The 54,829-nt window shown below is 59.1% G+C and carries 31 protein-coding genes, 1 tRNA gene and 3 pseudogenes (2 of these 35 only partly in view); 11 read left to right on the top strand and 24 right to left on the bottom strand.

What is annotated here, in order from left to right; all coding sequences use genetic code 11:
- The 4 genes from KBW81_RS16985 to KBW81_RS16970 all read left to right on the top strand — a co-directional run.
- Window positions 1-618: the 3' portion of an endonuclease/exonuclease/phosphatase family protein gene (locus tag KBW81_RS16985; RefSeq protein WP_254249327.1), read on the top strand. Its footprint begins 264 nt before the window's first position; the window shows 618 of its 882 coding nt (coding positions 265-882); the start codon falls outside the window, past its left edge; it ends in the stop codon at window positions 616-618.
- 89 nt (window positions 619-707) lie between these two features.
- The gene (locus tag KBW81_RS16980; RefSeq protein WP_090190961.1) at window positions 708-1,166 is read left to right on the top strand and encodes a (2Fe-2S)-binding protein; all 459 of its coding nucleotides are present in this window, start codon (window positions 708-710) and stop codon (window positions 1,164-1,166) included.
- A 3-nt stretch (window positions 1,167-1,169) separates the two neighbouring features.
- The gene (locus KBW81_RS16975; RefSeq protein ID WP_254249326.1) at window positions 1,170-3,341 is read left to right on the top strand and encodes a xanthine dehydrogenase family protein molybdopterin-binding subunit; all 2,172 of its coding nucleotides are present in this window, start codon (window positions 1,170-1,172) and stop codon (window positions 3,339-3,341) included.
- Window positions 3,342-3,345: 4 nt separating this feature from the next.
- Window positions 3,346-3,951: an Isoquinoline 1-oxidoreductase subunit gene (locus KBW81_RS16970; RefSeq protein ID WP_254249325.1), complete on the top strand. Its 606-nt coding sequence runs from the start codon at window positions 3,346-3,348 to the stop codon at window positions 3,949-3,951.
- A gap of 94 nt (window positions 3,952-4,045) precedes the next feature.
- On the opposite strand, the gene KBW81_RS16965 is transcribed toward KBW81_RS16970, so the two are convergent.
- Window positions 4,046-4,252 (bottom strand): hypothetical protein, encoded by a 207-nt coding sequence (locus tag KBW81_RS16965; protein WP_254249324.1) that lies wholly within the window; start codon window positions 4,250-4,252, stop codon window positions 4,046-4,048.
- Between the two features lie 143 nt (window positions 4,253-4,395).
- Complete coding sequence (locus tag KBW81_RS16960; protein ID WP_254249323.1) at window positions 4,396-5,295, bottom strand: MBL fold metallo-hydrolase; 900 nt, start codon at window positions 5,293-5,295, stop codon at window positions 4,396-4,398.
- 39 nt (window positions 5,296-5,334) lie between these two features.
- Here KBW81_RS16960 and KBW81_RS16955 point away from each other — a divergent pair, with 39 nt between their 5' ends.
- From KBW81_RS16955 to KBW81_RS16945, 3 genes are all read left to right on the top strand, one after another.
- A complete protein-coding gene (locus KBW81_RS16955) occupies window positions 5,335-6,654 on the top strand; it encodes an ATP-binding protein (RefSeq protein ID WP_254249322.1) in 1,320 nt (439 codons plus the stop codon).
- 353 nt (window positions 6,655-7,007) lie between these two features.
- On the top strand, window positions 7,008-7,940 hold the full coding sequence (locus KBW81_RS16950; protein WP_254249321.1) for an MYG1 family protein: 933 nt from the start codon (window positions 7,008-7,010) through the stop codon (window positions 7,938-7,940).
- A gap of 72 nt (window positions 7,941-8,012) precedes the next feature.
- A tRNA-Cys gene (locus KBW81_RS16945) sits at window positions 8,013-8,086 on the top strand.
- Between the two features lie 661 nt (window positions 8,087-8,747).
- Here KBW81_RS16945 and KBW81_RS16940 read toward each other — a convergent pair.
- The 3 genes and pseudogenes from KBW81_RS16940 to KBW81_RS16935 form a co-directional block, all read right to left on the bottom strand.
- Window positions 8,748-9,107: pseudogene (locus KBW81_RS16940) on the bottom strand (IS5/IS1182 family transposase); the annotation flags it as partial.
- Between the two features lie 58 nt (window positions 9,108-9,165).
- Window positions 9,166-9,402, bottom strand: coding sequence for a Gfo/Idh/MocA family oxidoreductase (locus tag KBW81_RS18810; protein ID WP_367305341.1), 237 nt, complete (start codon window positions 9,400-9,402; stop codon window positions 9,166-9,168).
- A gap of 48 nt (window positions 9,403-9,450) precedes the next feature.
- Window positions 9,451-9,723, bottom strand: a pseudogene (locus tag KBW81_RS16935) (integrase core domain-containing protein); the annotation flags it as partial.
- 137 nt (window positions 9,724-9,860) lie between these two features.
- On the opposite strand from KBW81_RS16935, the gene KBW81_RS16930 reads away from it, so the two are divergent.
- A complete protein-coding gene (locus tag KBW81_RS16930) occupies window positions 9,861-11,093 on the top strand; it encodes an IS110 family RNA-guided transposase (RefSeq protein WP_254249320.1) in 1,233 nt (410 codons plus the stop codon).
- Window positions 11,094-11,353: 260 nt separating this feature from the next.
- Here KBW81_RS16930 and KBW81_RS16925 read toward each other — a convergent pair.
- The 14 genes and pseudogenes from KBW81_RS16925 to KBW81_RS16860 all read right to left on the bottom strand — a co-directional run.
- Window positions 11,354-12,168 (bottom strand): annotated as a pseudogene (locus KBW81_RS16925) (IS3 family transposase); the annotation flags it as partial.
- Window positions 12,169-12,557: 389 nt separating this feature from the next.
- Window positions 12,558-14,324: an adenine deaminase gene (locus KBW81_RS16920; RefSeq protein WP_254249319.1), complete on the bottom strand. Its 1,767-nt coding sequence runs from the start codon at window positions 14,322-14,324 to the stop codon at window positions 12,558-12,560.
- Window positions 14,314-15,222, bottom strand: coding sequence for a nucleoside hydrolase (locus tag KBW81_RS16915; RefSeq protein WP_254249318.1), 909 nt, complete (start codon window positions 15,220-15,222; stop codon window positions 14,314-14,316). The genes KBW81_RS16920 and KBW81_RS16915 overlap by 11 nt, the downstream gene beginning before the upstream one ends.
- Window positions 15,219-16,232, bottom strand: a complete 1,014-nt coding sequence (locus tag KBW81_RS16910; RefSeq protein ID WP_254249317.1) for an ABC transporter ATP-binding protein — start codon at window positions 16,230-16,232, stop codon at window positions 15,219-15,221. Before KBW81_RS16910 ends, KBW81_RS16915 begins: the two co-directional genes overlap by 4 nt.
- Window positions 16,225-17,001 carry an ABC transporter permease gene (locus KBW81_RS16905; RefSeq protein WP_254249316.1) on the bottom strand — a complete coding sequence of 259 codons (777 nt, stop codon included), beginning with the start codon at window positions 16,999-17,001 and terminating at the stop codon, window positions 16,225-16,227. Before KBW81_RS16905 ends, KBW81_RS16910 begins: the two co-directional genes overlap by 8 nt.
- A 4-nt stretch (window positions 17,002-17,005) precedes the next feature.
- Window positions 17,006-17,827 carry an ABC transporter permease gene (locus KBW81_RS16900; protein WP_254249315.1) on the bottom strand — a complete coding sequence of 274 codons (822 nt, stop codon included), beginning with the start codon at window positions 17,825-17,827 and terminating at the stop codon, window positions 17,006-17,008.
- Window positions 17,828-17,890: 63 nt separating this feature from the next.
- Window positions 17,891-18,910 (bottom strand): ABC transporter substrate-binding protein, encoded by a 1,020-nt coding sequence (locus tag KBW81_RS16895; RefSeq protein ID WP_254249314.1) that lies wholly within the window; start codon window positions 18,908-18,910, stop codon window positions 17,891-17,893.
- Window positions 18,907-19,884, bottom strand: a complete 978-nt coding sequence (locus KBW81_RS16890) for a LacI family DNA-binding transcriptional regulator (protein ID WP_254249313.1) — start codon at window positions 19,882-19,884, stop codon at window positions 18,907-18,909. Before KBW81_RS16890 ends, KBW81_RS16895 begins: the two co-directional genes overlap by 4 nt.
- Window positions 19,885-20,441: 557 nt before the next feature.
- On the bottom strand, window positions 20,442-21,503 hold the full coding sequence (locus tag KBW81_RS16885) for a dipeptidase (RefSeq protein WP_254249312.1): 1,062 nt from the start codon (window positions 21,501-21,503) through the stop codon (window positions 20,442-20,444).
- Window positions 21,500-22,258 carry an ABC transporter ATP-binding protein gene (locus KBW81_RS16880; RefSeq protein WP_254249311.1) on the bottom strand — a complete coding sequence of 253 codons (759 nt, stop codon included), beginning with the start codon at window positions 22,256-22,258 and terminating at the stop codon, window positions 21,500-21,502. Before KBW81_RS16880 ends, KBW81_RS16885 begins: the two co-directional genes overlap by 4 nt.
- On the bottom strand, window positions 22,255-23,088 hold the full coding sequence (locus tag KBW81_RS16875) for an ABC transporter ATP-binding protein (protein WP_254249310.1): 834 nt from the start codon (window positions 23,086-23,088) through the stop codon (window positions 22,255-22,257). Before KBW81_RS16875 ends, KBW81_RS16880 begins: the two co-directional genes overlap by 4 nt.
- The gene (locus KBW81_RS16870; protein ID WP_090190919.1) at window positions 23,085-23,996 is read right to left on the bottom strand and encodes an ABC transporter permease; all 912 of its coding nucleotides are present in this window, start codon (window positions 23,994-23,996) and stop codon (window positions 23,085-23,087) included. The genes KBW81_RS16875 and KBW81_RS16870 overlap by 4 nt, the downstream gene beginning before the upstream one ends.
- On the bottom strand, window positions 23,993-25,057 hold the full coding sequence (locus tag KBW81_RS16865) for an ABC transporter permease (RefSeq protein WP_254249309.1): 1,065 nt from the start codon (window positions 25,055-25,057) through the stop codon (window positions 23,993-23,995). Before KBW81_RS16865 ends, KBW81_RS16870 begins: the two co-directional genes overlap by 4 nt.
- Window positions 25,054-26,655 carry an ABC transporter substrate-binding protein gene (locus tag KBW81_RS16860; RefSeq protein WP_254249308.1) on the bottom strand — a complete coding sequence of 534 codons (1,602 nt, stop codon included), beginning with the start codon at window positions 26,653-26,655 and terminating at the stop codon, window positions 25,054-25,056. The genes KBW81_RS16865 and KBW81_RS16860 overlap by 4 nt, the downstream gene beginning before the upstream one ends.
- Before the next feature lie 764 nt (window positions 26,656-27,419).
- Here KBW81_RS16860 and KBW81_RS16855 point away from each other — a divergent pair.
- From KBW81_RS16855 to KBW81_RS16845, 3 genes are all read left to right on the top strand, one after another.
- The gene (locus KBW81_RS16855; protein WP_254249307.1) at window positions 27,420-28,391 is read left to right on the top strand and encodes an ABC transporter substrate-binding protein; all 972 of its coding nucleotides are present in this window, start codon (window positions 27,420-27,422) and stop codon (window positions 28,389-28,391) included.
- Window positions 28,392-28,535: 144 nt separating this feature from the next.
- Window positions 28,536-29,573, top strand: a complete 1,038-nt coding sequence (locus KBW81_RS16850; RefSeq protein WP_090190913.1) for an ABC transporter permease — start codon at window positions 28,536-28,538, stop codon at window positions 29,571-29,573.
- Window positions 29,574-29,585: 12 nt separating this feature from the next.
- Window positions 29,586-30,692, top strand: coding sequence for a quaternary amine ABC transporter ATP-binding protein (locus KBW81_RS16845; RefSeq protein ID WP_254249306.1), 1,107 nt, complete (start codon window positions 29,586-29,588; stop codon window positions 30,690-30,692).
- A 148-nt stretch (window positions 30,693-30,840) separates the two neighbouring features.
- On the opposite strand, the gene KBW81_RS16840 is transcribed toward KBW81_RS16845, so the two are convergent.
- The 5 genes from KBW81_RS16840 to KBW81_RS16820 all read right to left on the bottom strand — a co-directional run.
- The gene (locus tag KBW81_RS16840) at window positions 30,841-31,113 is read right to left on the bottom strand and encodes an antitoxin Xre/MbcA/ParS toxin-binding domain-containing protein (protein ID WP_254249305.1); all 273 of its coding nucleotides are present in this window, start codon (window positions 31,111-31,113) and stop codon (window positions 30,841-30,843) included.
- A 360-nt stretch (window positions 31,114-31,473) separates the two neighbouring features.
- Entirely contained in the window at window positions 31,474-34,977 is a 3,504-nt protein-coding gene (locus KBW81_RS16835) for a hypothetical protein (protein ID WP_254249304.1), read from the bottom strand.
- Window positions 34,978-34,990: 13 nt separating this feature from the next.
- Window positions 34,991-53,221, bottom strand: a complete 18,231-nt coding sequence (locus tag KBW81_RS16830; RefSeq protein WP_254249303.1) for a DUF11 domain-containing protein — start codon at window positions 53,219-53,221, stop codon at window positions 34,991-34,993.
- Between the two features lie 601 nt (window positions 53,222-53,822).
- On the bottom strand, window positions 53,823-54,410 hold the full coding sequence (locus KBW81_RS16825; RefSeq protein WP_254249302.1) for a cytochrome b: 588 nt from the start codon (window positions 54,408-54,410) through the stop codon (window positions 53,823-53,825).
- A 24-nt stretch (window positions 54,411-54,434) separates the two neighbouring features.
- On the bottom strand, window positions 54,435-54,829 hold the 3' portion of the coding sequence (locus tag KBW81_RS16820) for a nuclear transport factor 2 family protein (RefSeq protein ID WP_245754270.1). Its footprint extends 97 nt past the window's final position; the window shows 395 of its 492 coding nt (coding positions 98-492); its start codon lies beyond the right edge, outside the window; its stop codon occupies window positions 54,435-54,437.

The following is a 54,829-nucleotide window of genomic DNA, read 5'->3' as shown; positions in this document are numbered from 1 at the left end:
GGCAGCACCAACCTTGCCCGCGATTGGCTGCTGGACCAGAATCCGGACTATGCCGCCGGGGCCAGCGGTGATTGGCGCAGCTTTCCATCGACCCAGCCCATCTTTTACCGTCGGGACCGGTTTACACTTCTGGACCAAGGCTGGTTCTTCTTCTCTGACACGCCGGACGTTATCTATAGCCGCACTTATGATGGCTCTTTCCCGGCCTTCGCCAGCACCGTTCGCCTGCAAGACAAGGACGGCACGATCCTGAATGTCGTAAACGTCCACTTTGAATACAAAAGCGGATCGAACCGCCTCAAGTCTGCCGCTCTTGTGGCCAGCCGCATGGCCCCGCTGATTACGGCAGGCGAGCGCGTCGCCCTGGTCGGCGACATCAATGCCCTGCGTGGATCGCAAACCGCGCAGATCCTGAAGGACGCAGGCCTCAGCTTTCTTCCCACCTCAGGCTCTACCTATCACCTGAACCGCGGGATCAATCTGTTTGGGGCGATCGACCACATCGCACTTGCAGGACCTATGACCCCTGCCGCCCCGGCGCAGGTGCAGCGGCGCAAATTTGACGGGCGCTGGCCGTCCGATCATTACGCCGTCGTCGCCGACATTCAGACCCGCTGACCTGTTGCCCGCATGAATCTTCAGTGACTTTTAGTAAATCCGCTCCATGTCATAGTCCTATAACGCGACCGCATCCAAGCGAGGGACCCATGACAACATTTACCGTAAATGGCGAAGAGCGCACTGTAGACGTGCCCGGCGACACCCCTTTGTTGTGGGTTCTGCGCGATGAATTGAAACTGACCGGCACAAAGTTCGGCTGCGGCGTCGCGCAATGCGGTGCCTGCACCGTGATGCTGGACGGCATGACCCGCCGGTCCTGCGTGACCCCGGTTTCCACACTTGAAGGCGCGGACATCCAAACCATCGAAGGCCTGAACACGCCAGAGGCAGAGGCCGTGCAGGCTGCGTGGGTGAATATCGACGTGCCGCAATGCGGGTGGTGTCAGTCCGGCCAGGTCGTCAGCGCCGCCGCGCTCTTGTACGAAATCCCGAACCCGACCGATGAAGAGATTGATCAGGCGATGGCCGGCAACATCTGCCGCTGCGCATCCTACGTGCGTATCCGCCAAGCGATCAAAGACGCCGCAAAAACGTTGGAGGGTTAAGTCATGACCATCACACAAAACCGCCGCACCTTCCTCGCGTCCTCGCTGGGCCTTGTTGTCGCCGTCTCGCTGCCCCTGCGCGGGCGGGCGCAATCGGGGGCCGCCTTGGCGTTCCAGCCCGATGGCACCGCTGCCGCCTTTGAACCCAACGCCTTTATCCGCGTGGGCGAAGACGACCTTGTCACCGTCATCATCAAGCACATCGAATTCGGCCAAGGTCCAATGACCGGCCTATCCACACTCGTGGCCGAGGAAATGGACGCTGACTGGTCCCAGATGCGCGCCGAATCCGCCCCGGCCGATGACGAGAAATACAAAAACCTGCTATTTGGCCTGCAAGGCACGGGTGGCTCGACCGCCATGGCGAACTCTTACACCCAAATGCGCAAAGCGGGTGCCGCTGCCCGCGCGATGCTGGTGCAGGCTGCTGCCGACGAATGGGGCGTCGACGCCTCTACTATTACCATCGCGAATGGCGTTCTGACGTCTGGCGACAAAACATCGACCTTCGGCCCGCTTGCCGCCAAGGCCGCGATGCTGACCCCGCCCGAAGATCCCCCCGTCAAGGACCCCAAGGATTTCGTGCTGATCGGCAAGGATCGCCCCAAGCTCGACAGCCAAGCCAAATCCAACGGCACCGCCGTATTCACTATGGATATGGACCTGCCGGGCATGGAATACGTCGTGATCCGCCACGCGCCGATGTTGGGCGGCACTGTCGCCAGCTATGACGACGCCGACGCGCTTGCCGTGCCCGGCGTCACCGCCGTGCACCAAATCCCGCAGGGCATCGCGGTCTACGCGACATCCACCTACGCCGCCCTGACGGGTCGCAATGCACTAACCGTGGAATGGGATGACAGCGCCGCCGAAACACGCAGCTCCGACCAGATGATGAAAGACCTCTCTGCCCTCGAAACCGGCGACACTGGTCTGATGATCGAAGAGTCGGGCGACATCACCTCTGCCCTGACGGACGCAGCCCAAACGATCGAGGCTGAATTCCACTTCCCCTACCTCGCCCATGCCCCGATGGAGCCGCTGGACGCTGTGATCGAAGTGAAAGACGGCAGCGCTGAAACATGGGGCGGCTTTCAGTTCCCCGGATTTGACAAACAGGCGGTCGCTGGCACTCTCGGGCTCGACATCACCAAGGTTAAGCTGAACGTCATGCTCGCTGGCGGCTCTTTTGGTCGCCGCGCCCAGCCAAGCGCCCAAATCGGCAGCGAAATCGGTGCCATCGCCGCCGCCGCTGGCCGCGATGGATCGTGGAAACTGATCTGGACCCGCGAAGACGACCTGACGGGCGGCTATTATCGCCCGATGACCGTGCACAAAATGCGCGGTGCGCTGGACGCGGACGGCAATATCACTGGCTGGCACAACACGGTGGTCAACCAGTCCATCATGGCTGGCGGCCCGATGGAAATGATGATGCAAGACGGCAAAGACCCGACCTCTTACGAAGGTTCGGTCAAGATGCCTTACGATCTGGCCAACCTGCGGGTCGACTGGGTCCGTGCCGAAAGCAAGGTGCCCGTGCTGTGGTGGCGGTCCGTCGGACACAGCCACACGGCCTATGCGACCGAAGTCTTCCTTGATCAACTGCTTGAAGCGGGCGGCAAGGACCCAGTGCAAGGTCGCCTTGATCTGCTGAAATCCGACATGACCCGCGACCGCGCTGTTCTGGAAAGAGTCGCCACAATGGCAGGCTGGGACGGGCAAAAGGTCAAAAACGGCAAAGGCTACGGTGTCTCCTTGCACGAATCCTTTAACACCTACGTCGCGCAAATCGCCGAAGTCGAAGACCGCGACGGCTTTCCCCATGTCACTAAGGTATGGTGCGCTGTCGATTGCGGCGTCGCCGTGAACCCCAACGTGATCCGCGCGCAGGTCGAAGGTGCCATCGGCTACGGCCTCGGCTCTGTCCTGTTCAACGCGATCACCCTTGGTGAGGGCGGTGTCGTGCAAGAACAGAACTTCGATACCTACCGCATGCTGCGCATCAACGAGATGCCAGCCGTCGAGGTCGAGATCATCACAAGCGACGCCGATCCCAGTGGCATCGGCGAGCCGGGCACACCGCCCGTCGGCCCCGCCGTCGCCAACGCATGGCGCGCCCTGACTGGTACAGCCGTCACCACCCTTCCCTTCACCACCCCGGCTGGAGCGTAACGCCATGAACATCCTGACCAAACTCACCATGGCCGCCGCTCTCTTCGCCGCCCCGGCCTACGCCGAAACCGTCAACGGCCTGCGCACAGCCGATGAATTCGACTCCATCACCGACGAAGCAGCCCGCTCTGCCGCGCTGTTCGAGGAAATGTTTGTCGTCATCGAAAGCCCGCGCTGCCTGAACTGCCACCCCGTCGGCGATGTGCCACTGCAAGGCGACGACATGCAGCTGCACCAGCCCCCCGTCGTGCGCGGCGTGGGCGATTTCGGTGCCCCCGGCATGCGCTGTTCCACCTGCCACGGCGCGGAAAACGTGGCCTTCACCACTGGCAAAGGCTCCATCCCCGGCCACAGCCCATGGCAACTTGCGCCGATTGAAATGGGCTGGGTCGGCCTGTCTGCCGCCGAAATCTGCGACCAGATCAAAGACCCTGAACGCAACGGCAACCGCACGCTGGCCGAACTGCATGAACATAACGCCACCGACGGTCTGGTCGGCTGGGGATGGGAGCCTGGCGAAGGTCGCACTCCCGCCCCCGGCACGCAGGACATCTTTGGTCAACTGACGCAGGCTTGGATCGACACTGGAGCCGCCTGCCCCGCCGGCTGATCCCGACAGAGCACCGCACAAACAAAAGCCTGCCGCAGGGTTCCTGCGGCAGGCTTTTCAATTTCAGATCAACCGACGCCCGCTCCGCGTTGCCCTAGCGCAAAAAAGAATCGTCCCGCGCGCCGCCAACGATGGTGCCGTTCTCTACGATTCGGTATCCCGGAACCGGAGTCTGGTCATTAGCGACATAGTCCAAGGCAAGGCCACCCACAGCGACAATCGTCAATGTTATCATCGTGATACTCGACCGAAGTTGATACCACGGGACGTCCCGGGCGGGCCGCTTGTCAGTTGCTTGCATGTTCATGTCCTGCTCGGGCGGGCCTACGTTGATCGCAGGCTCCATTCCCTCATCACATACCACCACCGCAGCCAATTTGCACCCGAACCGGACAGCAAAGGCGCATCCTCGCGCAACCGTGTGACCGCGGCGCCGCGCTGTGACTAGGGCGCGCGCGCGAACACCGCCCCTGCCGTCAACGCAGGCTGGGCCGTCACCAATCCCGCGCCCACCAGTTCGATCAACTGCGCAAAGACATTGCGCGCCGCAATCGGCCATAGCGCCGGGGCTACGTCGGTATAAATCGCCGCCGTCAGCCCGGCCACGTCACGCGGCGTCGTTAGCGCTGCCAAAACCTGCGCCCGCCGCTCTATCCGGTGCGCGATCAGCCAGTCAATCCGCGCCGCAGGCTCCGTCACCGGTGCGCCGTGCCCCGGATACAGCACAGCCGCGCCATCAGCACGCAGCTTGGCACAAGACGTCAGAAAATCGCTAATATCGCCATCAGGGGGCGACACCAGCGACGTCGCCCACCCCATGACCAGATCACCGGAAAACACCGCATCACCCCAGCGCAGACAAATATGATTGCCCATATGCCCCGGCGTATGCAGCACCCGCAGCGCGCCTGCAGGCGTGTCGATCACATCGCCATCACTCACAAACCCGTCCGGCGCAAAGTGCAGATCAATCCCCTCGCCCCCGCCGTCATAACCGCTGTCCACCAGCCCCTGCATCACAGCTGATCGACCGCTATGCGAATCGCCAAACGCCCAAACCTGCGCGCCGGTCTGCGCCGCAAGCTTTGCGGCCAGTGGCGAATGGTCCAAATGGGAATGCGTCACGACGATATGGCTGACGACGTCGCCCGCCGACGCCTGCAACAGCGCTGCCAGATGCGCGGCATCATCTGGGCCTGGGTCGATCACGGTGACCTGCCCTTTCCCCAAAACATAGGTATTCGTGCCGCGCCACGTCATCGCTGACGGGTTGGGGGCCAACACGCGCCGCAGCCCCGGCGCAATCTGCTCTGCCACACCCGGCCTTGGGTCAAACTCATCCATCGCTTTGCCTTCCGCTTCGCACTCGCTAGGATCATGCACATGTTCTTCCAATGGCTCAAACGCTACATGCCGCGCGGTCTTTATACGCGCGCACTGATCATCTTGATCCTGCCCGTCCTCAGCTTGCAGCTGCTGGTGTCGATCGTCTTCATCCAGCGCCATTTCGAAGGCGTCACCCGCCAGATGACCGCCGCCGTCGCGATCGACCTGCGCTATCTGCGCGATCTGGCCGATGCCGCCCCAAATCGCGAGGCCGCCATCACATCGGTCAATGCCGTCGCCCGCCCGCTAGAGCTTGCAGTTTCATGGCCCTACGACATTCCCGATATCGTCAATGACCGGCAATGGTTCGACTTTACCGGGCGTACCGTGGCCATCCGCCTGCGCGAGGCTGTGCCGCAAATCGGGGCCGTCTCTATGGCGGACCGCCGCCGCGTAACTGTCTGGATCGCGACCGAACAAGGCCCGATGTCCGTCGATATTTCCCGCACGCGGCTCTCTGCCTCGAACCCGCATCAGCTGCTCGTGATTATGGTCGTGCTCGGTGCCGTGCTCACCGCGATTTCCTACATCTTTCTGCGGAACCAACTGCGCCCCATCACCCGTATGGCCCGCGCCGCCGCCGATTACGGAAAAGGTCGCATCACGCCCTACCACCCCGGCGGCGCGGCAGAGGTGCGGGCCGCCGGCATGGCGTTCCTCGATATGCGTAACCGGCTAGAGCGGCAGATCCAGCAGCGTACCATGATGCTGTCTGGCGTCAGCCACGACCTGCGCACCCCCCTGACCCGCCTGCGTTTAGGCCTGTCCCTGCTCGACGATGAAGAGGCAGAGCCGCTGACGCGCGACGTCGACGAAATGCAGCGCCTGCTCGACAGCTTCCTCGACTTCGCCCGCTCCGACGCTGGCGACGCGATGGAACGGGTCGATCCGGCCAGCATCGTCCGCGATCTGGTCGCTGACTTCACCCGCATCGGCCTTGCGGTCACGCTGCAACCCGGCAGCGGCCCGCAGGTCACCATCCCGATGCGCCCCGCCGCAATCCGCCGCGCGCTGGACAACCTTGTCGGCAATGCCCTGCGGTACGGCAACAAAGCGCATATCGCCGTCCATGTCACCGACCGCGCGATTCGCTACGTTGTCGAAGACGACGGCCCCGGCATTCCTGCGGATCAGCACGACGACGCGATCCGCCCCTTCACCCGCCTTGATGCCGCGCGCAATCAAGACAAGGGCGCAGGCGTCGGCCTTGGCCTTGCGATTGTTGCCGATATCGCCCGCAGCCACGGCGGAGTGTTACGTCTGTCGGCTAGCGACACGCTTGGCGGGCTTAAGGCAGAACTGGTCCTCGCGCGGTAACGCACGCCCGCTTCAACCGACACTGGTGCAGGCCCGCGACATGGTGCCGCCCCCCGGCTTACTGATATTGCACCCACACACTATTTTTGACCGTTAAGCTACTAGCGAACGCACCACCCAAAACTTCTTAACCCTTTGTTCGAAAAAACGATTCTTTTACATAATATGTATCGCATGCGAAACATTGCGTTTTTGAAATGTATTTTTCCATTCAGCCAAACCGTCCCCGCCCAACGCACCTCCCCTAAAGCGGGTGCCAAATATGCCGCGGCCCTCAAAAAACCCGTCATTTCGAGTTGAACTTGACACAGTTTAAAGGTTTCAGAGGGTTATCAATCAAAGGCACTATTATCATGACGACATCATATCTGGTGACCCATTCCGGCGGCTTTCACGCGGACGAACTCATGTCCAGCGTTGTACTCACACGCCTGTTCCCGCAGGCCCAGATCGTGCGCAGTCGCGACGCCGCATGGATCACCCCTGGACCGGACCGCGTCGTTTATGACGTCGGCGGCGGGTATGACCCTGACCTGCGCCTTTTCGACCATCACCAACGCGACGCCCCGCTGCGCGACGATGGCCAGCCGTTCAGCTCTTTTGGTTTGGTGTGGAAACACCTTGGCCGCGATTACCTTACCGCCCACGACATCCCTGCCCATGACATTGAAACCGTCCACGCCAAGATCGACGCCGGCTTCGTGCTGCCGATTGATCTGCTCGACAATGGTGCCGTGAACCCCTCTGTTGCTGGACCGCTCTCGGGCATGATCCTGCCCAGCCTGCTGGAAACGCTTAAGCCCGTCTTTGACCAAGGCGGACCAGAGGCCGACATGGCCGCCTTTCACGCCGCCCTGAACATCGCCCGCGCCTTTCTAGAAGCCCGCGTCGCCCGCAGCGCCGCAGGCCTGCGCGCCGACGACATGGTGATGACCGCCATCGCCGCCGCCGGAACAGGCCGCGTGCTGGAACTGCCGATGGGCATGCCGTTCCGCCCCGCCGTGATCAAGGCCGGCGCCGATCAGCTGCTGTTCGTCATCACGCCGCGCGGGACCGACGACTGGACGCTTGGCGGGATCTCTAAAGACCCCAACAGCTTTGATCTACGCGCCGACCTGCCCGCAGCATGGGCCGGACTGACAGGTGCCGCCCTTGAACAAGCCAGCGGCGTGCTTGGTGCCAAGTTCTGTCATAACGGCCGTTTCATCGCCGCTGCATCATCCTATGAGGCGATCCGCGCTATGGCCGACCAAGCCGTCACACAGGCCGAAGCAGACGGCCTTTAAGCCATTTGCGAAAAGCACTTGCACCGGACCGCCGAAAACCATAGGTCACACCTCACAAGACCCTATCCCGGCGGCGAGTTGGCGGAGAGGTTACGCAGCGGATTGCAAATCCGTGTAGACCGGTTCGATTCCGGTACTCGCCTCCAATGATTTCAATGACTTGCGTCATAAGCTCACTTCTTAAGTGTAGTTTTTGAAACAGCCGTTGAAGCATTCACGTTTAGGACCTGTTCTGGTCCATGCGATTACCGGCGTCCTGAGCACGTGTAGCCACTTCGCGTTGCCTCACCTGACCACCATACTTTTTCAGCATTTACACACCTGAGCGCCCGGTAACGGCCTTGACCATCTCTTCATCGCATTCGGACTGCTAGAGCTCGATTGTCGCATTCTTGCGCAGGCCATCCATGACGTAGTTCAATGGGTCTGGATGTTGCATTTCTGAGTTCACCTTGCGCATCTCGTCGGCAATCGCATGTTAGTGTACCGGACGTCCGCGCTTATCCATGACGACCATTAGACCGTTCTTTTCGTCCGTCGCTAGATGGTCCCTAAGGCGATCCGTCAGCGGTATCCAAAGAGGCTTGTCGGTCTTACCTTGAGTGAAGTCGTAGACCCCATCCTTGATGTGGCTCCACCGGATCGTCACCACGTCACCGATCCGCTGTCCTGTGCCTAAACACAGTTACATCCGCGGGGCCGAGCAACGGCTTCAAACTCTGCTCTGACATCATCCGGCAAAGGCCCCCAGCCGTCGCTTGTCTGCTTAGACAGAGGAATACCCTTTGCCGGGTTCCCATGCTCTTTCTTGAGAAAGCCGATCAGACGTCCACGCCCCCCCTTTTCGCCCAGAGACTTGAAGCCGTCCGGTGTGTTTTAAGGTGCGCCGCATCGAAGGAAATCGTCTTGTTGTCGGGTGCCTTTGCCGCCAAACCCGTCATAATCTGCGCGAAAATGCCCATGTCGCTCCACATTTTCTAGCGGTTGCAGAACGTCTGGTGAGAGCCATACTCACAGTTCATCTCGCCTGCGCAAGCCGTTGGGATTGATATATATAAGGCCGCCAAGGACAAGCTGGTCGTCCACACGCAGTACGTCATGGCTCTTCGGGGAGTATGGCGAAATCTGCTCCATCTGAGCCTCGTTCAGCCAATACAGATTGCCCATGAAGCCCACTTTCGTTCGGGGGCGGTGAGGTCAGGCAGGCGTCGCAGGTTCAGTCAGATTAATGGGTCCTGTCCCTAGGAAGAACAATATAAACAACGTCAACGTTTGGATCAGAAAGCAGGTCAGCCAGGTCCATGGATAGTGTTGGAAACCCGTATGGTGACTCAAACTGTTTCACCAGATCTGGGTTTCGACCGTAAATGGAATAAAGCTGGGAACCATTGCGCTTGACGATCCTAGCAATGGCCTGGTGAGGAATAAAACCTGTGCTGATAAGTGCCAAATTCAGCGCCATTTTTGCCCCGGTAATCCTCCCGTTTTTAACGGGGTGCCGCCGTAGAACTTACGCAGCCATTTTCAGTTTCATTGCGGGCGAGATGCCGCCGATGCCCATATTCGGGCGGTCGTTGTTGTATGTCCATAACCACTGTGTGGCAAAGTGTTGGGCCTCTTCGATGCTGTTGATGATGTATTGGTCCAGCCATTCGTGCCTGACCGTGCGGTTGTAGCGCTCGATGTAGGCGTTATGTTGCGGCTGACCCGGCTGGATGTGTGCCAAGGCGATGCCGTGCTCTTCAGCCCAATCCAACAGCGCGTGACTGATATATTCCGGGCCATAACACCTTCGGAATGACGCTGATTAAGAGGCTATGGCCACCTGCGCAGCCTTTAAATAGCGCAGCAGGTGGTCATAGCCGGGTCTCAGGTCCCTACAGTGGTTTCACACAAACCACACCGCAAAGGAGACCGACTATGACCGAGATTAGTATTGCACAAGATGCACCTGTTTTGGTGGCTATCGATATCTCAAAGGCCCGGCATGAAGTTTTAATTACTATCCCAGATAAGAAACGGCGACGCCGCTTAACTGTTTTGAACGAGCTTGCCGACTTTAATCGCCTCATCGCTACGTTGAGAGATTATGGATGCCCGGTGCGTGTGGCCTTCGAGGCGACCGGTAATTATCACCGTGCCCTGGGCTATTATCTGGCCACCGCTGGCTTTGAGGTGAAGCTGGTGTCGTCAGTCGCTTTGGCGCGAACCCGCGAAGCACTCAACAACAGTTGGGACAAGAATGACCCCAAGGACGCCCAGGTTATCTTGCATATGATGGAGATCGGGAACGAGCAGTTTTATCATGACCCATTGGTGCATGGCACGAATGACATTCAAGAGCTGTCCAAAACCCACGATATCGTCTCCAGATCGAAGACCGAACTTTGGCACCGTGTGCTGACACATTACCTGCCGTTGTACTTCCCCGAAGCTGACCGCTTTCACCGCAGCTCGCGCAGCGATTGGTTCTTTGCATTCCTCGAACGCTATCCGTCACCACATTTTATCACCGCAATGGGCAAAGAGGCTTTCACCGCTGATGCTTGGGACGTTATTGGGCGCAAGGTGGCGAAAGATCGTTTGCTTGCAGACATTTACGAGACAGCCAAGTCTTCAGTGGGATTGCCGGTTGCCTCAGATTCTGATGCGATAAGTATGTTCCGCTTGGTTCTTGGCGAAGGCCGCAGTCTCATTGCGCAACGCAATCAAATCGAAGCTCGCGCCGTCGCGCTTCTTAAAGATCTGCCTGACTATCAGTTGCTGACATCAATACCTGGGATCGGTCCGATCAACGCCTTGACCATCTTAGCAGAAGCTGGCGATTTACGCCGCTTTGGACACCACCGGCAGTTCTTGAAGTTCTGCGGTATGGACTTGGCAACCATCCAGTCCGGCACATTCCGCGGCCAAACCAAACTGTCAAAATACGGGAATGCCCGCTTGCGGCGCACCCTGTGGATGGCTGGTCAGGTTGCCATTCTACAGCGAACCAACAGCTTCCGGGATAAGTTCGAGCGCTATATCGCCAAGGACCGGCACAACACCCATTTGCGCCGCAAGGCGTATACCGCAATCGCCGCCAAAATGCCCCGTACAGTTCACGGGATTATCAAACATGGCGAGCCCTATCGCCCCTTCTTTGAGGGGTGATCGATCACAGAAGGACCTTTCTCTGTAAGGGCCGTGGAGGCAGACATCTGACCTCGTAGATAATGTTTAGGCTTTCTGTGTTAGCGACCCGATGATCTCGTCTTAAGGACGGTGAGAGCCGCAATAGCGAACTCTGTGTTTGTTATGGGAGAGACTGTCGTTGACCAAAATGCCGAACTGAGGCAAAATCCGACGTGCTGGTATCGCCCAACACGACAATGACCTGATGCCAAATTAGACGATTATTCCGCGCATAGGACGTTGTCCACACGTATGGTTTTGGGCTTGCCCCGCCATTCGATGATGTTGTTGAGGCTCCGGATGACCCGCTCCGCCGGCAGCGAAAAGTCCACCTCTATGCCCAAGCCTTCCCGGTTGAAGTCGTCCAGCACGTTCAGCAGCCGGAAGGCACGACCGTCCTCAAGCCGATCTGCCATGAAGTCCATCGACCAGGTGATATTCGGAGCCTCAGGCACGGCCAGGGCGTCCGGCACCTCACGCGTCAATCGCTTGCGTGGTTTGATCCGCAGGTTCAGTTCCAAGGCACAGTAGATCCGATAGATCCTTTTGTGGTTCCAGGGATGCCCCTTCACGTTGCGAAGGTGTAAAAAGCACAGACCAAAGCCCCATGTCTTGCGGGCGTCGGTCAGGCCGACCAGCAGGTCAGCGATCAGTTCATTCTCATCGCTGAGCAACGGGCTGTAGCGATAGCACGTCTCGCTGACGCCAAACACCCGGCAGGCCAGCGCGACGCTAACCCCCCGGTGTTCCACTGCCTTGGCGGCCATCTCGCGACGCAGAGATGGCCGCGTCACTGTTTTCCAAGGGCTTCCTTCAGCAGATCGGCCTGCATGCTGAGATCTGCAAACATGCGCTTCAGCCGCCGGTTCTCGTCCTCCAGGCTCTTCATCTGGCTGATCATGGACGCATCTATGCCGCCATACTTCGCGCGCCACTTATAAAAAGACGCGGTGCTCATGCCGTGTTCACGGCACAGCTCGCCAACCGGCACGCCACCTTCGGCCTGGCGCAGGATCGCAAGGATCTGGGGTTCGCTAAATCTCGTCATCTTCATCAGATTCTCCTCAGGTATCTTGCTGAGAAAATTCAGCGCCCGCATCCCCTTAATTTTGGGGAGGATTACCCCCCGAAATTCTTTTTTTATATTGGGGCGGCTAAAGAAAGGAGAAGATAGGCCCAAACCTACCGATGAAAGCGAGAACTACAACGCAGCATTGCGAAAACACGATCACTTCAGGAAAGCGATACCGTATCAATGCCTTATTTAAATTTCTCGCAACCGCCTATAGTCGGTTACAATCGGCCGATATCGTTGTCTTGCATAGAGGGTAAGTATTCAAGATTTTCAAAATAACAAACGCGCCTTAGCCCCCGAGCATTTAGCCAATATTTATGTCCACGGAGATATGCAAACATCGTCGTGTCATGAATTATCTTAGTCAATTACGAAATTACGCAGCTTTCAAGGACTACGTTTTCGAAAACATCAACAAGACCAACATCGCTGAGGCGTGGACCTGCATTACAGACTAAGGACGCCCCGAACAACGCCTTGAAGACAAGGTATGGCGGCTGCCAATCCACGAGCGTGTCCAATGTTGCGCGAAGATCTGCAAATTCCTTTGCGACATCTTCAAGCGGCTGTTCACTGATAAGACCGGCAATAGGCAAAATTAGTTTTGCAACAACCTTGCCGTCAGCCACGACAACAAGCCCGCCTTGCATTTCGCGTAGTGTATTCGCAGCCACGGTCATATCGTTGGGGTCACGCCCGAAGACTGTGATGTTATGGCTATCGTGAGAAACAGTCGACGCAAAAGCACAGCGCCACGTCCCCCAGTTTTCCAAGAATGCGACCCGCGTTGGTGTGTTGAGACCGTAGCGGTTACAAACAGCCATTCGGATCATGTCATCGGGTAACACGAGATGGCCCTCTTTAACCTCGACATCGCGGGCACCCCATTGCGGGAAACGCGGCTTAGATAGCGTGGCAATGTGCGCAACTGTACCCTTGGCCGCGACACTGAAGTCTGCAGTAACGAATTTCCGCGTTTGGACCGTATTCGTAATTGCGGGCAGCACGGGGATATCTTGTACCGGTTGACACAATTCACCTGCGAGGGCCGCCAATTGACCAGCTACAAAAACATGTGATGCGGTAACTTTGTGTAGATCGGACAAAAGTACAAAATCGGCCATTTTCCCTGGCGCAACGAGGCCAAGTTCAGGCCGTCCAATGCGGCACGCTGCATTCAGTGTGGCCGCGCGGTAAGCCCAAGCAGGCGGCACACCGTTTTCGATGAGCATCGCGATCACGTGGTTTAGCCCGCCTTTGGCGTATAAATCATCTGGAAACACGTCGTCGGTGCAGAGTGTGACTGTTTGCGGGAGGTGCCCCAAATCAATGATGGCTTTGGCGAATTCTGGTATCAAGTGCGGGTGCGAGCCGCGCAGCTCGATGGTCATGCCCGCCTCTAAGCGGGCGATCAGGTCGGCGGCTGACGTGAGCTCGTGATCTGTCTCGACGCCTGCGGCGACGTAGGCGGCCAAGTCGCCACCTATGAGGCCACGGCCATGCCCACAGACCCGTTTACCGCTCGCGAGACCTGCGGCGACGATCCCTTGCACGCGCGGGTCGCCGTCCAACAGTTGGTGCATTGTCATGAGCTCAGCGGCACCGTGGATGTCGGGGCGGGCCAGTAGTTGTGCGATTTCGGAAGGCCCAAAATCTCCACCGCTCACTTCAAACTTGGGGGCCGATGGCACGCAAGTGGGTGCAAGCGGTAGCAGCCGTATAGGCAGGCCCTTTGCCGCGTCGCAGGCGTAATCAACACCGGCAATACCAGCCACGTTTGCCAGCTCGTGTGGGTCCCAAAGTGCAGTCGTCACGCCGCGCGGAACCACCGTGCGGGCATATTCGGCGGGCGTCACCATAGAGCTTTCGATGTGCAAATGCGTGTCGATAAAACCAGGCACGACATATGCGCCCGTTGCATCAATTTCGGCGTGGGCTTCGCGCGTAGGATCTGGCGCGTGAACGCTGGCGATGAGCGGGCCAATGAGGCCAATATCAACGAGCCGTTCGCGACCCGTGACCATATCGAGCATCACCGCGTTGCGCACAAGCATATCAAACGGACGCAAACCACGCGCCGCTTTGACAGCATCGGCACGAAGGATCGGGTCATTCAGGTTAACATCAGTTGGCATTGGCGTGGTTCCCTGTGAGCGCGTCCAGACAGATTTCTGCGGCCTCTAATGTGGTTCCAACAACAAGGCGAGTTGATCCATTGGTCGTGTGTTTGAATGTTGTCTGTCCCTGCGTCGCATTCAAGGCCACTGAAACGGACATGTCACACCGGCGGTATTCGAAGGCGTCTGGTTGAGACGCAACAAGTGCGGCAAGCGGGTCATAGATCGACATGGTCGGGCGTCCCCTCGTTAGCCCAATATCTAGATACCCGCCAAGCAGGTCGGCGGTGAGGGGGTCGGTGCGCGGAAGTTGGTCAGGGCCAAAGGCCACTGTGCGGCAAAACATGAGATCCACCACGTCAAGCGGGAGGCCAGCCTCTGCGACGATTGCAGCCGCGTCTGGATCAGCCAAAGCGTTAAATTCCGCCAGTGCCGAGTGATTGCCCGCACCGTCGCTGCCGCCCATCCAGATAAGGCGCGTGATGTTTTGCGCCAACTCGGGTGCGTCTTGCACAAGACGCGAGATGTTTGTGAGCGGGCCAATAGCCAGAATGTCGCGCCGCATGCCATACTTTGCAGAGCCGAGCCAGCTTTTAAGCGCCGTATGGGCGTCCGTGGTTTCTCTCAGCGGTCCGCCATCTGGTATATGCTGGCCACGGCTTTGCATGCCGCGCGTTCCCAAAATACGCTCTGCCGTTTCTGGATTGCGCAAGAGTGGGCGGGCCGCACCCGCGTAGATCGGCGCGTCCAAACCGTAAGCCTGACGTGCGCCAAGGGCGTTTGAGGTGACCTGCGCCAGTGTGGCGTTTCCAGCCACGAGCGAGATGCCCGCAATGTCATCACCCAAATGGCGCAGTGCCAAGAGTGCCCAAAGATCATCGAATCCAAAGTCCGTATCGACCCAGAATGTGCTCATTCGGACAGTTGCCTCGCGTTGGATTTCGGAAGATCAAACGCGATGTTTTCGCCAAGCGGGACTTCTGGAGTTTCAATTGGCGCGTCTGCTTTGATCTGACCAAGGGCGGTATCAATGACATATTCGCGGTGTCCTCCTGCAAAGCTGCTGGCGGAGACGCGGCCACTTAACGGCCCCTGACCGACCTGCACGCCGCTTGGACGCCACGCGAGCATCGGTGAGGTTGCTTTGAACCCCAGCGGGAGTTGGCCAAAATCAGACACAAGATTTTCGCCTTGGACGCGGAAGATGTTTTCGAAACCCATGAATTCCGCCGCAAACGCCGTGGCCGGTTCGGCGTAGAGTTGATGCGGTGTGCCCAGTTGTTCGATCTTGCCGTCTTTCATCAAAACAATCCGGTCTGCCAGCGCCAAGGCTTCGGATTGGTCGTGTGTGACGAACACCATTGTGACGCCGGTTTTCTTTTGGACGCGCTGGAGTTCGGTGCGCATTTCTAGACGCAGGCGTGCATCTAGGTTTGATAGCGGTTCATCCAGCAGCAGCACCTTTGGCTCCATCACCAATGACCGTGCAAGGGCGAGCCGCTGTTGCTGGCCGCCTGACATCTCTGCGGGTTTACGTTTTTCGAACCCTGCCAATCCGACAGTCGCGATACCTGCCTCGGTACGCTGGCGGATTTCTGTCTCTGGCATCTTTTGCAGGCGTAACCCGAAGGCCACATTTTCAAAGGCGCTGAGGTGCGGGAACAGTGCGTAAGATTGGAACACCAAGCCGATGCCCCGTTTGTTGGCCGCGACGCGGGTGACGTCGCGCCCGTCAATAGCGATGGTGCCAGACGTAGGTGTCAGCAGCCCCGCGATGGCACGCATGGTGGTGGTTTTGCCGCAGCCCGATGGCCCCAGTAGCGCGATCAGTTCGCCTTCGACGACATCAAGGTTCAGGTTTGGGACTGCAACCGTTTTGCCGTAAGATAGGGTGAGGTTACGGAGGCTTACATATTTTTCAGACATAGCGAGAAAATCCCAATAGGCGTTCGGCGATAAAGACGATTGCAAGTGACATGAAGGCCAGAAGCGCAGAGAGTGCAGCGACTGATGGATCATAGGTGATTTCCATGTATGCGAGCATATCGATGGGCAACGTCCTTACCCCCGGCCCTGACAGGAACAGCGACACGGGCACCTGATTAAAGCTGGTTACAAAGCCCAAAATAAACGCGGCAAGCACGCCGCCGCGAATGTTAGGCAGCACGACTTTTGTGAATGCTTGCAGGCGGGTACAGCCGAGCAACACGGCGGCCTCCTCCATGTCAGAGCGCAGGTTGTTCAGGCTCGATGACACGACGCGCACGGCATAAGGCAACACAAGCGCAGTATGCGCCATGAAAAGTGCCACCGTGACAGTAACATCCAATGGAATGACCATATACCGCAGCAGCGCCAAACCAACGATAATGCCGGGCACGATGATGGGCGAGGCCACGACTGTGCGGATGGTCTCTGCACCGGGCAATTCATAGCGGTTCAGAGCGTAGGCCGCAGGAATACCCAAAAGCAGCGCCGCCAATGTGCCGAAGATGGCAAGACCCATCGAAAGCAGAAAGCTTTGACGGAAGCTCTCGATAGTAAAAACCTTGAGATACCATCTGAGCGACAAGCCGTCGGGAGGGAACGCAAGGGATTCACCGGCAGACGCGCCCGCGAAAATGATGATGATGAATGGCCCAATCAGAAAGGTGAGGGTCAGGCCGATGATCGCCCAGCTTGTTATATTTTTCATGGGATTACTTCCGCGCCGTGGCGATGCGCTTTAGCAGCAGATTTGCTGTAAAGGACATGATAATTAAGATCATTGCGATGACACTGGCCGACACAAAGTCATTCGAAACGTTAACCTGTTGGTAGAGCAGCGTTTCCAACATCAGCACCTTGGAGCCACCCAGAATGGCGGGCGTAATGTAGGCAGTCAGCGCGCCAGTGAACACCAGCGTGCCTCCAACGACCAAACCTTCTTTGGTAAGCGGCAGGATCACACGGAAAAAGACCTGAAACCAGTTGGCCCCCAAGACACGCGCGGCAGGAATAACGTCGCGCGGGATATTCTCCATCGCCGATAGCAGCGAGATAATCATCAAAGGCATAAACAGCTGCAAGAGGCCAAGGAAGACCGCCGTTTCGGTGAACAACAACCGGATGGGCGTCTCTGCTATGCCCAATCCAACCAAGGCGTCGTTCACGATACCCGTCCGGCCCAAGATCACGATCCACGCATAAGTCCGCGCGACGGGAGAGATCATAAGCGGTAGAATAACGAGCCCGAAAACGCGGCCCCGTGCTACGGGAGATAAATTGCTAATACTAAACGCGGCGGCATAACCGATCACGGCAGCCGTACCCGCAACCAGGACGCCCAGTTTAAGCGTGCGCAGGAAAACGGTTTGGTTCAGAGGTTTGGAAAAGAAATCTGTGTAGCCGCTTAGCGTCCATCCCGCGTCTGATTGAAACGCCTCTGACAATAGAATGCCGACCGGTAGGATAAATAGAAGCAGCGCGAATATTGCAGCGGGCAATGCCAGCGCAAGACCTTCGCGAGTATTTGAGAACATCTGCTGGCTCCAATATTAACTGGAAGGGGGGATGAGGGGCGGCCCATCGACCGCCCCGCAATTTCACTGGATAACTTCAGTGTTCCACTGCTCGACCCAAGCCTCGCGGTTGTCGATAATTTCAGCAGGCGAAAGAAGGTTCAGCGAATTGATCAGGTCCGCACCATACGTCAGGTTGTCCGCAATTTCATCGCTAACGACAACTTCTGCATTTGCTGGGCTATCGACCAAAGCCTCTGCAACTTTGGTTTGCACTTCTGTTGACAACCAATAGTCCATGAATTGGTAAGCCAAATCTTCGTTACCGTTGCCTTTGGTCATGACCATAACATTCATGCCGCCGGCTTGGCCTTCGGCAGGTTCAGCCCATGCAAAAGGCAGTGGGGAATCCTTAAAGGCACTCCACGCAAACCGGCCAACCGGAGCCGCAATCACCTCTTCTTGGTTCATCAATTGCGTCAACTCAGAAGAGCGCGAGTAAAATGTCACGATATCGTCTGCGTGCTTTCCCACCTCTGAAATCACGCCCGTAAGGTCAGTACCGTCGTTGCCAGCGGCCTTATCGAGCATCATCAAAGTCAGAGGGCCCTGCGTTCCGGTGATGTTCGGGAGCGCCACATTTCCAGCGAGCTTTTCATCAAGCAAATCGGCCCAGCTGTTGACCTTGATTAGATCGGAACGATAGACAATCGAGCTTGCATAAAAAGTGTATCCAACGGCAAAGTTATCGCCGATCGGATCCTGCGCTGCGCTGTACAGCTTGCTGAGGTTTGCAAGCTTCGAGACATCAAGTTGTGCCAACAAATCTTTGCGTGCTAATTCTAGCGCATCTTGCGATGCGATGACCGCCATATCGATCACAGGATTTGAAGCGTTCGCTTCAATCTTGGCCATCCGCTCGACGCTATTGCCAGTTTCGATGACAAGCTTACAATCGCAAATCTCTTCAAACGGATCGTAAAGCATCTCTTTGTATTCATCCTGTGCAAATGAATAAACCGAGATTGTCAGCGTCTTGTCTTGCGCAAACGCGCTTGTCGCAAGCGCACAGCAAAGGGCTGAGAGTGAGATTGCATTTTTCATTGTAGGATCTCCGGTTTGGTTTTCGAGTTTTGTTTGGTGGTAGAGTTTCGTATTACAAGGCGCATCGCGACGTTTGCGTTTTGCGCGGGCAGGGTTTCGCCCTGAATTTCGAGGATCAGCCTTTCGATTGCCAAACCAGCAATCTGTTCAACATCCTGTGCCACTGTCGTCAGTGTGGGGTGCATCGCGATTGCGAATGGCAGATCGTCGAATCCTGTCAGGCTGACATCATGCGGCACGACAATCCCGTTGCGCGTTAAATGAGAATGAACACGAAGCGCCAACAAATCTGATGTCGTAATAACAGCGGTCGCGCCGTTTTGGATCGCCGAAACAAGCTGATCAATCCCGCTCTCACCCCAGATTTCTTGCAGGTGAATTGATGAATCAAATCCCGCGCGCATCCCTGCGACCCGATCCCGCTGCACCTCTGAAACGCGGTCTTCACCAAGCAGGATAACATGGCGGTGGCCCAGCGACGCAATATGCTCCGCGATCATTCTACCGCCCCCCGCATGATCCGCACTGACCGAATTGTCGGGGTCTGAGGCCGTGTTGATAATCACTGTCGGAACATTTTGTAGCCCGGGCGCTGTGCCTTTTTGCGGCACGATCAAGAGACCATCCACGCCCCTGTCCAACAACCGGTTAATTGCTTGCGTCTGCTCGTCGGGATTACCGCGTGAATCCGCAATAAGGATACCCAACTGCCGATCCGCAGCCACCAAAGACAAATGCTGTGCGATGCGCGGGAAGAGCGGGTTGGTCAAATCAGGCATGACCAATCCAAGAATACCAGTCTGACCACTACGCAAAGCACGACCCGCAAGGCTGGGACGATACCCTAGATCGTGTGCGCGCTTCTTAATCCGCTCAACCATGTCGGAAGAAACACGTCCCTTCCCAGTCAGCGCATTCGAAACGGTCGCGGCCGAGACACCCATATCTATAGCAATTTGTTTAATAGTCGTCATGCTTGTCGCCCCATTGGTAAAACGATTAAGCAACCGAAGTGGGACGTGTCAACGTTTTTTGATTAAACGATTAATCTTTAACCACTTCTAATATAGAACCCGAATGTTCTCGTGGGTTATGACGCGGAAGTTGCACTTTCGGTGGCCCTATGGCCCCGTGAGGCCCTTGATCTGGGGTAAGGGTGTTGACTGGTTGACGCGTTCGGATGGCCGTTTTCGTAGAAGACATTGCCGCCAATGCAGCCGCCGAAATGATCGTCAGAAATCTTACTTTTTGACGTATCGCTTTTGATCGCGGCTACAGCTTGGGTTCTGACGTCAGACATTGTCAGCCTGCGACGCTCATTACGCACCCTGCCCGCCTCTAGATGAGTGCCTTTGACAATGCCCGCACGACGGCGTCGAAAACCTTGAGCAGACTGAAGTTACGACCGAAAAGGCGCATGAATATGGAAAACCACAGCTCCCCGCGTCAGTAAATGCCAACCTCGCCGCACCGATGTGGCAACGCATTTTAGCGCTAGTCGCCCTAGGATGGTGGCGCAACCGGGGCCGGGTCAGGCTTTCCACGTCCTGTCCAACACGCCGAACCAGTTTTTATGGCACAGCTTTTCAAGCAGGGGCGCGTCAAAGCCATGTGCGCTAAGGGCATCGCGGAATGCACCAAGGCCTGCGACGTCGGCCATGGCCTTAGGGACCTGCGCCCCGTCAAAGTCAGAGCCAAAGCCGACGTGATCTTCGCCTAATCTACCGATCAGGTGGTCGAGGTGGCGCAGCATTGGATCGAAACCGCGATCTTCGGCCTTGGCCCCGTCTGGATTCAAAAAGCCGGTGGCAAAGTTCAGTCCGACCATGCCGCCTGTGTCGCGGATCACGTCTAATTGTCGGTCTGTCAGGTTGCGGGCCGACGGTGTGATCGCATGGGCGTTTGAATGGGTCGCGACCAGAGGTGCATCGGACAAGGCCGCGACATCGTTAAACCCAGCCTCGTTGAGGTGCGACAGGTCCAGCATAATGCCAAGTTCGTTGCACAACCGCACAAGGTCTTTCCCCGCTTCCGTCAGTCCGGGACCGGTATCTGGCGATGACGGAAAGGCAAAGGGCACACCGTGGCCGAATACGGTTGGGCGGCTCCAGACGGGGCCAAGCGACCGCAGGCCCATGTCATGAAATAGATAAAGCGCATCAAGGTTGGCTGCGATCGGTTCCGCCCCCTCTATATGCATGATGCCCGAAATGATGCCCTTGGCTTGACAGTCGCGCAATTCCGCGACCGTGCAGCAGATGCGAAATTGCCCATCGGAGGCGCGTTCCATCCACTTAAGGTGCCCGGCCATCGCCAGTGCCGTGGGCTGCGCAGCGTCATGTTCAATTAGGGGCGGCAGCGGGACGTCATAAGGCGGATGTGCCATCATGTCGTCGATATCAATGGGCTGATCGGGCGATGATATATAGATTGCGAAGAACCCACCACCAAAGCCGCCCTTATTCATGCGCGGCAAGTCAAGATGCCCTTGTCCGGTATCGGTCAGCCACGTCTGGCGGCGTTGATCGGGGTCACGTAGCAGGCGCAGCAGGAAATCGTTGTGACCATCAAATATCATCGGAACGTCGGTCATGGGGCTTTGAATCCTTCGCTGGCGACCAGCAATTCTTGGGTGTATTTTTGCGTTGCATCTCGGCCTTGCAAGGCGGTTCGGGTCAGTTCTTCGACGCGAGTTCCGTGCTGCATCACCAGAAGGCGTTCGCACATATGCGCCACCACAGCGAGGTCGTGACTGACCAAAAGATAGGTCAGTCCCTTTTCTATGCGCAGTGCGTCCAGCAAATTCAAAACCTCGGCCTGAATGGATGCATCAAGGGCAGAGGTCGGTTCGTCCAGCAGCAGGATCTGCGGTTCAAGGATCAGAGCGCGGGCAATAGCGACGCGCTGACGTTGGCCTCCGGACAATTGGTGCGGAAAGCGGAAGCGAAATCCACCGCCGAGGCCCACATCGTTCAGTGCTTTTTCAATCCGGTCTTCGGCGTTCTTAAACCCGTGGATCGCCAGCGGTTCCGACAGCACCCGGTCAATCGTATGGCGCGGGTGGATCGACCCGTAAGGGTCCTGAAAAACCATCTGCACTTGGGCATAGAACGCCGGATCGCGGGGCGAAGCGAGCAGCTTTCCGTCAATCTTGATGCTACCCGCGCTTGTTGGGGCAAGACCGCAGATCGCACGCAGCACAGTGGATTTGCCAGACCCACTTTCGCCGACAAGGCCAAAGCTTTCGCCCTGTTGAACGTCAAAGCTGACGTTCTGGACAGCCTGAACTTGGGACTGACGCGACCCAAAGGTCACGGCCAGATCGCGGACTTCGATCAGGGCGCTCATGCCAGCCACGCGGGATCACGGGTCAAGGTTTGCAGCGGGCCGCTGTCGCCGTCAATCTGCGGCAGGCAGTTTAGCAGGCCTTGGGTATAGGGATGTTCCGCGCTGTGCAGGTCGCGGGCGGCGATTTCCTCGACCACACGGCCCGCATACATTACAAGCACACGGTCACAGAACGATGATACGAGCCGCAGGTCGTGGCTGATAAAGATCAGGCCCATGCCCCGGTCACGCACCAGACCGTCAAGGATGCGCAGCACGTCAAGTTGAACGGTCACATCAAGGGCCGATGTCACTTCGTCCGCGATCAACAGGTCCGGTTCCGCAATTAACATCATGGCAATCATTGCCCGCTGGCCCATGCCGCCGGATAGCTCATGCGGGTAGGCCTCAAAGACGCGCTCTGGGTCGCGAATTTGCACGGCTTCTAGCATCGCGACGGCCCGGTTGCGGGCGTCTGTGCGCGTAGCATCGCCGCGACGGCGATATGCCTCTACAATTTGGCGGCCGACCGTCATCACGGGGTTCAGCGAATACTTGGGGTCCTGCATGATCATGCTCATGCGAGGCCCACGCAAGGATCGCCACGTTTTGGCCGAGGCATGGCGTAGGTCGATCCCGTCGAAGCTGAGCTTGTCGGCGGTTACCGTGGCAGAAGCAGGCGTTAGCCCAAGGATCGCGCGTCCGGTCTGGCTTTTGCCCGATCCGCTTTCGCCCACGATCCCCAGCCGTTCGCGGCCTAGCGTAAAGGTCACATCGCGAACGACGCGCACAGGGCCATCGCGGGACGGAAAGGAAACGTTAAGGCCTTCGACTTGCAGCATGTTGGTCATGTTTCGCCTTTCGGGTCCAGCACGTCGCGCAAACCGTCGCCCAACAAGTTAAAGCCCAAGGAGACAACGAAGATCGCAATACCCGGCATCGTGGCGACCCACCAGAAATCGATCATAAAACGGCGTCCTGCGGCGATCATGGCCCCCCATTCGGGCTGTGGGGGCTGTGCGCCAAGGCCAAGAAAGCCAAGGCCGGCAGCGGTCAGAATGATCCCGGCCATGTCCAGCGTGACGCGGACGATGACGGATGACAGGCACAGCGGCACCACGTGACCCCAGATGATCCGTGCGCTGCCCGCGCCTTGCAGGCGGATCGCGGCTATATAGTCGGCATCGCGGATTTGCAGTGTCTCGGCCCGCGCCAGACGGGCGTAGGGTGGCCAACTGGTGATCGCAATGGCGATGATTGCATTTTCAATTCCCGGCCCTAGGGCCGCGACAAAAGCCAGCGCCAAGATCAAGCGCGGAAAGGCGAGGAAGATGTCGGTGATCCGCATCAACACAACATCGACCCAGCCACCGAAATAGCCCGCAGTTGTGCCAACGGCCAAACCAATCGGTGTCGCGATGATCGCGACCAGCGCCACAACCATCAGAGTAAGGCGCGACCCATGCACGATCCGGCTAAAGATGTCGCGAGCCTGATCGTCAGTGCCCATCAGATGCGCCCAAGAGGGCGGCAGCAGGCGTTCTGTTCTTAAATCACCGCCTCTGATCGGGTCGTAGGGAGAGATGACGTTGGCAAAGATCGCCATCAGGATCAACACGACAACGATCCCAAGGCCGACCATCGCCAGCCGATTGCGCCGGAGTTGCGACCATGTGCGATACGCCTGGCCCAGTCGGGCTTGGCGGCGGGACGCGGGCCGGTCGCTTAGCAGCCAGTCGCGTGTGGAAACGTCGCTCATGTGCGCCGCCTAACGCGTGGGTCAAGCACGGTATACAGAAGATCAGATAACAAGTTCAGCACCACGAAGATGATGCCGATGACCAGCGTGCCGCCCAGCACGGCGTTCATATCGGCGTTTTGCAGGCTATTGGTCAAATACTGGCCAAGGCCCGGCCAAGCAAAAACGGTCTCGGTCAGCACGGACCCTTCCAGCAGGCCTGCGTAGGACAGGGCGATAACGGTGACCAGCGGTACGGCGGCGTTGCGCAATGCATGGACCCAAATGATCCGCCATTCGGGCACGCCCTTGACCCGCGCCGCAATGATGTATTCCTGACCCAGCTCTGCCAGCATAAAAGACCGCGTCATGCGGCTGATATATGCCATTGAGAAATACCCCAGCAGCACCGCAGGCAATGCCAGATGCGCAAGCACGTTGCGGAAGGCGTCCCATTGGCCCTGCATCGCGGTGTCGATCAAAAGCAGGCCTGTGGTCTGGGTGACGGTGTATTCATAGGATATGTCGATACGTCCCGGTCCAGCAACCCATTGCAGCTTGGCGTAGAACACGAGCAGACCCAGCAGCCCTAGCCAAAAGATCGGCGCGGAATACCCCACAAGGCCGACGACGCGGATCACCTGATCGGGCAGCTTACCTTGACGCACAGCGCCCCAGACGCCCAGCGGCACGCCAAATAGCGTGCCAAGGATGATACCGGCGGTGGCCAATTCCAGCGTGGCGGGAAAAACGCGGGCGATGTCCTCGATGATGGGCCTTTTGGTCAGAACGCTAGTACCTAGATCGCCGGAAAGCGCCTGTTTCAGATAGATAAAGAATTGATGATAAAGCGGTTTATCAAGCCCAAGGGCGATATAGGCAGCATCATAGGTGGATTTCGACGCCCGGTCGCCAACGACGGCCAGCACCGGATCGACAGGAACAACACGCCCAATCAAAAAGGTCACGACCAAAAGACCCAGAAAGGTGACCGCTACTGTCGCGATCAATTTGCCGGCCTTCAGGCCATAGGTCGGAAGGGCGCGCCAGCGCCCCCCCGTGTTAGCAGGTGATACGCTCATTCCGACTTGGTCACGTTGCGGAAAGAGTTGTCGTTGAACGATGGCCCGATGATAAAGCCGTCAACATTGTTGCGCAGGCCCAGCACTTCGATTTCTTGGAACATGATGACGAAGGGCGATACTTGCTGATGCTCTGTCTGTAGGGCGACATACATTTCAGCCCGCGCGGCGGCGTCCTTTTCTAGCACAGCGGCATCGGCCTGCGCGGTCATCTCGGGGATGTCCCACGCGTTGCGCCATGCCAACGGCTTGGAGGCCGCATCGTCGCTGTTGTCAGGGTTGCGCGCAAAGGTATCGGCGTTGGTGTGCGGGTCCTGATAATCCGGGCCCCAGCGACCGATATAGATGTCATGGTTGCGGGCACGATATTTTGTCAGCGTTTGCTGGCCGTCACCTGGGATCAATTCCAGTTTGATGCCTGCCTGCGCCATCGTTTGCTGGATCGCTTCTGCAATCGCCGTGATTTCAGGCGTGTTGCGGGTATCCATCGTCACGGTAAAGCCGTCGGCATAGCCTGCTTCTGCAAGCAACGCTTTGGCCTTTTCCACGTCCAGCGCATAAGGATTGTCGTTCAGCGCACCTAAGAAACCCTCGGGCAGGAACGCTTGGTGGACCTTGACCTTGCCGTTCATGATCGTGTCGGCAATCGTCTGGTAATCGACCAGATATTTCATTGCTTCTGCGACCTTGGGGTTCGCCAAAGCTTCGTTTTTCTGGTTTAGACCCATGTAGTAGATCGAGCCCTTAATGCCATTCTCGATCTTGATGTCGGGGTTGTCGGACAGCGCGACGATCTCTTCTGCGCCAAGGTTACGGGCGATGTCGATGTCACCTTGTTCCAGCAGCAAACGCTGTGTCGAACCCTCGGGGATATGGCGATAGATCGCGCGCATCATCGCAGGGGCATCGCCGCTGAAGTTGTCGTTGCGTTCCAGCACGACGACTTCGTTCGCACGCCAGTCACGGATCGTGAACGCGCCAGATCCGGCATAGTTTGTCTTCAGCCATTCATAGCCAAAATCGCCATCGGCCTCGTGGCTGACAACCAGTTCCTTATCGACAACGAAACCAACCGTCGCGGTCAGGCAATACAGCAGCAGCGTGGGGGCATAAGCCTTGTCCATCTCAAGCTCGAACGTCATGTCGCCGGTTTGGCGGACCATTTGTTCGACGTTGTCGGCGGTCAAGCCGAACTGGGTCAGGATAAAGGCCGGGGATTTGTCCAACTTGACGGCACGCTGCAGCGAATACACCGGATCAGCAGCAGTAATCGGGTTGCCAGAGGCGAACTGCAAGTCGGGCTTGATGACAAAGCTAAAGGTTTTGCCGTCCTCTGATACCTCCCAGCTTTCGGCGATAACACCAAAGATGTCAGATACGTCGTTGACGTTATATCCGACCAAAGGCTGATAACTGTTACCTAGAACCTCGGAGGCTGTGAACTCAAACACCTCTGCCGGATCTAGAGAGATAATGTCGTCGATCTGCCACGCTTGAATAAGCGTGTCGGGCGGCGTTTCTGCCTGCGCGGGCGCGCTGGTCAGCCCCATCGCAGCCGAAACGATGGCCGCCGCAACAATTTTTGAAAAATGTGTCATATGGTTTTCCCTGTTGAGAAGACGATCGGTGGCACGCCGTTTTAAGGTCTGGCGCGGTCTCACCGTGGGGCCAAGTAGTGCGATAGGGCTTAGCCCTGTCAAGGACCTAGGAACCTGATTGCTCATTGTGCCTATTTTTAGGGCTTGAATAAACGGCGACACAACAAAGCCCCACTGCGCGTCTTGCAGCCAGCGCATGCCGTCGTCGTTGATCCTGTTGCCGATCGGCCCCCAGTCGCGCGCCAACGCCGCGACCGGGCCGTCGGACCCATCAAATCCAAGAACCACCAGATCCGCAGGGTAATCCTCCCGTTTTTAACGGGACGTGGCCGTAAAAATTACGCAGTCATTTTCGGTTTTATTGCGGGCGTGATGCCGTCGTTCAAGCGCCACTGTGCCCAAAACCTTTTGCATGAATGGCCGACCTTTTTTGTCGCCACCTGCGGTACGGTGAATGCTTAGGCTCGGGCGGCAGTAAGAGTGGAGGCCACCAATAAACGTGGTCCAAATTTGATCGAAGTCGACCCAGATCCGTGCGCGCGCCGCTCTTTCCCTTTCCGATAACGGTTGCTTTCTGTCGTCAATCGCGTAGGTGTGATCCGAAAGCGACGCAAATCTGTCGCAAATCGACCTTTTCCTATCTTTTAAAATGGATGGCGGGCTGATGCCTTAAATGGCGGCTGCGGCGCATTTGCGTCCTTGATGGGTTCTGCACGAAACGCGTGCGGTTCCGCTAAACGTGAATGATAGAAGTGAGACGCAATATGAAACGCTATATTCTTGGTGCCGCATTGGCAGCACTCGCCGCACCGACGGCAGCTTTGGCGCAGGACCAGTGCGGCGACGTCACCATCACGCAGATGAACTGGGATTCCGCGGCCATCGTGACCCAAGTGTCAAAGTTCCTGATGGAACAGGGCTATGGCTGCAACGTGACGGCCGTGCCGTCCGACACCACACCGGCCATGACCTCGTTGTCGGAAAACAACGAACCCGACATCGTGACCGAGCTATGGATCAACTCTGCGGGCGACGCCTATACCAAGCTGAAAGCCGACGGGAAAATCGTCGAGCTTGGCAGCGTGCTTGATCCGGGCGGCGTCGAAGGCTGGTTCCTGCCGACCTATCTGGTTGAAGCGCATCCAGAACTTGCGACGATCGACGGCATCATGGCGAACCCCGAACTGGTGGGCGGCATGTTCAACAACTGCCCCGACGGCTGGGGCTGCCGCCTTGTCAACGACAACCTGATCCGGGCGTTCGGATTGGAAGACAAGGGCATCGAAATCTTCAACCACGGCTCTGGCGAGACGTTGGCGACATCCATGGCCTCGGCCTATGGTGACGAAAAGCCATGGTTCGGCTATTACTGGGGTCCAACGACGCCGCTTGGCATGTTCGACATGACAAGCATCGATCTGGGTGAATATGACGAAGTGGCATTCAAGGCCATGCAGAACGCCGATGCACCTAATCCTACGCCGTCGTCTTTCCCGTCGGCACCCGTGCTGACGATAGTGACGCAAGACTTCATGGACAGCCATCCCGACGTATCCGAGATGATGGGCAAGGTCACTTTTAAGACCGAAGTCATGAGCCAGCTTCTGGCTTGGAAGGAAGAAAACAACGCGTCCAACCAAGAAGCGGCGGTATATTTCCTTAAGAATAACCCCGACGCTTGGAGCAGCTGGATCAACGATTCAGCCCGCGAAAAGCTGGCGGCTTTGCTGCAATAGGCTGATCCGGGCGGCGTTTCCGCGCGAGTGCGCCGTGACGTGTCCAGACCCTGACAAAAGACAGAGCCGGATCCATCGGATCCGGCTCTGTTCGCATTAAAAATCAAGATAACATGGGGCGCAACATGCCCGGGTGAGGTATGTATGGCGACTTATGATTTCATATTTGACGGGCTGGGCCTGCGCAATTGGTGTGGTGCCAGCGGCGACGACAGCGGCGGCATGACATCAATGGCGCAATTGCTGGCGCAGACATCTGGCAGCGACGTCGTGGTATCGCCTTGGGAAACGCCTTTCCCTTCGATGGACGCCATGCACGAGGCCTGTACGTCTTTTCCGCAGTCGCGCGCGCTGACCAGCGGGCTAGAGGAAGGTTTCCTATCGATCAAGAACGGCCTGAAGGTCGTCGTCGATCCACTGACACAACCGCTAAGCTGGGCGCTGAACGAGGCGCTTTGGGTGATGCAGGTGGTGCCGTGGTTCATCATGATCCCGCTGCTGATGCTGATTTCCTATGTGGTCAGCCGGGAATGGAAACTGGTTGGACTGGTCGCGATCTGCTTCGGCTTCCTCGGTTTCGTTGATTACTACAGCTATACAATGCAGACGCTGGCCATCATCTTTGTCTGTGCGCTGACCTGCGTCGCGCTGGGGGTGCCCATCGGCATTGCCATGGCCCGCAGTGACCGCGTGCAGCGGATCATGATCCCGATCCTTGATATGCTGCAGACCCTGCCGCCCTTCGTCTACCTGATCCCGCTGATCTTCTTGTTTTCGGTAACAGAGCCAAAGCTTTATGGGATCGCGATCATCCTCTACGCCATCGTGCCCGTCGTCCGGTTGACCGATCTGGGCATCCGTCTGGTCGATCCCGACGTGATCGAGGCAGCAGACGCGTTTGGCATGACCAAACGGCAAAAGCTGCTCAATGTGCAGATCCCGCTGGCCTTGCCGAACATCATGGCCGGCGTGAACCAGACCATCATGATGAGCCTTGCGATGGTCGTCATCGCCTCGCTGGTGTCGGCCCCCGGGCTGGGCGTGCTGGTGCTGCGCGGCATCCGGTCGCTTGAACTGGGCGTCGGTCTGCTGTCAGGCCTTGGTATCGTACTGCTTGCGATCATTCTGGACCGCGTCACCAAGGCGGCACTGGCCCGCATCAACGTCAGCCAGTCGCGCTAAGGGGTAACGATTATGAACGATACAAGCATCAAGATCTCGATCCGAAAGCTTTACAAGGTTTTCGGTGACGATCCGCAACCTGCGCTGCAGTTGGTCATGGACGGCATGGGCAAGGCCGAGCTTCTTGAAAAGCACAATCATGTCCTTGGCCTGAACGACATCAATGTCGATATCCCGGCGGGCAAAACCACGGTCATCATGGGCCTTTCTGGGTCGGGCAAATCCACGCTGATCCGCCACCTGAACCGGCTGATCGAACCCACGGCGGGCGAAGTCTGGGTCGATGACGACAATATCCTGGAATACACCGACACGCAGCTGCGGCAGATGCGGCAGCACCGCATGTCGATGGTGTTTCAAAAGTTCGCTTTGCTGCCGCACCGGACAGTGTTGCAAAACGCAGGCCTAGCACCTTCGATCGCGGGTCAGAACGAACGCAAATACGCCGACGAAGCGCGCCGCTGGCTTGACCGGGTCGGTCTTGCGGGTCAGGGCGAACAATACCCGCACCAGCTTTCGGGCGGGATGCAGCAACGGGTCGGCATCGCGCGTGCGCTGACGAGCAATTCAGACATCATGCTGATGGACGAGGCATTTTCGGCACTTGATCCGCTGATCCGGACTGACATGCAGGATCTTCTGAACGAATTGCAGGCCGAGCTGCAAAAGACGGTCGTTTTCATCACCCACGATCTGGACGAGGCGTTGAAACTTGCGGACCACCTTGTGATCCTCAAGGACGGCTCTGTCATACAGCAAGGCGAGCCGCAGCATATCCTGCTTAATCCAGCTGCCCCCTACATCGAAGACTTCGTCGCTGACATCAACCGCGCCCGTGTGCTGCGGGTCCGGTCCGTCATGGGTACATTTCGCGAGGCGGGCAATTATGCCGGCGACATCGACCACCACGATACGCTGGAATCCGTGATCGCAAAGTCCGAAGGCGACACGAACCTAAGCTACCGTGTCATGCAGGACGGTAAACCTGTCGGCCTGCTGGACATGCGTAAACTTGTCCGCGCACTGGTTCCGTCTGAACGATCCGTTGAGCGCGAAACACCTGATCTAAGCGACTTGCAGTCCAAGTCAGCTGAGACCGACGCGGCGTTATCGCAGTAATTGTCCCGCGCGGATCTGCGCGCGGGATTGAAATGATGACACTGCGGGCATTTGCCCGCAGTTGGCGCGGCTTCGCCTAGGACATCACAAAGATGCGGGTGATAAGACCCCTACTGACCCAAGGCGGTGCCGACGATCGAAGGGGGTTTTACCCCTCAAGCACGCCGATGACGGCATCCGCACCTGCGGGACTGGTGATCGCCATCGACAAGGGCGTCGCGCCCCCTAGATCGGGGTTCGGCTTTTCCAGAAAGCGCATGACCAAAATCCCGTTGCCGCTATAAAACTTGTCCGCGACGACATACGCACGGGCAAGATCATATAGCGTGCGGCTTTTGGCAGGGCTCAATGGCTGCTTCTCTGCCTTGGCGCGGCGCAGCGCGCGCTCTGCAATCAGGTTCAGGTTGGGTACGGCGTGCATGACGTTTAAGATATTATCGACCGAGGATGCTGGCAGCCCCTTCGCCACAGCGCATTCAAGTGACGCCCTGTCGTTTATTTCTTCCGGAAGCCCTAAAAGCTCCGATATTCGATCTGCTGGCGTCATCCGTATCAAGTTAACATTCAAGTCGTGTCTCCTTTTAGGTGACCTACTGCCGACTGACTTTTGAAGTTTGATAGGTGGATCGTCTTTAATGCCAGTCGGAATATCCGCCCCTTACATCACCAAAGACCAAATAACCACCGCACCGGCAAAGACTAGCTTTGGCCGGTGCGGTGCATGACGCCGTTAGTCGCTGATGGACGACCTGATCTTCTAACCTTTGGCAGAACCCAAAGCTTAGAACTTCGCGACCAGATTGAGGAATACACCTTGGTCGTCATAGACAAGATCCGTCAAATCGTCAGAGAATTGCGAAAAGTTGTAGCCAAGGCCGATCTGCATGTTGGGATGCACCTGCTTGAACGCCGCAACCAAAGCGCCGCGATCCTGCGTGCCGGCGTCGACAAGTGTCAGCTGACGCACTTCGGCCAGAATATCCCAATCATGAACAAGGTGATACCGGGCACCCAGCACCGCAAGCCAAGCATCGTTGCGCGCAAATGTGTCCGCCGGATCAACCGCTGTCTCGGCGCTGCGGTAGCCAAGTTTGCCGTTCACGGTCCAGAACCGGTCCACGTCATATGATCCGTCCAGACTGACCACGTGACTGCGTTGAACCGGGCCGGTGTCATCCGTGCCGTCCAGTGTCTGACCAATCTGGTCATCCAGATAGCGATACCGCGCCAGAATATTCAGACGGTCGTCCTCTACGGGTCGCAGGGCATAACCAATGCTGACGTCTGTGTAATCGCCGTCGCGGAAGGACGTCTCGTCGCTGCGTGAACGCAGGGCTTCGGCCTTGGCAATGATGCGCTGTGCGTCGTCAAGTTTGTAAGACAGATTGGCGGCCACCAGCACTGTGTCGTTATCCAGCGGATCGCCTGATAGGGTGCCATTTTCGGTGCGGTATTCAACGCGCGCTTGCGCCGACAGCGTGTCGCTGGCGTAGCGTGTCCCGAAGGAATACGCCCGGCGATCAAAGTCATTATCGCTGCCATCCTGAACCTGACCAAGCTCTATCGCGACGGTGTACGTCAGCTGTGCGTTGGCGGCGTAGGTCACACCGTAGGCAGAGGTCAGCGAGTCCCGCTGCCCGAACATGTCGTAGGTGTTTTCCCCAAAGATCGACAGATCCGATGACAGATCACGCCGTCCACCGACAACCACGCGGCCCCGGTCACGGCCGACCAGATCGACATCATCCAGATCACGGCCCGGCTCGAGCGTATAGCCGATGTACTGTGTATCGCCATCGCCCCCTGTTCGCGTGGCCAGCACACGTGCACCTGCACCCTGCGTGCCATCCGAAACTTCGCCTTCGAGCACCCAGCCAGTGCCGGTGTCATAACTTAGGCCAAGACCAATGCGGTCATCTGCGTCTAGCCCGTCGTTCTGCACCGTTGTCTGGCCAAAGACATAGACTTCGCGCTTGTCATCAAACGCATAGTTCAGCCGGGCAGCGACGTCGGTGCGGCTGCCGTCTTCATCCGTGTCGTCCCGGTCCAGCCTTGCGGCACCTAGCGTATAAGACAGAGTGTCCGACAACTGATGCGTCAGCTCGACTTCGCCCTCTAGGTCGCTATCGCCCGCTTGGTTGGTATAGCTGTCATAGCGCAGCGCGAGGGTCGTCGTCTCGCCGACCTTTACATCGGCGAAAACGCCCCAAAGATCTTCGTCCCCGGTGTTGTCCGTGACCTGCGTATCAAGAGAGGAGAACCCCTCTTCGCGCTGTTCGGCATAGCCGCCGACGACACCCTCGCCGCCAAGGCCAAGATCGACCAAATCAGCGCGGCCTTCGACACGCACCGACTGGCCGCGGCCCGTCGCGGCTGTTTCCGTCTCGGACGTCAAGCCGCCGTTATAGGACAGCAACGTATCTAGCCCTTGGCCTTCGCTTTGGGCGGCCTCCACGCGCACATAGGTGCGTTCTGTCGGGGCGAATAGAATATCGCCGCCAACCAGCGTGTGGTCACGCACGCCTGTATCGTCACGCGCCGCCGAGGCACCGACACGCAGCTGCGGTGAAACCCAGCCTTCTACCCGCGCGCCGGTCGCATAGCCATCAACGTCGCCCGCAACGGGCGTATATTCATACTGCGCAACCAGCACGACGTTATCGCGGCCTGTGCCTGTGGCAGACACCAGCCCGTTCCCGGCAGAGCCAAACAACGGCTGCACCAAGGTGATAACACCCTGAATGTAATTGATCTGGTAATCGACACCCGGCACCAGAAGGGTGCTGTCGATCACACGGTCAGACTCGGGATCGCGCACCTGAACATAGACTTGCTCTGTCCCCTGCCCGATGTCCTGCTGACGCAGAAAATAGACGGATCCGCCGGTGCCGCGAAAGGCTTCGCGCTGCGGGATCATATCGGGCTGGGCGGCATGCGCGGTCGCCTGATAGCGCGGTGTGCCAAACACGGTCTGGTCGCGCGCTTCGACATGGGCCTGCAGGCCGTAAAGCGTGCGATCGTTACGCACGAAGGCGTTGTCGCCCAAAGCCGCGACAAAGTCGCCGAACTGCACGAAATTACCTTCGCGGGCGACCCGGACGTAGATTTTGCCAGAGGTCGGGGTGCGGTCGATGATTTCGGAATCGTCACCAAAGGTCGGATAGTAATCGGATGGGTCAACGCGACGCAAAAGCTGGCGCGGGTCCTTCTCGTCCAGATCGCGGAAAATATCCTCTAGCGGGCCCTCGCCCGTGTCCACGGACGCGGTGACGGCGTAGCCGCTTGCTGTTTTGCCGTCGATAAAGCCAGCGATGCGGCCTGTCGCATAGGTATCGCTGCTATCATCGCGGCCACCCGTGCGGTAGCCAAAGGTCAGATCGGCCGTGCCAACGCTGAACCAATCCGCTGCCGGAATGTCGATATCGCGGGTCAGGTCGACACGCTGGCCCGGCCCGGCCACATCGACATCAACCTCGTATTCACCTTGCGGCAGAATGCGTTGGATGACGAACCGCCCGTCTGGGTCCGGCCGCAACGTCTCGCCCAAGGCCCGCACGGTTGCGCCCGGCACGACATTGGCCCCCGACACAGTGACCGCGCCGCCGAAAACAGGAATGCGGCGACGGCTGGCGGTATCGCGGCCTTCTTCCACATCGCGCACGCTGCCGGACGGCAGGGCCACGCCCAAAGGTTGCGGGGCTGTTTCATCAAACCTACCGTTGGCGTCATAGACGCGGTGGACTGCGACCAGTTTGCTATCTTGCGGCAGATCAACCGTGACCTGTCCGTTCACGTCAACGGGCAGGATCGATACGGTGCGCGGCCCGCCCACGGCTTCAAGGTCGATGATCCGCATTTCAGCCCGCGCGACATAGGCCGGGTAGTTCATCGCCGATTGCAGCGTCACAGGGCCGCCATCTGTCTGCGTCGACTGTTCCAGATCAAGCCGCGGCACCGCGCCCAAACCATCAAACGTCACGCGAATATCGGCTTCGGCCAAGGCGATATCGACCTTGCGCACCTTTTCGATGACTTTTGCATCCCCAGCGATGGGCGTGCCGTTCAGCGAAATGGCAAACCCGGTGGCGGGCAGGCTTGGTTTTTCTGTGTTTTCACCAACAGGCAGCGCGATGACATCACCCGCATTCGTGACCTCGCAGCCAATCGGAAGCGGCAAGATATTGGCCCCGCAATCCTGCGCCAAAAGCCCTGAGCCAAGCCCAGACAATGCCGTCGCCGCCATCAAGGCATTGCGGATCGCGCGCGTGCGATAAGATTTCTGCATGGGTTTCTCCATCTTATTGCAGCGCCTGAATGGTGCGTTCGATCAGCAAACGGTATCGGCCGGTTTGGCGCCACCGGACGCGGATAATCTCTTCAACCGCGTCCATGCGCGCCCGGGCCAGCGCACGGTCTTCGCCTTGCAGATAGTAGCTCAGACGCAGCACCGACGGCACGTCACGGATCTGACCGATCAGGCTGTCGACACCGGCCGGTAGGGCCGGGATCGGGGTCGCTGTGCCGCTGACAAAGGCCTCAGCGGTTAGGTCGATATCGACGACATTGGCGATGGCTGCACCAAAGTTCATCTTGGTCACAGTGCCTGGCGTCAGGCGCACAACACGGGGGTTTTCCGTGGTGACGCGGTAGCCTGTTGGCAATGTGCGCGTGTCCAGCTTCAGTGTGAAGTTCGACCCAATATCGGCAGGCAGTTCGGCGCAAGGGACGCTAAAGCGGCCAAAGGCATCCGTGGTGATGATCGTGCCGCTTACCGTCGACAAGCGCACCCCGGCCAGACCGGGTTCACCCTGCGGAAGCGCGGTGATCGCGGGATCGTTCTTACCGCCGATATAGGTCTGGTCGGTGATCTGTGCCCGCGAAACCGATGTCGGCCCATGCTGATAGCCGTTCATGTTGCGATCATCATAGACCTTGCCGATTACGTCGCCGCAATCAAACACCGCTTCTGGTCGACGGGTCACAGTCGCCTCTGCCCGGTTCGAGATGATATTCTGCCCCGGATCAAGCACATAGGCCGTGTTGGTCAGGTTGCCGTCGCCGCCCGTGACGCGCGTATCAAGGGTGATCGTCACCTTCTGCAACGGCCCAAGCGTGATGTTCTGCCACTCCAGCAGACGGCCACTTACGACCGGCTGCGGCGTATCAGCCCCGTCATAGCGGGCAGAGCCGGGCGTAAAGGCCAGCCCATCAGGCAAGCTGTCGATCAGGGTCAGACCCGTTTCAACGCTTTGGTTCATGTTCTCGAAGGTCAGGGTATAGCCGACCGTCCCGCCCAAAATGGCCGTTTCCGTATTGGCCAGTTTCACGACCCTGACATCCGCATCCGGAAGCGCCGGCACGGCAACAGCGCCAGATACGCCGTCGACGATCCTATCCGTCTTTGCCAGCGCCACATTTTCCTGCGCGGGATAGCCCGCAGTCGGATCAATAAGCACGGTAAAGGTAATCGCACCCGTCTGACCAACAGCAAGATTCACATCGCCGCTTAGGGTATCAATATTGCTTTTGCCATTGAAACCCGCCGCACCGCTGCCGGTCCCCTCGAACCCGGATGCAACGGGCCGCGTCACCGCGATAACCCGTCCCGGGGAAGCAAACGCCTGCAGATCGTCAATGACCTGTAGCCCGGTTTGCGTGACCGTTCCGGTGTTTTCTACTTCAATTGTGAAATCAATCGCCACGCGGTCAGCCGCCCGCCGTTCCCAAGTTCCAGCGGACTTGGTGACTGCGATGGATGAAATCCCGTCAAGCAGCAGTACCGTGGGATCGTCAGTGGTATTGCCGTCGTCATCCAGACCGTTGTCCGAACTATCAGTCAGCGCACCGCCCGCCGTCGTCTCGACTGTGGCAACAGCCGAGTTGATCAGGCCGCCCGCGTCCAGATCTTCTTGGGTCAAAGTGTAGGTGACTTCGAACAGGTTCGTCGCGCCAACATCCAAAATCCGCGCATCATTGCCCGATACAAAGACAACCGCCCCGGAATCGCGCGGGTTTCCAGCCATATCCGTCATCGTGTCGGTGACGATCAGTTCAGTCAGGGTCACATTGCCGGTGTTCTCGACCGTGATTTGATAAACGACGACATCACCCACAGCACTGCCCGTCTGGGAAAGCACCTTTGTGACTTCCAGCCCTGGTGCAGTCGAAATTGGCAGCAGCGTTGGGTCGTCCAAAGTATTGCCGTCACCGTCCACGCCGTTGTCAGACACATCGGTCAAAACCACCCCGCCCGGCAAAGTGCCGGCCACGGTCGCGGTATTCGCCAGACCGCCCGCGTCGATATCGGGCTGCGTCAGCGTATAGCTCAGCGTCCAGACACGGTTTTCCGTTGGCAAAAGCGGATCGGTCGCAACCGCAGGATCCACCAGCACAGGTGCCGCGCCCGTGATCGCTGTGTCATCCGCCCGCGTGAACGTGTCGCTAATCGTCAGGTTGCGCAGGCTCACGTTGCCCGTGTTCACCGCCGTCAGCGTAAACACCACCGGATCACCCGCAATCAGGCCGGAGGTCGTCAGCACCTTCGTCAGTTCAATCCCCGGCACCGCCGCAATCGGCAAAGCCGTCGCATCGTCGGCTGTGTTGCCGTCGCCGTCCACGCCATTGTCCGACACATCGCTGATCGGCGCATCCGACGGATCTAGACCCGTCACTGTCGCCGTGTTCACCAGCCCGCCCGCATCCAGATCGTCCTGCGTCAGCGTGTGGCTCAGCGTCCAGACCCGGGTCGCATTCGGCAAAAGTGGATCGCCCACAACCGCAGGATCCGCCAGCACAGGCACCGCGCCCGTGATCACGGACCCGTCCGCCCGCGTGAACGTATCGCTGATCGTCAGATCGCGCAGGCTGACGTTGCCCAGATTCTCAGCCGTGATTTCAAACACAACCACATCGCCAACAGCAGACCCCGTATCGCGCACGACCTTTGTCACCTCTAGCGCAGAGACATTGATCGGTCCCGGCACAATAACGCTGCCTTGCGCCGCGACCGGATTCCCCTGCGCATCTTCGCCCGCCACGAAGGCGGTGTTCGACAGGCTGCCCGCATCCACGTCCGCCTGCGTCACCGCGCGGCTGACAGAGCACTCGCTGTTGCTCTCGCCCGGCGCGAGTTCCGCCACCGTGCAGCTATAACCCGCGTCAATCGACGGGTCCGTCACCACCAGATCGAACAGCGTCAGGTTGCCGTCGTTGCGCAGCACCAGATCAAAGGTCACCGTGCTGCCCGCCAGACCAAAAGGCGACACGCTCGGCACCTTGGACAGGCTCAGCGCATTGCGCGCCGCGGGCGTGTCCAGCGTCAGCGTATCCGTCGCCGTCCGCCCAGCCCCCGTCGGGGTGATCGCGCTGACATCGGCCGTATTGACCAGCGTCCCCGCATCCACATCCGCCTGCGTCACCGTATAGGTGTCGGCGCAAATCAGCTGCGCACCCGGCTCCAGCGCCGCAGCCGCACAGGCCAGATCCGGCAAAAGCGCATCCGTCGCCGCGACAGACCGCAGGCGTTGATTGCCCGTATTCTCGATCGTCAGCGTATAGGTCAGCACCTGCCCCGCAGCCGTGATCGGCAGCGTCGCCGCCGATTTCACCAAGGTCAGGGCCGAGGTCACATCCGCAGCAGAGACCACCCGCGCAGGGCGCGAGGACACAAGCGTCGTATCACCGTCCGCACCGAACAGTGTCGTGGCCACGGCCTCGTTTATCACTTGGCCCCGGTCCAGATCGTCCTGAGTGACCGTATAGGGCGCCGTACAAACCACCGTATCGCCAGACGCCAGATCGCGCGTGCTGCCCTGGCTGTCAAAGCAGACCACCGGATCAGCCAGCAGCGTATCCGTCACGCTCACATCGCGCGCAAAGGACACATTGCCCGTGTTTTCCACGATAAACTGATAGGTCAGCACATCACCCACCGCCGTGAACGCCGTGCCAGCCACGCCGTTCACCTGCACAAGCGCCTTGCTTACGCCCAGCGACGGCACACCATCAAGCGGCACAGTTTCGGATGTAATCGGGCTGCGCACCGGACCCGCGATCGCCCGCGCCGTATTGGTCACAGCCGTCAGCGTCACGTCATTGCCCGTCACCGTATAGGTGCTTTCGCAAATCGTCTGCGCGGCGGGCGCAAGCCCGCTTGGCAGCACCGGACAGCTGACCGCCGTCAGGTTGTCGGTCACCGTGATCGCATCGGTAATCGTCGTATTGCCGGTGTTCGTCACCACGTAATTATAGGTCACAACCGCATCGATGACGAAGTACTGCGCCTCGATCACAGAAGACGTCGTCGTGCCGTCAAAGATCGACACCGCCGTCTTGACCATCTCTAGCGCGGGCGTCTGCTGCGCCTGCACCGTCACGCTGCTGGGCGCACTGGCGACCGCGCCGCTTTGCGCCAGCGCCGTGTTCGTCACGCTGCCCGCATCGATATCGGCCTGCGTCACCGCATAGCTTGCCGTGCAGCTGGTCCGCGCCAGCGGGGCCAGCGGGCCTGCCGGACAGCTGATCGTGCCGCCCGCATCCGTGATCCGCGCATCCACAATCGTGATGGCATCGGTCAGGGTCACGTTGCCCGTGTTCGTCACGTCAAAGCGGTAACCCAGCACATCGCCGACCGCGCTGAACGTCGGGCCACCCGCCGTCAGCACCTTGACCAGCCGCAGCGCCGGGGTTGCCGGAATCGTCAGCACAGCCGGGTCCACCGCCGGGTTCCCGTCGCCGGCATCCGCATCCACCGTCTGCGCCGTTACCACCGTGCCGCCGGGCGCCGTGCCCGTGGCCACCGCGATATTGGCGATCCCGCCCGCATCCACATCGGCCTGCGTCAAACGATACGTCGCGCGCCAGATCCCGGTTTCATTCACCGCCAAGGTGCCCGCAGGCGAGTTTTGATCCGACGACCGCAGCACCGGACCACTGGTCAGCGTCAGCGCTGTCCCATCCGCCCGCGTCAAGGTGTCAGAGGCGATCGCGACACTGCGCAGCGTCACATTGCCGGTGTTCGTCACGTTGATGTCAAAGACAACCAGACTGCCGACCGTCACCGGACCGCTGCTGATCACCTTCACCGCGGCCAGCGCAGGCACCGCCGCAATCGGCAAAGCCGTCGGATCGTCGGCTGTATTGCCGTCGCCGTCCACGCCGTTATCCGACACATCGCTGATCGGCGCATTCGACGGATCAAGACCCGTCACCGTCGCCGTGTTCACCAACCCGCCCGCATCCAGATCGACCTGCGTCAGGGTACGGCTCAGCGTCCAGACACGGGTCCCGTTCGGCAGAAGCGGATCGCCCGCAACCGCAGGATCCGCCAGCACAGGCACCGCGCCCGTGATCACGGACCCGTCCGCCCGCGTAAACGTATCGCTGATCGCCAGATTGCGCAGGCTGACATTGCCAAGGTTTTCAGCCGTGATCTCAAACACAACCACATCACCAACCGCAGAGCCCGTGTCGCGCACGACCTTTGTCACCTCAAGCAAAGGCGCAGGCGTGATCGGCAGCAGCGTCGGATCGTTCAGCGTATTGCCGTCACCGTCCACGCCGTTATCCGACACGTCACTGCGCGTGCCGCCGCCGGGCAAAGTGCCGGTCACGGTCGCCGTATTCGCCAAACCGCCCGCGTCGATATCGGGCTGCGTCAAGGTATAGCTCAGCGTCCAGACACGGCTTTCCGTTGGCAAAAGCGGATCAGCCGCAATCGCAGGGTCCACCAGCACAGGCGCCGCACCCGTGATCGCTGTGCCATCGGCCCGCGTGAACGTGTCGCTCAGCGCAATGTCCGACAGGCTCACGTTGCCCGTGTTCACCGCCGTCAGCGTGAACACCACCGGATCACCCGCAATCAGGCCGGAGGTCGTCAGCACTTTCGTCAGTTCAATCCCCGGCACCGCCGCAATCGGCAAAGCCGTGGCATCGTCGGCTGTGTTGCCATCGCCATCCACGCCGTTATCCGAGACATCGCTGATCGGCGCATTCGACGGATCAAGACCCGTCACTGTCGCCGTGTTCACCAGCCCGCCCGCATCCAGATCGTCCTGCGTCAGCGTGTGGCTCAACGTCCAGACACGGGTCGCATTCGGCAAAAGTGGATCGCCCGCAATCGCAGGATCCGCCAGCACTGGCACCGCGCCCGTGATCACGGACCCATCGGCCCGCGTAAACGTATCGCTGATCGCCAGATTGCGCAGGCTGACATTGCCAAGGTTTTCAGCCGTGATCTCGAACACAACCACATCGCCAACCGCAGAGCCCGTGTCGCGCACGATCTTTGTCACCTCAAGCAATGGCGCAGGCGTGATCGGCAGCAGCGTCGGATCGTTCAGCGTATTGCCGTCACCGTCCACGCCGTTATCCGACACGTCACTGCGCGTGCCGCCGCCGGGCAAAGTGCCGGTCACGGTCGCCGTATTCGCCAGACCGCCCGCGTCGATATCGGGCTGCGTCAAGGTATAGCTCAGCGTCCAGACACGGCTTTCCGTTGGCAAAAGCGGATCGGTCGCAACCGCGGGATCCACCAGCACAGGCGCCGCGCCCGTGATCGCTGTGCCATCCGCCCGCGTGAACGTATCGCTCAGCGCAATGTCCGACAGGCTCACGTTGCCCGTGTTCACCGCCGTCAGCGTAAAGACCACCGGATCACCCGCAATCAGGCCGGAGGTCGTCAGCACTTTCGTCAGTTCAATCCCCGGCACCGCCGCAATCGGCAGAACCGTGGCGTCGTCAGCTGTATTGCCGTCGCCATCGACGCCGTTATCCGAGACATCGCTGATCGGCGCATTCGACGGATCAAGACCCGTCACTGTCGCCGTGTTCACCAGCCCGCCCGCATCCAGATCGTCCTGCGTCAGCGTATGGCTCAGCGTCCAGACACGGGTCGCATTCGGCAAAAGTGGATCGCCCGCAATCGCAGGATCCGCCAGCACTGGCACCGCGCCCGTGATCACGGACCCATCGGCCCGCGTAAACGTATCGCTGATCGTCAGATCGCGCAGGCTCACGTTGCCAAGGTTCTCAGCCGTGATCTCGAACACAACCACATCGCCAACCGCAGAGCCCGTGTCGCGCACGATCTTTGTCACCTCAAGCAATGGCGCAGCAGCAGGGCCCGGCACGACAACAGTCACATTGGTTTCGACCGCATTCCCCTGCGCATCTTCGCCCGCCACGAAGGCGGTGTTCGACAGGCTGCCCGCATCCACGTCCGCCTGCGTCACCGCGCGGCTGACAGAGCACTCGCTATTGCTGTCGCCCGGCGCGAGTTCCGCCACCGTGCAGCTATAACCCGCGTCAATCGACGGGTCCGTCACCACCAGATCGAACAGCGTCAGGTTGCCGTCGTTGCGCAGCACCAGATCAAAGGTCACCGTGCTGCCCGCCAGACCAAAAGGCGACACGCTCGGCACCTTGGACAGGCTCAGCGTATTGCGCGCCGCAGGCGTATCCAGCGTCAGCGTATCCGTCGCCGTCCGCCCAGCCCCCGTCGGGGTGATCGCGCTGACATCGGCCGTATTGACCAGCGTCCCCGCATCCACATCCGCCTGCGTCACCGTATAGGTGTCGGCGCAAATCAGCTGTGCACCCGGCTCCAGCACTGCAGCCGCACAGATCAGATCCGGCAAAAGCGCATCCGTCGCCGCGACAGACCGCAGGCGTTGATTGCCCGTATTCTCGATCGTCAGCGTATAGGTCAGCACCTGCCCCGCAGCCGTGATCGGCAGCGTCGCCGCCGATTTCACCAAGGTCAGGGCCGAGGTCACATCCGCAGCAGAGACCACCCGCGCCGGGCGCGAGGACACAATCGTCGTATCGCCGTCCGCACCGAACACTGTCGTGGCCACGGCCTCGTTTATCACTTCGCCCCGGTCCAGATCGTCCTGAGTGACCGTATAGGGCGCCGTACAAACCGCCGTATCGCCAGACACAAGATCGCGCGTGCTGCCCTGGCTGTCAAAGCAGACCACCGGATCAGCCAGCAGCGTATCCGTCACGCTCACATCGCGCGCAAAGGACACATTGCCCGTGTTTTCCACGATAAACTGATAGGTCAGCACATCGCCCACCGCCGTGAACGCCGTGCCAGCCACACCGTTCACCTGCACAAGCGCCTTGCTTACGCCCAGCGACGGCACGCCATCAAGCGGCACGGTCTCGGATGTAATCGGGCTGCGCACCGGACCTGCGATCGCCCGCGCCGTATTGGTCACAGCCGTCAGCGTCACGTCATTGCCCGTCACCGTATAGGTGCTTTCGCAAATCGTCTGCGCGGCGGGCGCAAGCCCGCTTGGCAGCACCGGACAGCTGACCGCCGTCAGGTTGTCGGTCACCGTGATCGCATCGGTAATCGTCGTATTGCCGGTGTTCGTCACCACGTAATTATAGGTCACAACCGCATCAATGACGAAGTACTGCGCCTCGATCACAGAAGACGTCGTCGTGCCGTCAAAGATCGACACCGCCGTCTTGACCATCTCTAGCGCGGGCGTCTGCTGCGCCTGCACCGTCACGCTGCTGGGCGCACTGACGACCGCGCCGCTTTGCGCCAGCGCCGTGTTCGTCACGCTGCCCGCATCGATATCGGCCTGCGTCACCGCATAGCTTGCCGTGCAGCTGGTCCGCGCCAGCGGGGCCAGCGGGCCTGCCGGACAGCTGATCGTGCCGCCCGCATCCGTGATCCGCGCATCCACAATCGTGATGGCATCGGTCAGGGTCACGTTGCCCGTGTTCGTCACGTCAAAGCGGTAGTCCAGCACATCGCCGACCGCGCTGAACGTCGGGCCACCCGCCGTCAGCACCTTGACCAGCCGCAGCGCCGGGGTTGCCGGAATCGTCAGCTCTGCCGGGTCCACCGCCGGGTTGCCGTCGCCGGCATCCGCATCCACCGTCTGCGCCGTTACCACCGTGCCGCCGGGCGCCGTGCCCGTGGCCACCGCTATATTGGCAATCCCGCCCGCATCCACGTCGGCCTGCGTCAAACGATACGTCGCGCGCCAGATCCCGGTTTCATTCACCGCCAAGGTGCCCGCAGGCGAGTTTTGATCCGACGACCGCAGCACCGGGCCACTGGTCAGCGTCAGCGCTGTTCCATCCGCCCGCGTCAAGGTGTCAGAGGCGATCGCGACACTGCGCAGCGTCACATTGCCGGTGTTCGTCACGTTGATGTCAAAGACAACCAGACTGCCGACCGTCACCGGACCGCTGCTGATCACCTTCACCGCGGCCAGCGCAGGCACCGCCGCAATCGGCAAAGCCGTCGGATCGTCGGCTGTATTGCCGTCGCCGTCCACGCCGTTATCCGACACATCGCTGATCGGCGCATTCGACGGATCAAGACCCGTCACCGTCGCCGTGTTCACCAACCCGCCCGCATCCAGATCGACCTGCGTCAGGGTACGGCTCAGCGTCCAGACACGGGTCCCGTTCGGCAGAAGCGGATCGCCCGCAACCGCAGGATCCGCCAGCACAGGCACCGCGCCCGTGATCACGGACCCGTCCGCCCGCGTAAACGTATCGCTGATCGCCAGATTGCGCAGGCTGACATTGCCAAGGTTTTCAGCCGTGATCTCAAACACAACCACATCACCAACCGCAGAGCCCGTGTCGCGCACGACCTTTGTCACCTCCAGCAAAGGCGCAGGCGTGATCGGCAGCAGCGTCGGATCGTTCAGCGTATTGCCGTCACCGTCCACGCCGTTATCCGAGACATCGCTGATCGGCGCGTCCGACGGATCAAGACCCGTCACTGTCGCCGTGTTCACCAGCCCGCCCGCATCCAAATCGTCCTGCGTCAGCGTATGGCTCAGCGTCCAGACCCGAACCCCGTTCGGCAAAAGCGGATCGCCCGCAACCGCAGGATCCGCCAGCACAGGCACCGCGCTCGTGATCACTGTCCCATCGGCCCGCGTAAACGTATCGCTGATCGCCAGATCGCGCAGGCTGACATTGCCAAGGTTTTCAGCCGTGATTTCAAACACAACCACATCGCCAACCGCAGACCCCGTATCGCGCACGACCTTTGTCACCTCAAGCAACGGCGCAGGCGTGATCGGCAGCAGCGTCGGATCGTTCAGCGTATTGCCGTCACCGTCCACGCCGTTATCCGACACGTCACTGCGCGTGCCGCCGCCCGGCAAAGTGCCGGTCACGGTCGCCGTATTCGCCAGACCGCCCGCGTCGATATCCGCCTGCGTCAGCGTATAGCTCAGCGTCCAGACACGGCTTTCCGTTGGCAAAAGCGGATCGGTCGCAACCGCGGGATCCACCAGCACAGGCGCCGCGCCCGTGATCGCTGTGCCATCCGCCCGCGTGAACGTATCGCTCAGCGCAATGTCCGACAGGCTCACGTTGCCCGTGTTCACCGCCGTCAGCGTAAAGACCACCGGATCACCCGCAATCAGGCCGGAGGTCGTCAGCACTTTCGTCAGTTCAATCCCCGGCACCGCCGCAATCGGCAGAACCGTGGCGTCGTCAGCTGTATTGCCGTCGCCATCGACGCCGTTATCCGAGACATCGCTGATCGGCGCATTCGACGGATCAAGACCCGTCACTGTCGCCGTGTTCACCAGCCCGCCCGCATCCAGATCGTCCTGCGTCAGCGTATGGCTCAGCGTCCAGACCCGGGTTCCGTTCGGCAGCAAAGGATCGCCCGCAACCGCAGGATCCGCCAGCACAGGCACCGCGCCCGTGATCACGGACCCATCGGCCCGCGTAAACGTATCGCTGATCGTCAGATCGCGCAGGCTCACGTTGCCAAGGTTCTCAGCCGTGATCTCGAACACAACCACATCGCCAACCGCAGACCCCGTATCGCGCACGATCTTCGTCACCTCAAGCAATGGCGCAGGCGTGATGAGGAGTTCGGCAGGGTCATCAAGGGTATTGCCGTCGTCATCAATGCCGTCATCCGAGACGTCAGCCACAGCGATGTTCGCCGGTGTCTGGGCCGCAAAGGTCAAACTGTTCGTGATCCCGCCCGCATCGATATCGGCTTGTTCAAGCGTATAAAGGATGTCGTAGGTCCAAGTCTCGCCGACTTCGAGCACGTCCGGCAGCCCAGCGTCGCCGCCTGTTTTAACGGGGACGGGCAGCGGCGTGATCGCCGTATCATCAGCGCGGCGCAGGTCATCCGTCAGCACGACATTGCTAAGGGTCACATTTCCCGTATTCGCAAGCGTCACACGGAAGGTGACCACGGTGCCGGCAACGGCCGGGACAGTCAGCGGCTCTAGCGTTTTTGTGCCTTCCATCGCGCCAGCCTGCTGGAGCGTGACGGTCGCGGGGTCCTCGTTATCGCCCGTGCCCGTTCCGGCCAGATCGTCGACATCGGTGCCATTTGGATCCGTCGCAGTCACGGTCAGAACGTTGGACAAACCACCAGCGTCGATGTCGTCTTGCGTTAGTTCATGCGTCGCGCTGTAGGTCCAGACTTCCCCGACGTCGAGGATATCGGGGTTCAGTGTATCACCGCCCGTTTTGACAAGCGCAGGCGCAGGCGTGACGACGGTGCCACCGGACCGGGTCAGCACGTCGTCAAATGTGACGGAGGACAGGCTGACGTTTCCGGTGTTCGCCACCGTGATCGCATAGACAATGTCATCGCCAACCGCGGCAGCGCCCGTCGGCTGTGTGGCGACAGATTTGGTTGCCAAAAGGTCCGGCGCTGGCAGCGCGACAGAGACGCTTTCCTCTGCGACAGCAGACGGATTCACCCCGTCGGGGCTAACGCTAGACAGGGTCGCCGTATTGGTCAGCGGCGTGTTTGCGTCCACATCAGCCTGCGTGACCGTATAGGTCGCGGTCAGCGTCACGCTTTGCAGCGGGACCAGACTTGCAATCGCGCCACTATTGGACAGCGTCAGTGCAGATGTACCGCTAGCAGAGGTGTGCTGGTCACCAACGCTGATATTTGTCAGCGTCGTGTTCCCAGTGTTCGTCACCTGATAGCTATAAGTAATGACCTGACCTTCCACGACCAAAGCATCATCATCGGCCAGCTTGGTCAGGGTCACAGCGCTGACACGGTCGGCGGCGACAGTTTGCGTATCCTGAGAGGTGAGCGGCGTCAGCGGGTCAAGCGGATCTGCAATCGTCACATCCGCGATATTGGTGACGAAGCCGGCGTTCACGTCGGCCTGCGTCGTCAGATATGTGCCGCGGCATTCGATCGCATCGCCCGGCAGAAGGCCGGTGGCGGGAAAAGCGTCACAGACCAAATCCGCCGCGGGGATTTTGTCATCGGTCAGCTGAGGCAGGTCCGTCAGCGTGATATTGCCCTCGTTAGCAATCACATAACCATAGGTTAGCGCGACATCCGTCGTGCTGAAACTGGTCTGATCAACAGATTTCGTCAGCGACACCTTGGGTTCGCGCACAGGTCCGTTGCTGATCAGGTCAGACGTTGCAGGCGCCAGAGTCGTACCCGGCGCGCGCGGGTCAGCCGTGACGCTGCCTTGGTTCGCGACGGTATTATCATCGATGTCAGTCTGCGTGACCGCGTAGGTAAACAAACAGCTGTCATCGATATCACCCGGCGCCAGCGGCGCGCTGACGTTGCAGGTTCCCGCAACAAGGCTGTCAGTGACGGCGACATTGTCTAGCGTGATGTTTCCGGTGTTCGTGACCGTCATCCGGAAGGTCAGAACCTCGCCAACCGCATTGTAGACAGGCGGGTCGATGACGGTGCCGTCAGAGTCGATCTGCTCTTTCAGGATCGTTACGGCGGGCAGCGGCGGATCAAGATCCTGCAAGTTGGTCACGGAGCCCAAGACGTCATCGCCCTGCGGGTCTGTGGCCTGCGCGGATGCGGTGTTCGACAAGACGTCGTCTGCGTCGATATCGGCCTGCGTGACCGTATAGGTCCCGGTGCATTCCACGAATTCCGTGGGAAGCAGGGTGATATTGGTACCGCTTGGGGCACAGGTCAGCGCAGGAATAAGAGGATCTGTGACGACAACACCGCGCAGCGTTTGGTTGCCAGAGTTGGTGGCACGGATCGTGTAAGTCAGCGCGTCCCCGGCAACAGCAACCGCAGGTCCAGTTGTGACGGCCTTGGTCAGGGTCAGGCCCGGGGTTTCCGCACCCGTGATCGTGACTTCGACCGCGCTGGATTCGACGGGGATCGGGCTTGGCGACAGACGCGCAAAGGTGGTCTGGGCGGTTGCTTCGTTCGTGACGAAGCCCCGGTCCAAGTCTGCCTGCGTAACGACATAGGGCAAGCCCAGATCGAAGGTATTACAAGTATAGCGGTCGCCGATGTTGAAATCTTGTGCCGGGTCACGTGGACGGCATTCGAAATTCCCCAGTTTGTCGTCCTGAATAAAGACCGGCTCGACAAGTGCGACACCGCTCTGACCAGGTTCCCGCACGGGGTTGATGACGGTGAAGCTATAGTAAAGCTTGTCTCCGACCGCAGAGAATGTAGCCCCTACAGGGTCCGCGACCTTTTCGACGTCAACGGCAGGCTTTGCGTCGACAGGATAGATCGCAACGGTCTTGGGGGACGTAATGGTTGCGCCATTAAAGGTGCCGCTGGCGGATGCAGTGTTCTGAACAGAGCCAAGATCAAGGTCGTCGCTGACCACCGTATAGGTCGCGGTACAGGTGGTGGATTCGCCCGGTGCAAGCGCGCCGCTCGCGGGTTGGGTACAGGTCACCGTCGTGCGATTGTCAGCGACGCTGAAAGGTCCGCTAATCGTCACGTTCCCCGGCGTGCCCGGTCCGGTCAGCGGGTTTGTAATGACATATTGGTAGGTCAGAACCGTGCCGGCCTGAAAAGCGTTCGCAGGTGTGACGTCTGTGATTGTCTTGGCAATGACCAGACGCGGGTTCTGAACCGCGTTAACGGTCGCCGTCGCATTGGGCGAGGTGACCGCTGCGCCGTCAAAGGTCGTTGTCGCGCTTGCCGTATTGGTAAAGAAACCCGCGTCCAGCGCGGCTTGAGTCGCATTCCATGTCGTCTCGCAGGTGGCAGAGGCACCGGGGGCCAGACCCGCAGGCGCACAGGTCAGATTAGCCGGAATATTGACGTCATTGATGATGGTATCGGCGGTCGTTGTGACGTTACCGCTGTTTGTGACGATGAACTGATAGACAATCGGCGCATTCAGGACGGAAAAACTGGACGGCGTCAATGGTTTAACCCGCTTGACCAGCGACAGCGCAGGCAGCTGGTCAGCATTTGCGCGGACGGTATCCGTCGCAGAGGTCACAGCCGCAGTACCGCCGGGATAGGTGGCAGAGGGGACGACGGGCTGCGTCACACTGGCAGAGGCGATATTGTCAAAATAACCGCGGTCCAGATCGGCCTGCGTGACCTTTTTGCTGCCTGTGCAGGTCAGGGTCGCCAAAGGCGCAAGGCCGCCAGCCGGAAGCGCCGGACAAACTGCGGGCACTGCGGCGTCGTTAATCGTGATCGGCTGAGTCAGCGTGATGTTGCCCGCGTTCTGGACAACAAAATTATAGCTGACGGTCGCGCCAACGGTGGCAAAATCATCGCCCGCAGCAATCTGCTTGTCGATGCTCAGCGCTGGCAGCTGCGCAGGACCGGCAAGCGTCAGCGTGTCTGATCCGCTGACAGGGCCGCCGCGCAGGCTTTGTGCTGTGGCCGAAACGGTGTTGGACAGGGTGCCCGCATCGACATTCGCCTGCGTCACCACAAGCGGCGCGGTCGTCATCGGCGATGTGTCATCACAGAGCGTCGTCGACGCCCCGGGCAAAATCGGCCCCGTCGTACAGGCAAAGCCAGTCAGCGGATCGCTGACCGCGACAGAGGTCAGGGTCACGTTACCTGTGTTAAACACCTCGAAGGTGAACACTTCGCTAGTCCCTGTGGCACTGAAGACGCCATCGGCAGAGGATTTTTCGATCCGCACGGCAGGTGCCGCAGCAGGACCACTTGCGATGGCTGTATCTTCGTCAAAGGCGGCGATGCCATTGCCGCCCGTCGCATCGACCCGCGCCGTATTGGTAAACGTACCGGCGTCGACGTCATCTTGGGTGACTGTGTAGGTGGCGGTGCAAGAGTTATCGACCTCTCCTGGCTGCAAATCAGGGACGTTGCAGACAAGGTCAGGATCAAAGAACGCATCGGTGATCACGACGCCAGTTTGAGTCACGTTACCGGTGTTTTCGACTTGGAAGGTAAAGACGACAGGATCATTGGCAGCGGCGTATGCGTTGCTGGCCGCTTTTGTCAAAGCGATGGCTGAATTCAGGGTCGGGCCCGCAACCGTGACGGAATCCAGCTGCGGTGTCACGTCGTCGGCAACGGCCTGCGCCGCGTTGACGTAGTCGCCCGCATCGATGTCGGCCTGTGTAATCGTATAGCTGCCACGGCAGCTGTCATCCGTCGCGGTCGGCACAAGGGACGGAATTGTGCAGGACAGGCCCAGCACTGAATCGGTCACAACGACATTGGTCAGCGTCAGGTTGCCGTCGTTTGTGACCGTCAGCGTATAGTCGATCACGTCGCCGGGTGCGTCAAAGCTGGTGACGCTGGCGGTCTTGTCGAACGTCAGAACCTTGGTCGCAGCGGCCGGATCAATCGCGATGCTGAGATCATCGGTGCGTGTCGCCTGCCCGCCTTGCGGTCCGGTGCCGACAGCGGTGACCGTATTGTCGATCATGCCGCGGTCCAGATCGGCCTGCGTGACCGTATAGGTGCCCTGACATGTCTGCGGTGAACCCTGCTGCAGATTGCTGATCGGGCAGGACAGGCCCGGAATAAGCGGATCGGTCAGGACGACACTGGTCAATGTCTGCGCGTTCAGGTTCGACACTGCGAACGAATAGGTAATGACCTCACCGACAGCCGAAAACGCCGAAGGACCAGATTTAACAACGGTGAAATCCGGCACGTTGGATGACAGCACAACCGCTGTCGCTGTTGCTGATTGCACAAGCGTCGTATTGCCATCGCGCGTGAAGTCAAAACTGGCGTGCGCGGTGTTTGCATAGCTGCCGGTATCCACATCGGCCTGCGTCAGCGGAACAGAGGTGCCGAGACAGTCAAACGACTCTGTCGGGGCTAACACGGCTGGCTGGGCACAGCTGAGGGTCGCGGGATCAATCTTGGCGTCGGTGATCGAAATCGGCTGTAGATCGATGATGTTCGTCTCGCCGCTGTTGGTCACGGTGAAACGATAGTCGATGGTGTCACCGACATCTGCAAAGCTAGCGGTCAGCGCGGTCTTGGCCAGCGACAGGCCCGGCGTGCCATTTTGCGGAATCGTGGCGCTGTCTGTGTTGGATTGGGTCTGGCCGTCCGTGGCAAAAGCGTTGTTCGTGACAAGCCCGTTCAGAAAGTCGGCATTTGTCACAACATAGGTCGCGGTACAGGTCAGCGTGTTGTTTGGCGCAGTTGGCGATAGCCCACCAGCAGGCAGGGCTGGGCAAGACACGGCCGTCTTATCGTCGGTCACAGTGATGGGCGCCGTGATCGTCACGTTGCCCGTGTTGGTGACAGTATAGGTGTAATCGACCGGCAGACCGGGTGCGAAATCTTCGGGTGCGATCGTCTCAGCGACCTTGTCCATCGTCAGGGCAGGCAAACGCTGCGCATCGACGCGCAGGCTGGTTGTCACGGGTGGAACGGCGCCGCCCAGTGGGCCGGTGCCATTGGCGGTCGCCGTATTCACGACTTGCCCGGCGTCCAAATCTTGCTGCGTGACACTATAAGTGGCGCTGGTGCAGATGACCGACGCGCCGGGGGCCACGACACCCACGGGGCAAGTCACCGCAACCTTGTTATCGGTGACAACCGGATTGGTGATAGAGGCATTGCCGGTGTTTTTCAGCACATACTCGTACACAAGTGGATCGCCGACCGCGGTAAAAGGTGTCACCGTGCCGGCCTTCAGGCGCTTTACGATGCTTTGCGACAGGGTCAGCGTCGCGGGCAAAGAATGGGAGTCGTTTGCCGAACGGGTCACGCCATTGATCGTGATTGTGGCCGTGGCGGTGTTGTCGATCTGTCCGCGGTCAATATCGGCCTGCGTCACACTATAGTTCACAGTGCACCGCACAGTCGCACCGGGCGCCACGGTGCCTGACGGACAGCTTGCCGGGGCGGTCACTGTATCGGTGACAGTCGGCGGGCTTGGCCATGTCACGTTGCCCGTATTGGTCACGTCGAACCTGTAGGCGATCACGGCACCCACAGCGCTGTAAGTCGTCTGAACCGCTGTTTTGTCGATCGTCAGCGTCGGCAAAGCGGCCGGACCGGGGACATTCGCAGTCGCTGTGCGGGACACCTGTGTGTTGCGCGGGTCCGTGCCACGCACCGTCGCCGTATTTGTCAAAGGCTGGTTGCTGCGCGCAAAGGCATCCACATCGGCCTGCGTGGTCCGGTACGTGCCGGTACAGGTCGCGGTATTGACGGTGTTGGTGGTCGACAGGGGCAGCAGAGTGCCGATCGTACAGGACAGTGCCGGAATTTTCGGATCCGTCACCACGACGTTCGTCAACGTCGTGTTTCCCGCATTCGTCGCGGTAAATGTATAGGTGATCGTCTGGTTGATGGCGGTAAAGCTTGTGGGGTTTGCCGTTTTCGACAGGTTCAACACCGAATTCTGCACCGGCCCGGTCAGCGTCACAGTATCTGTGAAACTACCAAGTTGACCGAAAGCCGGGGTCGCGCTGCTGGTCGCGATATTCGTCAGGGTCCCGCGATCTACGTCGGCCTGTGTCACCGTATAAAAACCGACGCAATTTGCCGTCGCCAAGGTGCTTGGATCAGCGCCCGGATTGGTTTTAGCCAAGGTCGTCGTGTCACAAGATACGCTTGGAATCTTATTGTCCGTGACGCCAACACTTGTCAGCTCGACAGAGCCAATGTTGCGGACAGTGTAGTCATAGCGCAGAACATCACCCACAGCAGAGAATGTCGTGCCTGCGTCAAAGCGTTTATCAAATTCCACACCCGGCGCGATGGTCCGAAGGCCAGTATCCTGCAGGGAACTCCCATAGGTGAAATCCCAAAAGTTGTCGTTGGGATCGACGTCAAAAACTTGGTTCGTTATCTTGCCGGTCTGCAAAATGTTGCTGAGCAGCGCCGTGTTCGTCGAAGAGAACCAGCCTGTGTTCAGCGTATTGTTGCCAAAGCCAGTTTCAAACCCGCGCGACTGTGCACCGCTCAAGTCTGTTTTTTCAGTGGTAAGGGCGGACCAATTGCCGATATTCACGCCGTTTACCAGCAAAGAGATATCGTTAAAGTCGAACCCGTTACTCTGAGTGTCACCATCGTACGCTGTCAGGCGCACGTCCATGCGCGCAATGGCCCCGCCAAAATAGGTCGCACAATCAGAGAAACCGCAGTTCAAATTGATCGCGCTGTTAATCGTGAACGGGTTGCCGCGAAACGCCGTCGGTGTCCCGTTAGAGTTGTATCCGACGTAAGCACCAGATGGATCGCTGAATTGGTAGTAAATGTTGCCATTCACACCCGTTAGGATCGTCACGACGCCGCCAGCCTGTGGATACTCTGACGGCAACGTAACGCCCGTTGTGGGAACGGTCATTGTAAATGTCGTGGCTGACACATCAGTCGGCGAAAGTAGAAGCAAGGCAGAGGCGAAAAGCCCGCAGATCTGTGATTTAAACGCAAACTTCATAACAGATCTCCAGCCGTACATCCCTTCTCTTTCTCATTATTTCACCCTTTTCTCTATAGCTCGGCATCTGCGTTAAGAGAATTTTAAGGCAATTCAACCAAACGTTGCAGTTCAGCATCACAGTGTTTTGACCTGCGCCAAGATATCGCGCAGAAGATGCAATGTATGTTTTCAACGACCGCATTTGGACCGCTTTAGGTTGGATACCAACCGAGAAGAGGCTCGAAAGATGAACAAACCGATCGGTTTATCGCTTCGCCTAAAAAAGGAAAACCAAGCGGCTTTTTATAAGCGACGCAGGGTAGTAGCCCATCCAATTATTCAGAAGGGCCAATCATAAAGCGCGCCTTTCGCGTGGCCCGGCAACGGCCGCTGCCGCCACGATTTCCCTGACTGTGATCAAACTCGGGTCGCAACAAGACGCCTGATATACTCAATGTTACCGCCTCGGCCCCCGCCACACCAAAAGTGCACAGCGCGACGGGGCCCCTAGCCAAAACGGGCCCGCTTAGTCGGCGGCGCGCATCATCCGGCGCATCAGGCCCGTTTTGAGCACGAACTGCTGGAAAAGTGCCGCCGCAAAGTGCAAGGCGACGATCGCAAGAAGCGGCAGTTTCAGGGTCGTGTGGATGTAATCCGACGTTTCACTGCCACCAAACCATGCCAGCAGGCCGGTAATCGGCAGGATGATCATGAAGGCGTAAAGCGTCCAATGCGTCAGGTGTGCCAGCCCTTTGAGGATCGGCGCTTCCTTTTCCGGCAGCGCAGGCACGCCGCGTGTGAACCGTATCTTCAGACGCCAGATTGCTAGCAAAAGGACCAGCGATCCGCCGATGACATGGTAATAGACCAGCGCTGTCATGGCAGGCACCTCGCCCGCGACGAGCGCCTCCCATGCGGCGACGATGGGATCGTGCAGCGCGAATTGCGCGACGATCAGGGCCGCAATCATCCAGTGCAGACTGATCTGGGTCCGAGAATAACCTTTGGGTGCAATGATGTTATGCCTTTTGCTGTGCGGCGGACCGCGCCAAATTTCACCATCGCGCCCGGCGTGGATGGTAGGGTTCCTAAGATGCGGCAAAGGGGCGGTCATCCCGCCCCCTGCCCCCTTACGGCTTTAGCCGTGATACGCTTGGCTGACGGCGTAGCTGTCTTCAAACCAATGCCACAGCACCACCTGACCATCCCGCACCTTGGCACGCAGCGCGAAGGTGAACTCGCCAATCTCCTTGCCGGATTTGGTCGTCACGCCGTTCATTTTGCCAAAGACGGCGACAGTGTCACCAGAAGCAAAGGCGTCCGTGTTGTCCCAAGCGGTCGTCTGGAAATTCGCGCCAAAGATCGGCAGGAACGTCAGGATTGCCTCTTTGCCGTTCCACGGACCGATCCACGGCAGGCTTTTGTCGCCCTCATTGTGCCAGACCATATCGTCGGCCATTAGCGCGTTCATCGTCTCCATGTCGCCAGAGCCCATGGCCCCCATGAATGCCATGACGGTGTCAAAGCTTGCTT

This window comes from Loktanella salsilacus (assembly GCF_024206795.1).
Taxonomy (GTDB): domain Bacteria; phylum Pseudomonadota; class Alphaproteobacteria; order Rhodobacterales; family Rhodobacteraceae; genus Loktanella; species Loktanella salsilacus.
This window is presented reverse-complemented; position numbering and strand designations above follow the sequence as displayed.

Coding starts and splice junctions, on each gene's coding strand:
- KBW81_RS16980 (WP_090190961.1), top strand. CDS start 708: ATGACAACATTTACCGTAAATGGCGAAGAGCGCACTGTAGACGTGCCC.
- KBW81_RS16840 (WP_254249305.1), bottom strand. CDS start 31,113: ATGCACGCCGTACCCAACCTGAACCTGATTGCAGAGCGCGCGCTGCGC.
- KBW81_RS16910 (WP_254249317.1), bottom strand. CDS start 16,232: ATGTCTGAAAAATATGTAAGCCTCCGTAACCTCACCCTATCTTACGGC.
- KBW81_RS16950 (WP_254249321.1), top strand. CDS start 7,008: ATGACGACATCATATCTGGTGACCCATTCCGGCGGCTTTCACGCGGAC.
- KBW81_RS16880 (WP_254249311.1), bottom strand. CDS start 22,258: ATGAGCGCCCTGATCGAAGTCCGCGATCTGGCCGTGACCTTTGGGTCG.
- KBW81_RS16975 (WP_254249326.1), top strand. CDS start 1,170: ATGACCATCACACAAAACCGCCGCACCTTCCTCGCGTCCTCGCTGGGC.
- KBW81_RS16850 (WP_090190913.1), top strand. CDS start 28,536: ATGGCGACTTATGATTTCATATTTGACGGGCTGGGCCTGCGCAATTGG.
- KBW81_RS16920 (WP_254249319.1), bottom strand. CDS start 14,324: ATGCCAACTGATGTTAACCTGAATGACCCGATCCTTCGTGCCGATGCT.
- KBW81_RS16955 (WP_254249322.1), top strand. CDS start 5,335: ATGTTCTTCCAATGGCTCAAACGCTACATGCCGCGCGGTCTTTATACG.
- KBW81_RS16855 (WP_254249307.1), top strand. CDS start 27,420: ATGAAACGCTATATTCTTGGTGCCGCATTGGCAGCACTCGCCGCACCG.
- KBW81_RS16900 (WP_254249315.1), bottom strand. CDS start 17,827: ATGTTCTCAAATACTCGCGAAGGTCTTGCGCTGGCATTGCCCGCTGCA.
- KBW81_RS16885 (WP_254249312.1), bottom strand. CDS start 21,503: ATGACCGACGTTCCGATGATATTTGATGGTCACAACGATTTCCTGCTG.
- KBW81_RS16860 (WP_254249308.1), bottom strand. CDS start 26,655: ATGACACATTTTTCAAAAATTGTTGCGGCGGCCATCGTTTCGGCTGCG.
- KBW81_RS16875 (WP_254249310.1), bottom strand. CDS start 23,088: ATGACCAACATGCTGCAAGTCGAAGGCCTTAACGTTTCCTTTCCGTCC.
- KBW81_RS16895 (WP_254249314.1), bottom strand. CDS start 18,910: ATGAAAAATGCAATCTCACTCTCAGCCCTTTGCTGTGCGCTTGCGACA.
- KBW81_RS16845 (WP_254249306.1), top strand. CDS start 29,586: ATGAACGATACAAGCATCAAGATCTCGATCCGAAAGCTTTACAAGGTT.
- KBW81_RS16825 (WP_254249302.1), bottom strand. CDS start 54,410: ATGACCGCCCCTTTGCCGCATCTTAGGAACCCTACCATCCACGCCGGG.
- KBW81_RS18810 (WP_367305341.1), bottom strand. CDS start 9,402: ATGGCGCTGAATTTGGCACTTATCAGCACAGGTTTTATTCCTCACCAG.
- KBW81_RS16870 (WP_090190919.1), bottom strand. CDS start 23,996: ATGAGCGACGTTTCCACACGCGACTGGCTGCTAAGCGACCGGCCCGCG.
- KBW81_RS16965 (WP_254249324.1), bottom strand. CDS start 4,252: ATGCAAGCAACTGACAAGCGGCCCGCCCGGGACGTCCCGTGGTATCAA.
- KBW81_RS16830 (WP_254249303.1), bottom strand. CDS start 53,221: ATGACCGTTCCCACAACGGGCGTTACGTTGCCGTCAGAGTATCCACAG.
- KBW81_RS16835 (WP_254249304.1), bottom strand. CDS start 34,977: ATGCAGAAATCTTATCGCACGCGCGCGATCCGCAATGCCTTGATGGCG.
- KBW81_RS16930 (WP_254249320.1), top strand. CDS start 9,861: ATGACCGAGATTAGTATTGCACAAGATGCACCTGTTTTGGTGGCTATC.
- KBW81_RS16905 (WP_254249316.1), bottom strand. CDS start 17,001: ATGAAAAATATAACAAGCTGGGCGATCATCGGCCTGACCCTCACCTTT.
- KBW81_RS16960 (WP_254249323.1), bottom strand. CDS start 5,295: ATGGATGAGTTTGACCCAAGGCCGGGTGTGGCAGAGCAGATTGCGCCG.
- KBW81_RS16890 (WP_254249313.1), bottom strand. CDS start 19,884: ATGACGACTATTAAACAAATTGCTATAGATATGGGTGTCTCGGCCGCG.
- KBW81_RS16970 (WP_254249325.1), top strand. CDS start 3,346: ATGAACATCCTGACCAAACTCACCATGGCCGCCGCTCTCTTCGCCGCC.
- KBW81_RS16915 (WP_254249318.1), bottom strand. CDS start 15,222: ATGAGCACATTCTGGGTCGATACGGACTTTGGATTCGATGATCTTTGG.
- KBW81_RS16865 (WP_254249309.1), bottom strand. CDS start 25,057: ATGAGCGTATCACCTGCTAACACGGGGGGGCGCTGGCGCGCCCTTCCG.